Here is a 56,966-nt window from a genome sequence, read left to right on the forward strand (position 1 = left end):
GTGACTTCGTCATCATCGTCAACGCCGAGAAGGTCGCGCTCACCGGTAACAAGCGCGAGCAGAAGTTCGCGTACCGGCACAGTGGCTACCCCGGTGGCCTCCGCAAGCGCTCCTTCGGTGAGATGCTCGACACCAAGCCCGAGCGCCTGCTCGAGAAGGTCGTCAAGGGCATGCTGCCGAAGAACAAGCTCGGTCGCGCGCAGGGTAAGAAGCTCAAGGTCTACGCCGGCCCCGAGCACCCGCACGTTGCGCAGCAGCCGCAGGCCTTCGAGATCACCAAGATCGCGCAGGTCGTCCAGTGAGTGAGGAACAGTCTGTGACCAGCACCGAGACCGAGACCGCAGAGGTCTCCGAGGTCGTCGAGGCCGCACCCGCGGCCGAGGTGACCGAGGCGGTCGCCACCAGCGAGACGCCGGCTGTTGCCAAGCCGTCGCGCGCGGCGGGTGGCACCGCTCAGACCGTCGGCCGCCGTAAGGAAGCCGTCGTTCGCGTCCGCGTCGTCCCCGGCACCGGTGAGTTCAAGCTCAACGGCAAGCCGCTGGACGTCTACTTCCCGAACAAGGTCCACCAGCAGCTCATCCGTGAGCCGCTGGTCACGGTCGAGAAGCCCGACTCGTTCGACATCTTCGCCCGGCTCCACGGTGGCGGCATCTCCGGCCAGGCCGGTGCACTGCGCCTCGCGATCGCCCGCGCGCTGGTCGAGGTCGACGCTGACGACCGCCCCGTCCTGAAGAAGGCCGGATTCCTCAAGCGTGACGCTCGCGCCGTCGAGCGGAAGAAGTACGGCTTGAAGAAGGCCCGTAAGGCTCCGCAGTACAGCAAGCGCTGATTCTCGCGCCCTGGAGCAACCCTCGGAAGCGCTCATCCGTCCATCGGGTGGGCGCTTCCGTGTTTTTCTGGTTCCTTCCCCCGCTGGAGTCGGGACCCTACTTTTCTTCCCATACGCCCCTCCTGCCCCGCGCCGAGTGCATTTAGCGGGCTAAACGCACTCGGCGGAGCCCGGCGGAGGGGCGCGGGCGGGCTGTTAGTCATGGTCGCTAGGTTGTCGTGGTTGGTTGTACAAGGAGGTCGACTGATGGCTCGCCTGTTCGGTACGGACGGAGTGCGTGGCCTCGCCAATGGCGAACTGACGCCGGAGCTCGCTTTGTCGCTGGCGGCCAGCGCGGCCAGGGTGCTCGCTGCCCATGACCGGTCCCACCGCCCTGTCGCAGTCGTCGGGCGCGACCCGCGGGCCAGCGGCGAGATGCTCGAGGCCGCGGTCGTCGCGGGACTTACTTCCGCCGGCGCGGACGTGCTTCGGCTCGGCGTGCTGCCGACGCCTGCCGTCGCGTACCTGGTCAGCGCGCTGAACGCCGACCTCGGCGTGATGATTTCCGCTTCCCACAATCCGATGCCCGACAACGGCATCAAGCTGTTCGCCGCCGGTGGGCACAAGCTCCCGGATGGCATCGAGGACGAGATCGAAGCCGGCATGTCCGGCCAGGCCACTCGGCCGACGGGCGCCGGCGTGGGCCGCGTCTCAGACATCGAAGACGCTGTCGACCGCTACGTCGAGCATCTCCGCTCCGCGACTCCGCACTCCCTGGCCGGCGTACGGGTGGTAGTCGACTGCGCGAACGGCGCTTCGTCTGTCGCCGCTCCGGCGGTGTACCGCAAGGCGGGCGCCGAGGTCATTGCGATCCATGCGGAGCCGAACGGCATCAACATCAACGACGAGTGTGGTTCCAATCACCCTGAGCTGCTGCGCGCTGCCGTTCTCGAACACAAGGCGGACCTTGGGATCGCCCACGACGGCGACGCTGACAGGTGTGTCGCTGTCGATGCGGCGGGTGAGATAGTGGACGGCGACCAGATCATGGCCGTCCTCGCCCTCGCCATGGCGGACGCCGGCGAGCTGACCGACGACACCCTGGTCGCGACCGTGATGAGCAACCTCGGTCTGCACCTGGCGATGCGCGCCCACGGCGTCAACGTCTTGACCACCGCTGTCGGTGACAGGTACGTCCTCGAGGAGCTGCGGGCCGGCGGTTATGCGTTGGGCGGGGAACAGTCCGGGCACGTTGTGTTGCCGGCCTACGCCACCACGGGCGACGGCTTGCTCACCGCGCTGCGGCTGATGAGCCGGATGGCTGAGACCGGCCGTTCGCTCGCTGACCTCGCGAGCGTTATGCAGCGGCTTCCGCAGGTGCTGGTCAACGTCAGGGTCGCGGACAAAGCCGCGGTTGCCCATTCGTCCGCCGTGCGTGACGCAGTCGGCGCGGTCGAGGCCGAGCTCGGCGAGGAGGGACGCGTGCTGCTGCGGCCGTCCGGTACCGAACAGCTCGTGCGGGTGATGGTCGAGGCCACCGCGCACGACACCGCACAGGCCGCCGCCGACCGCCTGGCAGGGGTCGTTTCGGCCGTCCGCTGACCCCACCGTTTGGGTACGCAAACCTCGGAATCTGCTGCGTTGCGCCGACTGCCTGGGTACGTTATGTGTGCGTTAGCGACGGCACCAAACGTCGGCCGTGTGCGTCGGAGCATCGACAAGCACGCGACCGCAGGACGAGGGGGACCCGATGGCCAGCGGCCACACTGTCGATACGGGGAAGATCAACGCGGCCGGCTCGGCGTACAGCAAGGACGGCGCCGACCTCGGGACTGCTGCGGCCAAGGTTGAGACGGGCGTGTCCGCCGGTCAGATCGGCAAGGCCTGGTCGGGAACTGTCTCGAGTTACAGCGCTGCCATCAAGAAATACCGCGACACGATGACCACCTTTGGTCAGCATGCATCCGACCTGGGCGGAAAACTCACCGCCGCCGCCGCCGGTTACGAAAAAGGCGAAGAAGTCAATGCGAGTACTATTTCGAAACAGGATTCGTGATCATGGCTGACTCAATTTTCGCGAGTATCCGCAAGGAATCGATCAATAGTTCATTTACGCCGCAGCAGCTTGACCAGATGCGTTCCATGCTCGACGACCCGAATGTCTCCGCGCAGGACAGGAACAATTTTCTCTATGTCCTGGCCGATGCCGGCCGGGTTAGTGATGCAGAGATTGACAGGTATGCGCCTCAGGTTGGTGCCGGAGCTGCCGACGTAAAATCTGGCGGCGATGTAAAATCGAATACTGATCACGCCAAGGCCGCGCTCGGCAATGCCAAGCAAGAGCAGCGTGCCGGGCAGGTCAAGCAGAACCAGGCTGATCTTCAGGGTGTGCAAAATACCCTGAACCAAGGCGGTTTCTCGAACTCCGACCAGATTATCGATGAAGGCGTCAAAGGGCTCAAGCTTTTTGACGAGTTCTATCCGCTGTATCAGCAAGCCGGTGGTCCGCCCAGTGGTGTGATGCCGGCTCCTGGGGCGCCGGGCGGGCCGGCACCCGTCAGTGTTCCGGCAGCACCTCCTCCGGGGGCTGCTCCCGGGCCGACTCCGGCTACCTACACCCAAACCGGTGTGGACCCGACCAGCCTGCGCGCGGGTATGGACGAGTTTCGCGGTATTGACTTCTCTGCTTTTCATGCCGATGCGCAGACGCTGCAGACCGCGGGCAAGGTTGTCGGAGACTCCGTGGACGCGTTGCACACGGCGTGGGCGAATACCAGCGATTGGACCGGGGATGCCAAAACAGCGGCGGAGGCGGTTAATAACAGTCTGGTCAAGGGTGCGGGTGCGCTTTCGCAGGCGTTGACCACTGCTCCGGGTAATATCAGCGGGGCTATCGACAATGTGGTGATGAAGAACGTAGTTCAATTCGCTGAGAGTGTGACAAGTTCTTACGGTGACGGCAAAATAGCCGGCATGAGCCCGCAGGATGTTCAAGATACTCTGCAAGCAAAGGAAAATCTCCCGCAGCTTATCGATATGATCAACTCATCCGATGGCGGCTTGCTCTGGGTCGGTTTGCTTCCTGCTGTAGAGTTCATGAACAAGCAAGGTATAACTTTCCCGTCGGCTGATGTGGGTTCGAAGCAGGATTTTCTTGACGCCGCGACGAAGTTGCAGACGACCACGGATCAGCACCTTCAGCAGTTCGTGACGGAATACAGCACCAAGGCCAACGCTGTTCATCAGCAAGCCGCTACCTATGTGCAAGCGATCGACAAAAACTACAGCGCGCTGATTCAGAACCTGTCCACTGCGCTCGATCCGGATCCGTTCGCCGCGGCTACTGGTACGGACTCCGGGCCGACGACGCCTTCGTCGTCGAGCGGGGGGCCGTCGGGTACGAGCGGCTCCTCCGGCGGCTCGGTCACAGGCGGCGGCATCAGCGCGCCGGCTGCTGCCCCGCCGCCGCCTCCCGAAGTGAATCCGCCGACGGCTGCCCCGCCCAAGGTTGCGGACGGAATGAACCCGGTCACCGGGCAACCGCTCGAGACCGATCCGGCAACCGGCCAGCCCTATCCGATCGACCCGAAGACCGGCGCCGCGCTGAAACCCGGCGTAGGTGAGCAGGAAACCGTCAAGGTGCAGAAGGGCGATAACACGATAGCGATGTCTGAGCCCGACAAGAGCGGCAAAATGGACGTCGCCGTTGACGATGGCTCAGGGCATCACAAGGACTACAAGCTGGACTTCGGTGACGAAAAGACTGCCGATGGGAAAACCGAGGATCCGGCAGATGCGAAAGCTGACGGTTCCGGGCCGGCCTCTGCTGCGGCCGGCACCGCCGGTGGCAGTTTGCCGGGAGGTAAGGATGGCTCACCCAGCTCGGACGGGGCGTACAAGCCAGGCGCCGACGGCAAGATTCACATCCAAGATGGTGACTTGAAGATCACGGCTGAACGGCCCAGCGGCGCTGATGGTCCGACCGTGGTCACCGTCGACGACGGCAAGGGCGACCCGACCAAGTACACCCTGGACGACGCCAAGGGTTCGGCCGAGGGCAAGGCCGACCCGCTTGCCGGGTCAGCTACCGGCGGTTTGGGTGTCACCACTAGCACGTCTGGGGCGCATCACGCCGATTCCGGTCCGCAGGGCACCTCCGACAGCGGACACCAGACCGACACTGGCCGCACCGGAGTGTCAGGCGCCCACGCCGATACGTCGGATCCCGGTTCGTCGGCGGCACAGGGTTCCGGCACCGGAGACGCCGGTGTCTCCACTCAACCCTCAGCGCGCAGCTTCGCCACGCCGGGCGGGCTTGACCTCAGCGGCGATCTTGACACCTCGGGCGGTCATGAATCCGCAGGCGGCGACGTAGCGGGCACGGGCTCGTCCGACTCGACCACCCCTGCCGGAGCAGACGGGATCGCGGCCGTGGTTGCCGCACCCGGAGAGTCTGCGGCGCACAGCGCGCTCTCGGCGGCTTTCAACCTGGAACCCGGTGCTGAGGTTGGCAGTGAAGCCGCCCTGCCGTCGTCGGCGCATCCGGAGTCCGAGCTCGGCACTGCCCCCGGCGGGATGGACCCGAACGCCGGTCAGCCAGCGCCCGCGGGCGCGCCTCCCGGAGGCATGAGCGGGATGATGGGCGGTATGGGTGGCGCGGGCGGCGGTGGTGGTGGCGACCAGCAGCGCAGTTCGAGTGCTTACCGCGTCGACGGTGGCATCTTCGAATCGAGTGGCGCCAAGGGGCGGATCAGTGGGTCGCTCGATGACGAAGGTGACCGTTCGATCAGCTATGACAGATAGCCGTTCAGCTGAGGGGAAGTGAACCATGACCGGCGGTCTCGATCCGGTACTGGCGGACCAACTGGCCCAGACTCAGGCCGAGGGTAGGGCGAGGTCGGCTGAGATCACTGAACACGTACGGGCAACTTCCCAGCGGATCGCCGCGGAGTCGCAGCGGCTGAAGGAAGAGAACGAGGCGTTCTCGAAGGACCTTGCGAGGCGTGCCGAGGAGCGTGCTGAGGCTGCCAAGAATCAGTGGGCACGCACCGACCAGAAGGACACCACGTACAACCTGGGTGGCGCTGAGGCCGAAGAGGACGCGCCGGAACAACTGGCCGTGCCGCAGGCCGAAGCGACCACGCGTGGGCGTCATGCTCGAAGGCCCGTCGAAGATGACGACGACTACTCCGACCACAACTGGTTGGGCTGAGCCAACGAGAGTGAGGGGCTCGCGGGCCCCTCACTCTCGTTGATGTGTCAGACCAGGGTTTTCTGCTCATCCAGGTCGATGGCCGCTTTCTTGAAGTCCGCCTCCAGCAGCGGGCGGTACTTCTGCGTGCCGGTCAGGTGCGTCAGGAAGAACGCGGTGAACAACGCTTGGACCAGCCGTTGCGTGCCGCGATGCGGTTTGCCCTGGAGAAGCAGTTGGCTCCAGTGCCTGCTCTCCGTCACCGCGAGGTGGGAGGACTTGCGGACTGTCCGGAGCTGCACCGGACCTGCCCAAGCCTTCGCGATGGCTTCGGCGTGGCCGACCGCGGGGGCGACGAGGTCGTCCTCTGCGGCGAGGTGGAGCCCGGGCACGCTGATCTCGCGAGCGGCGTCGCTGGCCGGCGGGAGGGTCTGAGCGGCGGCGAACGTCGCGACCGCGCGCACGTCCGGGCCGTCGGTGGACGCTGCGGCGAGGACGGCGGCGCCGCCGCCGATCGAATGCCCGGCGAGGCCGAGGCGGTCGGGGTCGACGCTGATGCCGTTAGGGCCAAGCCGGACGCCGGTGACTACGTCGAGTGTGCTCAGCAAGTCGGCGGCGAAGAGGCGATGCGACGGAAGCGGGCCGCGCTGGGTGGCGGGCGCCGCGGCGACGATGCCCCAGCTCGCGAGGTGGCGGAGGAGGTCGCGGTAGAGCCCGGGCGGCTGGAGCCAACCGTGGCCGAAGGCGATCGCCGGCAAGCCGAGGCCGGCGCGCGGCGTGAACACGACGCCCGGGAGTCCGACGAGGGCGAGGTCGCCGCGGAGCACGTCGTGCGGCCCGGGGTGGGAGAGCTCCGTGAGCAACTCCTTGGGCTTGCTGGCCATGGCCGTGACCTTACTGCCAGCGCGCCCGCGCAGCCCGTCGCCGCCCCGCCGAGTGCAGTTAGCGGGCTAAACGCGCTCCTTAGCATGCCTACGTAAATGGGGGGAGTGTGGGCGCGGGGTGGGGTCGGTAGGAGCCGGGCGAGTGCAGTTAGCCCGCTAAACGCACTTGGGGAGGGGTGAGGCGAGTGCGGAGCGAGTCGGTCGCGCGGGCCTCGTTACCCTGATCGGTGTGTGTGGAATCGTGGGATATGTCGGCCACCGGCCAGCGCTGGACGTCGTGTTGGGCGGACTCCGCAGGATGGAATACCGCGGCTACGACTCGTCCGGAGTCGCCGTATTGGACGGCGCCGGTGCGCTGAACGTCGAGCGCAAAGCGGGCCGGCTGGCGAACCTGGAAGCCGAGCTCGACGCGACCGGTCGCGAGAATTTCGTCGGGACCGCAGGCATGGGGCACACCCGCTGGGCCACCCACGGCGCTCCGGTCGACCGCAACTCCCACCCCCATCGCGATGCCTCCGGACGTGTCGCGATCGTGCACAACGGGATCATCGAGAACTTCGCCGCGCTCCGGGCCGAGCTGGAAGCAGACGGCGTCGAGCTCAGCAGCGACACCGACAGTGAGACGGCCGCGCACCTGATCGCCAGGGCGTACGACTCCGGCGACACCGCCGGTGACTTCGCCGCCAGCGTGCGCGCTGTCTGTCGTCGCCTCGACGGCGCGTTCACCCTGGTCGTGACCATGGCCGACCAGCCGGGCAGCATCATCGCCGCGCGCCGGTCGTCCCCGTTGGTCGTCGGGGTCGGGGAGGGCGAGACGTTCGTCGCGTCCGACGTGTCGGCGTTTATCGAGCACACTCGCGAGGCGGTGGAACTCGGGCAGGACCAGGTCGTCGTGATCACCCGCGACGGCTACGACGTCACCGACTTCTTCGGCGAGCCCGCGCAGGCCAAGCCGTTCACGGTCGATTGGGACCTCTCGGCCGCCGAAAAGGGCGGCCACGAGTACTTCATGCTCAAGGAGATCGAGGAGCAGCCGGAAGCGCTGGCCAACACCCTGCGCGGGCATTTCGACGGCAAGCGGATCATCCTCGACGAGCAGCGGATCTCCGACCAGGACCTGCGCGATGTCGACAAGGTGTTCGTCGTCGCGTGCGGCTCGGCCTACCACTCGGGCCTGGTCGCGAAGTACGCTATCGAGCACTGGACCCGGTTGCCCGTCGAAGTCGAGCTGGCCAGCGAGTTCCGCTACCGCGACCCGGTCCTGGACCGCGCGACGCTCGTCGTTGCCGTGTCTCAGTCGGGCGAGACCGCGGACACGCTCGAAGCCGTGCGGCACGCTCGTGAACAGAAGGCCCGGGTCCTGGCCGTCTGCAACACCAACGGCGCGCAGATCCCGCGTGAATCCGACGCCGTGCTCTACACGCACGCCGGACCCGAGATCGGCGTCGCGTCCACCAAGGCGTTCCTGGCCCAGATCGCGGCCAACTACCTCGTCGGCTTGGCGCTGGCCCAGGCCCGCGGCACGAAGTACCCGGACGAGGTCGCGCGCGAGTTCGCCGAACTCGAAGCGATGCCCGCCGCCGTCCAGAAGGTGCTGTCGACTGTCGACCAGGTCAAGGAACTCGCCGGCAAGATCGCCGACTCCAAGGCGGTGCTCTTCCTCGGCAGGCATGTCGGGTTCCCGGTCGCTCTCGAAGGTGCGCTCAAGCTCAAGGAGTTGGCGTACATGCACGCGGAGGGATTCGCTGCGGGCGAACTGAAGCACGGTCCGATCGCGCTGATCGAAGCCGGTCTGCCGGTGGTCGTGGTCATGCCGTCACCGAAGTCCCGCGCGGTGCTGCACTCGAAGCTGGTGTCCAGCATCCAGCAGGTTCAGGCCCGAGGTGCCCGCACGATCGTGATCGCAGAGGAGGGCGACGACGTCGTACGCCCGTTCGCCGACGAGCTTGTCGAGATCCCTGCGGTCCCGACGTTGCTCCAGCCGCTCGTCGCCACTGTGCCGCTTCAGGTTCTTGCTGCTGAGATCGCGCGCGCCCGCGGGTACGACGTCGACAAGCCGCGTAACCTGGCGAAGTCGGTCACGGTCGAGTAACGGAGGTCGTCGCGTGCAGGGGATCTGGACCACGGATCACATTCACGCGGCAGAAGACGGGTTACTCGCCGTCACCGCTGACGGTGCGCTGATGCGCAAGGCGGCATTCGGGCTCGCTGTGAACGCGGCAGCGATGCTCGTGGAGCACACAGGCGCCGTGTCCGGTGGCCGTGTCGTCCTGCTTGTCGGCGCCGGGAACAACGGTGGCGACGCCTTGTGGGCCGGCGCATTCCTGCGTAAGCGGGGAGTTGCTGTGTCGGCCGTGTTGCTCAAGCCCGAACGTGCTCACGTCGCAGGCCTGTCCGCGCTTCGTCGCGCAGGCGGCCGCGTCGTGTCTGCGGAGGACGCGCCTGAGTGGCTTGCGAAGGCTGACTTGGTGATCGACGGCATTGTGGGTATCTCCGCGAGTGGCCCGCTGCGGCCTGACGCCGCGAAGTTGCTGACGTATCTCAGCGCGCCCATCCTGGCGGTCGATCTGCCGAGCGGGGTCGATCCGGACACCGGCGCGGTCGACGGGCCCGCGATCCAAGCGACGCGCACGGTGACGTTCGGTGCGCGCAAGCCGGTGCACGTGCTGGCCCCGGCCAGGTGCGGCGAGGTCGCGCTGGTTGACATCGGGCTCGGTCCGCGACTCGGCGAGCCGGATCTGGTGTGTCTGGACCGGGTCGACGTCGCGGCTGCTTGGCCGTTCCCAGGCGACGACGATGACAAGTACAGCCAGGGCGTGACCGGGGTCGCCGCCGGCTCCGCGACGTACCCGGGCGCCGCCGTGTTGGCGACGGGGTCCGCGGTCCACGCGACCGCCGGCATGGTCCGGTATGCCGGGCATGCCGCCGACGTCGTGCGTTCGCGGTGGCCCGAGGTCATCGCGACCGGGTCGGTGACCGATGCCGGCCGGGTGCAGGCGTGGGTCGTCGGGCCGGGCATCGGCACCGGCCATGACGGGCGTGAGGTGCTCCGACACGTCCTCGGCGCCGGTGTGCCGGTGTGCGCGGACGCCGACGCGACGACGTTGATCGCGCACAATCCCGAACTGCTCGACGCCCGCGATCCGGACACTCCGCTGGTGCTCACCCCGCATGCCGGCGAGTACGAGCGGCTGATGGGGCGCGCGCCGGGAGGCGACCGGGTCGAGGCCGCGCGGGCAGCCGCTCGCCGGTTTCAGGCGGTCGTACTGCTGAAGGGGCACTGCACGATCGTCGCCGCGCCGGATGGACGCGCGCTGGTCAACGTGCCCGAGGGGTCGTGGCTCGCGACAGCCGGGTCCGGTGACGTTCTGTCCGGGCTCGTCGGGTCGCTGCTCGCGGCGGGCGTGGAGCCGTGGCTCGCGGCCGGCGCCGCCGCGTACGTTCACGCACTCGCCGGCTCACTCGCCGCCGATGGCGCTCCGACTTCGGCCTCCGGCCTCGTCGACGCCATCCCGGGGGCTATCCGGGCTGTCGCGCGCGGAGTGCGTTTAGCGGGCTAATTGTAGTCGCCCTGGTCAGGACGGGGTCGGCGCGACGTTTAGCCCGCTAAACGCACTCGGGTGCCCCCGAGCCCACCAGCGGATATCGAGTTGAGTGTTAACAACGGGGTGCTTTTCTGATAAAACGTGGTGGTGAGCATTTCGCGGGTCGACGACGTGGCGGGCAGCGAGGTGCTCGCCCGTGGCTAAGACCAGGCCGTCGGACGCCGCCGTCGAGCAGCGCCGCCAGGACGTCCTCGAGTACGTCATCGAGCGCCGCGAAGCCCGCATCGACGACCTGACCGGGCACTTCGGCGTCAGCCTGATGACAATGCACCGCGACCTCGACGACCTCGCCGACCGCCGCCTGCTCGTCAAGCTCCGCGGCAAGGTCGAGGCGTACCCCGAACTCACCATCGAGACGGCTACCCGCTTCCGCGACGGGTTGAACCAGCCCGAGAAGGAGGCACTGGCCGAGCTCGCTGTCGCCCAGGTCCGTCCCGGGCAGACGGTGTTCATCGACGACTCGACGACGCTGTTCCCGCTGGTCCACCTGCTGGCCGAGTTCGAGCAGCTCACCGTGATCACCAACTCCCTGCGGGTCGCGCGCATCCTCGGGCCCTCCGCCGGGGTCGAGGTCCTGCTCGTCGGCGGCCGCTACAACAATGAGTTCGACTCCTGCATCGGCCCCGACGTCCTCGCCGCGATCGACCGCACCCGCGCCGACGTCGGGTTCGTCTCGGTGACGGCCATCGCCGCCGGCCGCCTGTTCCACCCGGTGCAGGACTACGCCGAGCTCAAGAAGGCCGTGCTCCGGGCTTCCAACCGCAACGTGCTCGTCGTCGACAACTCGAAGTTCGGCAAGACAGCCACCTACGCGCACGGCGTCGTCGGCGACTACGACCTGCTCATCACCGACGACTCGGCGCCCACTGCCGAGATCGAGGCCGCGGTGAACTTCGGCACGGCGGTCGAACTGGCCAACCTCGACCACTGGACCGAGAAGGGAGAAGCGCCCGCAGATGAACGCGACAGCTGAGCACGGCGACCTCGTCGCCGGGATCGATTCCTCCACGCAGTCCACCAAGGTGGTCGTCTGCGACGCACGGACGGGCGCCATCGTGCGCACCGGACGCGCGGCGCACCCCGATGGCACCGAGGTCGACCCCGCCGCGTGGTGGGACGCGTTCACCCAGGCCACCGCGGGTCTTCTCGACGGCGTCTCGGCGATCGGAGTCGGCGGGCAGCAGCACGGCATGGTCACCCTGGACGACCAGGGCGACGTCGTCCGGCCCGCGCTGCTCTGGAACGACACCCGCTCGGCGAAGGCGGCCGCGCAGTTGAGCAGTGAGCTCGGCGGCCCGGAAGCCTGGGCCAAGTCGGTCGGTTCGGTGCCGGTCGCGAGTTTCACCGTCACCAAGCTGCGCTGGATGGCCGAGCACGAGCCGGCGCTCGCGGACCGCGTCGCGCGCGTTCTGCTACCGCACGACTGGCTCACCTGGCGTCTGCTCGGCGCCGGCGTGCCGCCCGTGACCGATCGTGGCGATGCCTCCGGGACGGGTTACTTTTCCCCTGCGGACAACAGTTATCGCCTCGACCTCCTGGCGCACGCGTTCGGCGGCCGCACCCCGGAGCTGCCGAAGGTCCTCGGTCCCGCCGAGCCCGCCGGACACACCCCCGACGGCATGCTCGTTTCGGCGGGCACCGGTGACAACATGGCAGCCGCGCTCGCGCTGGAGCTCGGCGTGGGCGACGTCGTGGTTTCGCTCGGTACCAGCGGGACCGTGTTCGGTGTCGCCGAGACACCGGCGGCCGACGCCACCGGCACGGTCGCCGGGTTCGCCGACGCCACCGGTCGTTTCCTCCCGCTGGCCTGCACGCTCAACGCGGCTCGCGTGCTGACGTCCGCCGCGTCGATGCTCGGCGTGGACCAAGGCGGGTTCGACAAGCTCGCCCTGGCTGCGGAACCCGGTTCGGGAGGCCTGACACTCCTGCCCTATTTGGACGGTGAGCGCACGCCGAACCTGCCCGAGGCCAGCGGTTCGCTGTTCGGGCTCAGGCGAGCCAACATGACTCCCGAGAACCTCGCCCGGTCGGCCGTCGAGGGCATGCTGTGCGGTTTGGCCGCGGGCCTGGACGCCGTGCGCCGCCACGGCATCGAAGTCCGCCGCGTGCTGCTGATCGGTGGCGGGGCCCAATCCGCCGCCGTCCGCGCGGTGGCGCCCGCCGTGTTCGGCGTGCCGGTTTTCGTCCCCGAGGTCGCCGAGCACGTCGCGGTCGGTGCCGCGCGCCAGGCGGCCTGGGCATTGGCTTCCAGCTCGGAACCCCCGACCTGGCAAGGAAACACCCGGCTCGCGCTCGCCGAGCCGACCGAGGCGGAACTCGCCGAGGGACACCGAATCCAGCAGCGGCACCTCAGCGCCCGAGAAGTCGAACACGGCATCCCAGCTGATATCCGAGAGGACTGATCCGATGGCCACGATCACCTATGACAAGGCGTCCCGGCGCTACCCCGGTTCCGAGCGGCCCGCCGTCGACGCGCTGGAGCTGGAGATCGCCGACGGCGAGTTCCTCGTGCTCGTCGGCCCGTCCGGTTGCGGCAAGTCGACCAGCCTGCGCATGCTCGCCGGCCTCGAGGACATCGACGAAGGCGCCGTGTGGATCGGTGACCGCGACGTCACGCAGCTGCCGCCGCGGTCGCGCGACATCGCGATGGTGTTCCAGAACTACGCGCTGTACCCGCACATGACCGTGGGCCAGAACATGGGCTTCGCGCTGAAGATCGCGGGCAAGCCGGCCTCGGAGATCAAGCAGAAGGTGCTCGACGCGGCGAAGCTGCTCGACATCGAGGACTACCTCGATCGCAAGCCGAAAGCGCTCTCCGGCGGGCAGCGGCAGCGCGTCGCGATGGGCCGCGCGATCGTGCGTGAGCCGCAGGTGTTCCTGATGGACGAGCCACTGTCCAACCTGGACGCCAAGCTGCGGGTGTCGACGCGTACGCAGATCGCCGCGCTGCAGCGCCGGCTGGGCGTGACCACGGTGTACGTCACGCACGACCAGGTCGAGGCCATGACGATGGGCGACCGGGTGGCCGTGCTGTCCGACGGTCTGCTGCAGCAGTGCGACACCCCGCGTGCGCTGTACGAGAAGCCCGCCAACGCGTTCGTCGCGGGGTTCATCGGCTCGCCCGCGATGAACCTGGTGACGGCGAAGCTGACTGAAGGCGGCGCCGAGCTCGGTGGTGTGACCCTGCCGCTTTCGCGGGAGATCACCGCTGCGGCGGATGGCGACACCGTGACGGTCGGCTTCCGGCCGGAGTCGCTGGAGCCGACCACCGACGAAGCGGGTTCGATCGCGATGAAGGTCGAGCTCGTCGAGGAGCTCGGTTCCGACGCGTTCTGCTACGGCAAGCTCGTCAACGCGATCGACGAGGACAAGTCCAACGTCGTCGCGAGGGTCAACCCGCGCGCGACGCCGAGCATGGGCGACACCCTGCACCTGCGGATCCGTCCCGACGAGCTGCACGTGTTCTCCGCCACCAGCGGGGCCCGCCTGTCCTGACGCGGTTCTATGGAAAAATGGTGGTTGTTATGACAACCACCGCCGCACGCGCCGAAGTCGTGATCGATCTGCACGCCATCCGGCACAACCTCGCCCTGCTGGCGGCGCGTGCCGCGGAATCCGGCGCGTCGACGATGGCGATCGTCAAGGCGGACGGGTACGGGCACGGCGCGTTGCCGGTCGCCCGCGCCGCTGTCGAGGCCGGCGCGAGCTGGCTGGGCACGTGTTCGCTCGGTGAGGCCATCGAGTTGCGCCGGGCGGGGATTTCCGCCCGGCTGTTCAGCTGGCTCGACACGCCGGAAGCCGATTTCGCCTCGGGCATCGCCGAGCGAGTGGACCTTTCGGTCAGCTCGCTCGGCGAGCTCGCGCGGATCGCCGAGGCGGCGCGCCGCGTGGGTGAGCGGGCGCGGGTGCACCTGAAGATCGACACCGGGTTGTCCCGCAACGGTTGTGCGTCGGCCGAGTGGCCGGCGTTGGTCGAGGCGGCCGCGTCGGAGTCCGGTGTGGACGTCGTCGCCGTCTGGTCGCATCTCGCGTGTGCGGACGAGCCGGGCCATCCGTCGATCGACGCGCAGGCCAAGCGCTTCCAGTCCGCCTACGACGTCGCCCGGGAAGCCGGGCTGGATCCGTTGCGGCATATCGCGAATTCCGCGGCCACCCTGACCAGGCCGGACCTGCATTTCGACCTCGTACGCCCCGGTATCGCGATGTACGGGCTGAATCCGGTGCCGGACTCCGAAGACCTGCACCCGGCGATGAGCTTCCGTTCGGCAGTCGTTCTGGTCAAACGGATATCGGCCGGGGAGTCCGTCTCTTATGGACACACCTGGACGGCGGAACGGGACACGAACCTCGCACTGGTGCCGGTCGGTTACGCCGACGGGGTACCACGCGCGCTGTCCGGCCGGATGAACGTGCTGCTCGGTGGCAAGGTTCGTCCGGTCGTCGGCCGGGTCTGCATGGATCAGCTCATCGTCGACCTCGGTGACGACGAGCCGCTTGTCGGCACCGAGGTGGTCCTGTTCGGCTCCGGGAGCGACGGGGAACCGACCGCGCGGGAGTGGGCGGACAAGCTGGGCACGATCGACTACGAGATCGTCACCTCGATGTACCGGCCGCGGGTTCGCCGTCGCTACGTGGGGGAGACCCGATGACGCCGTCGCGACGTCTGCTCGCCATCGTGGGCGGGGTCGGCGCGATCGCGACCGGGACGGCCGCCGCGATCGCCGTTGCCACCCAACAGCGTCGGCAGACTGAAGATCCGCTGGTGGACGAGCTGCTGGGCGAGTTGAAGCCGGATCGTACGTCCACAGTGGCCGCCGATGACGGCACGCCGTTGTCGGTCGAGGAGATCGACCCGTCAGACGGCGGCGCGCCCGAACTGACCGTGGTCGGCGTGCACGGGTTCGCGCTTTCGCGCCGGAGCTGGCACTTCCAACGTCGCGACCTAGCTTCGCTGTCGTTGCCGAGGGTGCGGCAGGTGTACTACGACCATCGCGGGCACGGGCTTTCCGGCCTCGCGACGCAGGAGAACAGCACTATCGAGCAGCTCGCGCTCGACCTCGACAGCGTGTTGCGCGCGGTCGCGCCCGACGGGCCGCTGGTGCTCATCGGACATTCCATGGGCGGCATGGTGATCATGGAACTCGCGGCCAAGTTCCCGGAGCTGTTCGCCGAACGCGTCCGAGGGGTGGCGTTGATTGCGACGGCCGCCGGCGAGGTCGGCGCTCGAGGTCTGTCGCGTTCGCTGCTCTCGAAGTACAACCCGCTCACCAAGGGCGTCGGCGGGCTGGCCGGTTGGCAGCCGGGGCTGGTCGAGTTCGTGCGGGCGGCGGGCGGTCAGCTGACCAGGCAGGCCGTGCGGCGGCTGGCGTTCGGCAGTCGTGACGTCAGCCCGAGGCTGGTCGACTTTATGCTGGAGATGCTGGCCGTGACGTCCGTGCGCGGGCTGGTGAACTTCGTCGACACGCTCGGCAGCCACAACCGCTACGCCGCGCTCGCCGGGTTGCAGCATGCCCGCGTGCTCGTGATCGGGGGTGACTCCGACCGGTTCACGCCGTTCGCCCACGCCGAGCGGATCGCCGCCGAACTGCCGGACGCGGAGCTGGTGCGGGTGAGGGGCGCGGGGCACATGGTGCTGTTGGAACAGCCTGAACTGGTCAACAGCTACCTGATCGACCTGATCCAGCACTGCGCGGGCGTCGACGGCGTGGCTTTTCCCGAACGGAACTGGTGGTGGCGGCGATGACCTTCGAACTTCCGGCTGTCGAGGACACCGAGGCCTTCGGGCGCTCGTTGGGGCGGTCGCTGCGCGTCGGCGACGTCGTCCTGCTGTCCGGGCCGCTCGGCGCCGGCAAGACGGCGATGACCAGGGGGATCGCTGCGGGTCTCGGAGTGCCGGGGCGGGTCAGCTCGCCGACGTTCGCGATCGCGCGCGTGCACGGCGCGGGGCCGGGCGGGGTGGGGCTGGTGCATGTCGACGCGTATCGGCTCGGCGGGGACCTGGCGCAGCTCGACGACCTGGACCTCGATGCAGACCTGGAGCGGTCCGCGGTGGTCGTCGAGTGGGGCGAGGGGACCGCGGAGCGGCTGTCCGATGACTACCTCGTCGTCCGCATCGACCGCCGCGATGACGACGTCCGCGTGGTGGCGTTGGAGCCGCATGGTGCCTGGGCGGCGCGCCTCGCTGAGCTGCAGTTAGCGGGCTAACTGCAGCGCTTAGCATGCCTAAGCGATTTGCCCGGTTGTGTGACCTGCGCCGATGCCGGCGGGATCCTTAGCATGCCTACGGAGCGCGTTTAGCCCGCTAACTGCACTCGCCTGGTCAGCTGGGCAGCGCGCGCTTCAGCACCTTGCCCATGTCGTTGCGGGGGAGGGCGTCGAGGAAGCGGACGACGCGGGGGCGTTTGTGCGGCGCGAGCAGGCGCGCGACGTGGTCGGCGAGCTCCTCCGCGGCAGGCGGCTCCCCAGCCGCGACCACCCAGGCGACGATGCGTTCGCCCAGGTCGGCGTCCGGTTCGCCGGTCACCGCGACCTCGGCCACACCGGGGTGCTCGAGCAGGATGTTCTCGATCTCGCCGGCCCCGATCTTGTACCCGCCGCTCTTGATCAGGTCCGTCGCCTTGCGCCCGACGATCCGCACGTACCCGTCCGCATCGCGGGTGGCCATGTCCCCGGTGCGGAACCAGCCGTCGTCGAACGCCGCGGCCGTCGCGTCCGGCCGGTTGAGGTACCCCGTGAATAGGTTGGGCCCGCGGACCTGGATCTCTCCGATCGTCTCCCCGTCGCTGCCCGCGATCGTCGCGCCGGCCTCGTCGACCAGGCGGACGTCGACGCCGCCGAGCGGCACCCCGACCGAGCCGGCTTTGCGCTCGCCGTCGGCGCGGACGCTGGTGTTCATCAGCGTCTCGGTCATGCCGTAGCGCTCGACGACCTGCTGCCCGGTCGCGGCGGTAATGAGCTGGTGATCGTGCACCGGCAGCGCCGCCGACCCCGACACCAGCAGTCGCGCACCGCTCAAGGCCTTCGCCAGCGCCTCGTCGGTGCCGACCTCGGCGGCGATCCGGTGGTACATCGTCGGCACGCCGAACATCATCGTGGCGCCGGCCGCGAGTGCGTTCGTGACGCCTTCGGTCGAGAACCGTCCGAGGTGATGGACCGTGCCCCCGCGCCTCAGCGGCCCCAGCATTCCGAGGATCAGCCCGTGGACGTGGAACAACGGCAGCGCGTGCACGAGGATGTCGTCAGCGGTCCACTGCCAGGCGTCTTCGAGCGCGTCGAGCGTGGTCGCGATCGCCCGGCGCGGCAGCACGACGCCCTTCGGCGGGCCGGTGGTGCCGGAGGTGTACACGATCAGTGCCGGCGTCTCGGTGTCGGCCTCCGGCGGCAGTTCGCCCGGCGTGCCGGTGAGGACGACGTCGAGGCGGGGGAGCGCGGCGAGCGCGTCCGGCAGCGTGACACCCGGTTCGGCGAGGACCAGCTCAGGGGCGCTGTCCGAGACGATGTGCTGGAGTTCGCGCTCGCCGACTTTCGGGTTGACCGGCACCGCGGGCACACCCGCCAGTAGCGCGGCGACCACCGCGACGGTGGTGTGCAGCGTCGACGTCGCCCAGACGGCCACCCGGCCCCGCGGCAGCGCCCGCGCCAACGTGCCCGCGACCGTCGCGAGCTCGGCGTAGGTGAGCGACTGGTCGCCGAACCGCAGTGCTTCCTTGTCGGGCGAGCCGGTCAGAGCGGGGAACAACACAGGCGGGCCTCCGTGTCAGCGTCACGTCCGCGGAACGCGCGAACCTTCGCCGAAACCGTACCGTGACGCCGTGCCGGAGCCAGTGACCCGCGTCACTCGGAAAGCGGCCGCGACCTGGGGACCCGAGTGCGTTTAGCGGGCTAAACGCACTCGCCGGGGACCTGCCAGGCCCCAGAGCAGGCCGAGGGCGACGGACAACGGGGGTCGCTGGTTGTGAAGAAGGTTCGCGTCTGGGGTTGCCGGGTTGCGTGCCGGTCGCGAAAGCGTCGCCGTAGGCTGGGACACCGTGTTAGTACTGGCGATCGACACCTCGACACCCGCGGTGACGGCGGGCGTCGCGAAGCTGGACGCGGCCGGCGTCACGATGCTCGGCGAACGCGTGACGGTGGACCCGCGCGCCCACGGCGAACTGCTGACCCCGCACGTGCTCGACGCCGTCCGCGAGGCGGGCACGACCCTCGCCGGCCTTGACGCAATCGCTTGCGGAGTCGGTCCGGGCCCCTACACCGGCCTGCGCTCCGGGATGGCGACGGCTGCGGCGCTGGCACACGCGCTCGACATCCCCGCGTACCCGGTCTGCGGCCTTGACGCCATCGCGGAGGAGGCGCCCCGCGGTGAACCGCTGCTCGTGATGACGGACGCGCGGCGCAAAGAAGTCTACTGGGCCGCCTACGACATGTGGGGCGTCCGCCTTACCGGACCCCGCGTCGACCGCCCAGCCGAAGTGCGGTCCGGCGAAGCGACCGCCGCGGCCGGTGACGGCGCGCGGTTGTACGCCGAGACGCTGACGCTGCGCGTGGTCGAACCCTGGTACCCGAGCCCGGCCGGCCTGGTCGCCGCCGCGCGGAAGACGCTCCTCGCGGGCGCGCCCGCGGAGCTGCTCATCCCGCTTTACCTCCGCAGGCCGGACGCCGTCGAGCCGACCGCCCGCAAGCGGGTGATCGCGCCGTGAAGCTCGAACCCCTGCGGCGCGCGGACATCCCCCGGTGCGTCGAGATCGAGAAGATCCTGTTCCCCGGCGACGACCCGTGGAGCGCCCGCGCGTTCCATTCCGAACTCGACGCCGGCGGTTATTACCTCGCCGCGCGTGACGAAGAATCCGGCGGAGTCGTCGGCTACGCGGGCCTCGCCGTCGTCGGCCGGCGCCTCGGCGAGTTCGAAGCGAGCGTGCACACCATCGGCGTCGATCCTGACTTCCAGAGTCAAGGCATCGGCACCGCGTTGTTGAGGATGCTGCTGGCGCGGGCCGACGAGGTGCTCGCGCCCGTGTTCCTCGAGGTCCGCACCGACAACGCGTCGGCGATCGCGCTCTACGAGCGGTACGGATTCGCCAGAGTCGGCCTGCGGCGGCGGTACTACCAGCCCTCCGGCGCCGACGCCTACACGATGACGCGCCCGGCGCGCACCGAAGAGCGGGAGGTGGCGGGCTGATGCCACGGATCATCATGGGCATCGAGAGTTCGTGCGACGAGACCGGTGTCGGTCTCGTCCGTCTCCACGACGACGGGGCTGTCGAGTTGCTCGCCGACGAGGTCGCGTCCAGCGTCGCGCTGCACGCCCGGTTCGGCGGTGTGGTTCCCGAAGTCGCCAGCAGGGCCCACCTCGAGGCCATGGTCCCCACCGCCGAACGTGCCTTCGCCAAGGCAGGCCTCCGACTGTCCGATGTGGACGCAATCGCGGTCACCGCGGGGCCGGGGCTTGCCGGTGCACTGCTGGTCGGCGTGTCCGCCGCGAAGGCTTACTCTGCGGCGCTCGGGATTCCGCTCTATGGCGTCAACCATCTGGCCGGACACATTGCCGTCGACACGTTGCAGCACGGGCCGTTGCCGTCACCGTGCCTCGCGATGCTGGTTTCCGGCGGACACACTCAGCTGCTGCGCGTCGACGACGTCGCCTCGTCCATCACCGAACTTGGGTCCACTGTGGACGATGCGGCGGGGGAGGCGTACGACAAGGTCGCGCGCCTGCTCGAGCTGCCCTACCCCGGCGGTCCGCCGATCGACAAGGCCGCGGCGAACGGCGACCCGAAAGCGATCGCGTTCCCCCGGGGCATGACCGGACCACGTGACGCCCGGTACGACTTCTCCTTTTCCGGCTTGAAAACCGCCGTCGCCCGCTGGGTCGAGGCGGCCGAGCGGCGTGGCGAGAAGATCCCAGTGGAGGACGTAGCCGCGTCATTCCAAGAAGCCGTCGCCGATGTTCTGACCATGAAAGCCGTCCGCGCGGCGAAGGACTTCGGCATCGGCACACTGGTTATTTCCGGTGGGGTCGCGGCGAATTCGCGGCTGTCGGCGCTGGCGGGCGAACGCTGCGCGGCGGCCGGTATCGAGCTGCGTGTGCCGCGGCCGGGGCTGTGCACCGACAACGGCGCGATGATCGCCGCGCTCGGTGCCCACGTCGTCGCCGCGGGTCGTCCGCCGTCCTCGCTCGAGATTTCGGCGAATCCGTCGCTGCCGGTCACCGTAGTGTCGGTTTGACCCGCACCGCGTCGACAGTTCCGTTCCGCAGTCCGAGCAACGCCTCGATGGCGCCGATCGACCGCTTGGCGGCATCGCCCTTGCCGTAGGGATTACCCGTCCGCGTGGGCTGCAGCGTGCCCGCCAGCAGCTTGGTGGCGGTGTCCACGATCAGCGCGGTGTCCGTCCCGACGAGCCACGCGCAGCCGGCGTCGACGGCCTCCATGCGCTCGGTCACCTCGCGCAGCACCAGCACGGGGGTGCCGAACGTTGGTGCCTCTTCCTGGATCCCGCCGGAATCGGTGATCACGAGCCGCGCGAGCTTCAGCGCGCGGACCAGATCGGGGTAGCCGAGCGGTTCGGTGATGGTGATCCGGTCGACCCCGCCGAGCGTGGTCTGGACCTGTTCGCGGACCGCCGGGTTGGGGTGCACAGGGAACAGAATCTGCACGTCCGGGTGGCTGGCGACCAGCATCTTGATCGCGGCCAACGTCCGCGCCATCGGTTCGCCCCAGGACTCGCGCCGATGCGACGTGACCAGCACCAGCCGTTCACCCGCTTCGGCGACTTCCATTTCTAGCAGGGCAAGAGCCGGGTCCTTGGCAGGCAGGTCTTTGGCCGCGACCGCCAGCACCGCGTCGACGCCGGTGTTGCCGGTGATGGTGATCTGCTCCAGTGGCACACCTTCGGCACGTAGTGCCGACGCCGCGTCTGCCGTCGGCGCGAGATGCAGCGCGGCTATCCGCGAGATCATCTGCCGCGTGCCCTCCTCGGGGAAGGGCGCGTCGAGATCATGGGTGCGCAGACCGGCTTCCAGGTGCACGATCGGGACGCGTCGCCAGAAAGCCGCGAGCGCGCCGGCCAGTCCGGTACTGGTGTCACCCTGGACCACCATCGCCACTGGTTCGTGCCGCCGCAGGGCTTCGTCCACCGCGGGCAGCATCCCCGAGACCAGTTCGGCCTGGGTACCGGCTTCTCGCGGCGGTGTGTCCAGCCAGACGTCCACGGTCAGTCCGAACGGGACAAGGGCCTGCTCGACCATGCCCGCGTGCTGGCCGGAGTGCACGATCAACGGCCGCAGCCGCGGATGGTTTTCCAGCGCGAGCGCCAGTGGCGCCAGCTTGACCGCTTCCGGGCGCGTGCCGGCCAGCAACATCACGTCCACACGCGCGGACCCCTCTTTTCGGACTGTCACGTCGTCAGTCTGCCGAAAACGGGGGGCCGGCTACCAGCCTGTGCCCAGCACAGTCCGGTAACCGGCCCCTTTGCCGCCGCTAGCGGTTCGTTCGGGCGAGTCGCCGGTTGCGGCGACTCGCGGCGACGACCGCGGTGATCCCCAGCACGAGCAGGAGCACGCCGACCGTGATCCACCAGCCGACGTCGGCACCGGTGTAGGCCAACGTGCCCACACCGCCACCGGCCACGCCGACTCCGGCGCCTGGCATCTTGTACATATCCGCCTCGCCGGTCGACTAGGCCGCGGTGACGGGACGCCGCTTGCGGACGATCCGCGTGCCCACGGGGACGGCTATCGCGCCGAGCAGGCCGAGCCCGATCCACAGGCCGGCGCCGGACGCGAGCGGGACCGGCAGGCCGGCGGGTCCGCAGGTGGCCGACGAAATGATGACGTCGCCGGAGCCGATCGCGCCGAGGGCGCCGCCCAGCAGTTTGATGTGCACGGCATTGACCGTGAGGCTGCCGTCGGAGTGCTTGATCTGCTCGTTGAGGATCACCGTGGCGACGTTGATGGCGCCGAGGCCGACCTTGAGCGTGGTGTTCGCGGCCGGGGTGACGGGGATGTCACCGAGGCTGCCGAGGTTGGCGTCGGCGAACGTGCTGCTGCCCTGCACACCCTTCTGGGTGGCCGTGCAGTCCGCCTCGATGACCTTGGCGCCGACGGTGCCGAGTGCCGCCTTGAGCAGCGGAAGACCGACGTCGGCGGTGCTCGCCTTGGCCGTGACCGCGCCTGACTGGTCGTCCCGCTTGGCTTCGGTGTTGATCACCCCGGCCGTCACCACCGTGGGCAGGATGACCTTGGCCAGGCTGTTCGTGGTGGGCCCGTTCGTGCTGGCCGCGGCCAGCGGGCCCGCCTGCACGGCCTGGGCGCCGAGGAGGGTCACGTCCACGGACACGCCGTACGCGGACCCGTCACCGGGCGCCGCCGAGGCGGGGGCCGCTCCGATGAGGACCACCCCGGCCACCACAGCGGCGAGTAGTCCACCTCGACGCAAGAGGTGCGTCTTCATCAACTGTTCCTCCGAATTATCTCATGGAGACCGAAGCGCAGACGAATTCCGGCAGGCGTCAGTCGGCTCGCGAATCCTGTATCGGCGTGCGTTCGGCAAAAGGTACAAGAAATGGCGTTTGCCACCGGATCGAGTACTCTTTCCGAGTATTCCCGCAGGTCGTTTCAACACCACTCGTTTGGAGTAGTCAGTTCCTGGGTGATCGTGCCGAATGGGGTCGGGATCGCGTAATGAACGGGCTTGCCCCGGCGATAGCCTTCATGTTGTGTGGGTAATGTCGAGAGCGCCCGAGCATGACCTTGGGTGATCCGGCTCGAGCGATCCGGCTTCCGTGAGCGAAGGGTGCACCGTGGCGTTAGCCAGTACTCCTGTCCCTGGTCCAGCCCGAGCGACCGCACGTCTTGCGGTCGTCGGTGTCCTCGCGGCCGTGGTCGTCCTGGTGCTGATCGAGCGGGTTTATCGCGTCTTCGAGGTGCAACTCACCGGCGGAATACTGAGAGTTATCACCACATCAGGTGTCTATGTCGCCGGTGATCGCGAAACGGTCTACTTTGGGTTATCGGGCGCTACTCCACTCGGGTTGCAAATGACCCCGGAGTGTTCTTCGGTATTCCTGTTGATCCCGTTGTTTCTGGTGACCGCCGCGATGTTGTGGTTTCGCCCGTCGAACGCCCATCGTTTGTTTCTCTCACTGTTGGCCGCGTCCCTGGTGGTCATTGTCGTTAACCAGTTCCGCCTGCTCGCCATCGTCGGCCTGGTGCACTGGCTGGGCGTCGACAACGGCTACTACTGGGGGCACACGCTGCTCGGCTCGATGGTCAGCGTGTTCGGCGGCGCGGTCGCGCTCGTCCTGTTCGTCTGGCTCGCCACCCGCAAGCCCAAGAGCGCTCCCGAGGTCGGTGACGTCGTCCGATGAGCCCTGACACGCTGAAGGTCCTGCTCGCCATCACCCAGGCGTTCGCGCTCACCATGAGCGTGGCGTTCATCGTCTACGTCGTCGTCATCGTGGTGCCCTACCTGCGCCGCAAACCGGCCGCGGTGGGTGATCCGCTGGATTTCTCCTGGCATTTTTTCGTGCCCTGCCGCGACGAGCAGTCCGTCATCCGCGAGACCGTGCGCTACCTGCGCTTCACCTTCCCCAAAGCGCACGTCTGGGTCGTCGACGACGATTCCGAAGACGCCACGGCCCGCGTCGTGCGGGCGTTGTGGCGCCGCCACGGTGCTCCGGACAAGTACCTGCACCTCGTCGGCCGGCGGCGTCCGGAAGCGCGTACGGGCAAGGGCGACGCGCTCAATGCCGCGTACCAGGCGCTCAACGGGTGGCTCGCCGTCGAGAAGGGGCCGGACGTGACCCGTGACGACATCGTGGTCGTCGTGGTCGACGCCGACGGCCGTCCCGCAGCGAACTGCCTCGAAGTGTGCGCGGCCGAGCACCTGTTCGGCGACAGCGGGATCGGCGCCGTGCAGCTCGATGTCCGGATGAGCAACGTCACCACGCCGCCACCGGGCAGGACCTGGCTGGGCCGCGCGTTCGGACTGAAACTGGCCCAGCTGCAGGATCTCGAGTTCCGCACCGCTATCGCGGCCATCCAGACGTCGCGCGGGTTCACCGGCACCATCTCGATGGGCGGCAACGGCCAGTTCACCCGGCTCACCGCGCTCGACTCGATCGCCGGAAGCGATGCGCAACCCTGGCGCGGCTCGCTGCTTGAGGACTTCGAGCTCGGCGTCCACCTGCTCACCGCCGGTTGGCGTACCGGCTTCACACCGGATTCCCATGTCGCGCAGGAAGGTCTCTACAGCCTGCGACGGTTCCTGGTGCAGCGCACCCGCTGGGGGCAGGGGACCATGCAGTGCGCGCGGTACCTGCGCCAGATCTGGGACTCGCCGCATGTCAGCACCCTCGGCGCCGCGGAGATGATGTACTACCTCGCCCAGCCGTGGATGCAGCTGCTCGGGTCGCTGCTCTACCCGATCCCGTTCATCCTGCTGATGGTCAGCACGGCAGGCGACCCCACGCAGGTGTGGACGTGGTTCACCGGCGGCGCGTGGATCCTGTTCGCGATCTACGGCTCGTTCGGTCTGCTGCCGTTCCTCGTCTGGGGCCCGATTTATCAGGTGAAGTGCTTACACAGCAAGAACATCCTGCGCGGTATCGGGATGGGCATGGCCTACGCGCTGTACATCTACACGTTCTACATCACTTCGTGGCGCGCGGTGACACGCCTAGTGCGCCGGCGCAACGGCTGGTCCAAGACCCGCCGCAACACCGAACACGCACCAGGCGTCAAAGTCGCGCTGGACAGTTAGAAAGCAGGCAGGATCAAGACGTCGTTCGCGTTCACGTAAGCGATCCGGTGGCCGAACTGGATCTGCACGTACTTCGTCTTGCCTCGGACGACGAGGTGCTGGGACACGTCGAACGTGGTAGCCGAGTAGTACTCGGAGCCCAAGGTGTCTGCCGCGGAATACCGCTGTCCGGCGGAAAGCGTGTACGGCAGCGGCACGATCGGCTGCACCGGAACCGTTGCGGGGTAGGCCGAGGCTTCCGGATAAGCCCTGCCGTAGACGGGAACCGTGGCGAGTCCCGGCTTCGCTATGACGACTTTTCCGATGGCGGGCTGGGCTGTCCTGGCGTTTTTCGGGTTGTGGAACCAGCCCTTCTGCCCGAGGTACCAGATGGCCGTCCAGTCGCCCTGGGCCCCCGCGACGGCGTACTGCTGACCGGTTTCCACCCGGCTGCCGACGTCCGCGACGTCCATTGTGGCCGATGAGCCGTCCGGGTGCCGGCCGGCGTCGGTCAGCAGCGGGGCGGTGTCCGACGGCGCCGTATGCAGGATGACCGACGTCGAACCCCTTGCGGGACAGGGGGTTCCGGCGGTTTCGCAGCCGGTGAAGATCGGCTGGTTCGAGACGAAGGCCGGGTTGATCGTGACCAGTGAGGAACCGGGGAAGCCGAGGTCGTGGCTGAACGGCGCGCCGAGCAGGTCGAAGTAGTGTGACCAGTCCCAGTAAGGCCCCGGGTCCCAGTGCATGCCCGCGATGGTGGCGGGAGTGGTGCCGGGCACGTTGTCGTGGCCGATGATGTGCGCGCGGTCGAGCGGGATGTCGTACTCGTTCGCGAGGTAGCGCACCAGTTTCGAGGACGCGCGGTACATCGCCTCGGTGTACCAGGTTCCGTGCGCGGCGAAGCCTTCGTGCTCGACGCCGATCGCCTTCGAGTTCACGTACCAGTTGCCGGCGTGCCAGGCGACGTCCTTGGCCGGGACGTGCTCGGCGATCTGGCCGTCGGAGGAGCGGACCGTGTAGTTCCAGCTGACGTACGTCGGGTCGTTGATCAGCGTCATCGCCGTGTCCCACGTGCCCTCGGTGTCGTGGATGACGATGTAGTCGATCTTCTGGCTCTGCGGCCGGTTCGCGAGGTCGTGGTTGCCGTAGTCACCCGGCCCGTTCGGCGGAATCTGCTGGTACGGCGCCGGCACGGACTCGCAAGCGACCGTGTGCGGGCAGTCCAGGCCAGGTGTCCGCTTCGCGGTGAGGCCGAGCGACTTGAGCTGGTCGCGCGCCGGGGCGAGCCCGGGCGTGGCGGCGAGCTGGAGCAGCTGGCCGTCGTCGGTGGTGCGGGTCATGCCGGTCGACATCGTGTCGAAGACTTCGTCGGCGAAGTCCGCCGCGGCGTCGGTGTCGGACGCGCCGCTGTAGCGCGCGACGGCTCCGTACCAGTTCGACGGGCTGTCGTCGCGGGCACCGAGTTGATGCTGGTAGTCGGCCAGCAGCGCCGCGCCGCCGCGGATGTTCTGCGTCGGGTCCTTCCGCAGGGCGTCGGCGCTGGTGTGGATGAGCCCGGCGGCGACGTCGATGGTCTGGAGACCCGCAGGGGGAGCGGCCGGCGGGAGCGCGTGCGGGACGGACATGGGCCGGGCGGCGTCACCGCGGGCGTCCTCGGTGCCGTGGTCGTACTCGGTCCCGCCGCCGGACGCGAGCAGGTCGGTCAGGTGCATAGGGCCGTAGCCGGCGGCGGTGCTGGGCGTGCCGGCGTTGTAGTCCCAGCGGGACTCCATGTACGACACACCGAGCAGCACGTTCTCCGGCACGCCGAACTCGTGGGCGGCGGAGGCGAAGGCCTGCTGGCGTTGTTGCTCGGTGGGCTGGGCCTGCGCGCTGGTCGGGACGGCGGCCAGCAGGCCGGCTGTGAGGGTGACGGTGGCGAACTGCGTCAAGCGGCGACGCGGACGACGGGACATAGCGGGGGACCCCCAGGTGGGCTCGTTCCGATCGGCAGAACTTAACAACGAACACACGCTTTGCGTAAGTCTTCGCCGCGGCCTGGGGTGGATGCGTGCGCGTTTAGCGGGCTAAATGTAGCCGCGCGGTGCAAAGGTGAGGGGTATGCGGACTGCGGTGGAGGTGCTCGCGGAGCGGGATCACGTGTTCCTCGGGTTCGACGGAGTGTCGTGTCCAGCCCCAGGCAGGGACGTCGCCGACGGGCTCAAGGTGTACGTCAACCCGGGGTTGCCGCCGGAAGTGGTCGCGAGCGGCGACCCGTTCGACGTCGAGTGTGGGTCGGATCAGTGCCCGGACGCGGCCGGACCTCGACGTGCACAAGCAGAGTCCGTACCGGGTGGGGCAGGCCGCCGAGGCGCTCGGCGCGTTCCCGCGGCGGTGCGTCATGGTCTGCGGCTCAGTCGCCGAGATCGAAGCGGCTCGCGCCGCGGGTGTGGCGGTCATCGCCTACGCCGCAGACCCGCTCCGCCGCGCCGAGTTGCTCGCGCTCGACCCGGACGCCGCCGTCGAGCACCTCGCTGAGCTGCGTTTAGCGGGCTAAACGCGCTCGCCGGCGCGCTGCTGCCCAGGTCGGCACAGGTGCTCGGCGGAGGTGTTTTCGCGAGGCCGGGGGACCCTCCTTGCGCGACTAGCACTCAGGTGGTTAGAGTGCTAATTGACGGCACCAAACACTCCCCGGCACCCGCGACGGCGGGGGTGGTAGGAGCCTAAGTAAGACGAACCTGCCAACGCTTTCGACGACCCGTGGAGGTCAACCCGGTGAGCGTCAACATCAAGCCGCTTGAGGACAAGATCGTTGTCCAGACGAGCGAGGCCGAGGAGACGACCGCTTCCGGTCTCGTCATCCCCGACACCGCCAAGGAAAAGCCCCAGGAGGGCAAGGTTCTGGCCGTTGGGCCAGGCCGGATCGACGACAAGGGCAACCGCGTCCCGCTGGATGTGGCTGTCGGCGACGTCGTCATCTACTCCAAGTACGGCGGCACCGAAGTCAAGTACAACGGTGAGGACTACTTGATCCTCTCCGCTCGCGACGTGCTGGCCGTCATCAACTGACGTCCCGTCCTAGCGCATGACGCCCCGGGTCCCGCTTAGCCGGGAACCGGGGCGTTTGTGCGTTCACGCCCCTGTGCGTTCACGACTTTGTGTTTTCAACCCTGGAAGGTAAGCGAAACAGGCTATGCCTAAGCAGATCAATTTCGACGAGGACGCTCGTCGCGCGCTCGAGCGCGGGGTGAACAAGCTCGCCAACGCGGTCAAGGTCACCCTCGGCCCGCGCGGACGGCACGTGGTGCTGGACAAGAAGTTCGGCGGCCCGACCATCACCCTCGACGGCGTGACCGTCGCCCGTGAGATCGAGCTCGACGACCCGTTCGAGAACCTCGGTGCCCAGCTGGCGAAGGCCGTGGCCACCAAGACCAACGACGTCGCCGGGGACGGCACCACCACGGCCACCGTGCTGGCACAGTCGCTGGTGAAGGTCGGCCTGCGCAACGTCGCGGCCGGTGCCAACCCGACTTCGCTCGGCCGTGGCATCGAGGCCGCCACGGAGAAGGTCATCGAGATCCTCAAGGCCAAGGCCACCCCGGTCAAGGGCCGCGAGAACATCGCCCAGGTCGGCACCGTCACCTCGCGTGACGCCGCCATCGGCGCCCTGCTCGGCGAGGCTGTCGAGCGCGTCGGCGAAGACGGCGTGATCACCATCGAGGAGTCGTCCACGTTGGCGACCGAGCTCGTGATCACCGAGGGCGTGCAGTTCGACAAGGGTTTCCTGTCGGCGCAGTTCGCGACCAACCCCGAGGACCAGAAGGCGATCCTCGAGGACGCCTACATCCTGCTGCACCGCGAGAAGATCTCGGCGCTCGCCGACCTGCTCCCGCTGCTCGAGAAGGTCCTCGAGGCCAAGAAGCCGCTGCTGATCATCGCCGAGGACGTCGAGACCGAAGCGCTGTCCACCCTCGTGGTGAACTCGATGCGCAAGACGATCGTCGCCGTCGCGGTCAAGGCGCCGTTCTTCGGTGACCGCCGCAAGGCGTTCCTGGACGACCTCGCCGTCGTGACCGGTGCCGAGGTCATCTCGGCCGAGATCGGCATGAAGCTGTCCGACGCCAAGCTGAGCTCGCTCGGCACCGCGCGTCGCATCGTGGTCACCAAGGACAACACCACCATCGTCGACGGTGGCGGTACCAAGGACGCCACCGCGGCGCGGATCGCGCAGATCCGCCGCGAGATCGAGTCCACCGATTCCGACTGGGACCGGGAAAAGCTGCAGGAGCGGCTCGCGAAGCTGGGCGGCGGTGTCGCGGTCATCAAGGTTGGCGCGGCCACCGAGACCGAGCTCAACGAGCGCAAGCACCGCATCGAGGACGCCGTCGCGGCGACCAAGGCGGCTGTCGAAGAGGGCATCCTGCCCGGCGGTGGCTCGGCACTCGTGCACGCGGTCAAGGAGCTCGAGGGCGACCTCGGCTTGACCGGTGACGAGGCGACCGGCGTCCGCATCGTGCGCGACGCGCTCACCGCGCCGCTGTTCTGGATCGCCACCAACGCCGGTTACGAAGGCGCCGTCATCGTCAACAAGGTCAAGGAGCAGACCTGGGGGCAGGGCTTCAACGCCGCCACCGGTGAGCTCACCGACCTGCTGGCCGCCGGCATCGTCGACCCGGTCAAGGTGACTCGGTCCGCCGTCTCCAACGCCGCGTCCATCGCCCGGCTGGTACTCACCACGGAGAGCGCCGTCGTCGAGAAGCGCGTCGAAGAGGACAACGCGGGAGCGGCCGGACACGGCCACGCCCACTAGCCAGACCCCGCACCACCGGAAGGTGGGACGGCGCACTCCGGTGCCCGTCCCACCTTCTTTTTTTGCCCCGGTTCGGTCCCGCAGGTGCAGTTAGCGGGCTAACCGCACTCCTTAGCATGCCTAAGCGCTACATTTAGCCCGCTAACTGCACTTCAGGGGCCTCAGGAGTTGACGCCGCCGTCGATGGTGATGGTCGTGCCGGTGAGGTGGCGCCCGCCGTCGCCGGCCAGGTGCGCGACCGTCGGCTCCGTCTGCCGGGTTCATGTCGGTGTCCGTCGTCCGGCATGTGCCGCAGCGCGGCCTGCGTCGCGACGATCACGGCGCGCACGTGCACGTGCACGGCGAGCAGCCTGTCGACGTCGGAGACGCTGACCTGGTCGATTGTCCCCGTCACCATGATCCCCGCGTTGTTCACGAGAACGTTTAGCCCGCTAAACGCACTTGCCGCGGCGTCGACGGCAGCCACCACGGCCCCCGGGTCCTCGGCATCCGCCTGGATCGCGAGGGCTTGGCGGTTGAGGGATTCGATGCGGCGGACGACGTCGTCCGCCTTGTCCTTCGAGTGCACGTAGGTCAGCGCGACTTCGGCGCCTTCCTCCGCGGGCAGCATTGCGGCTGGCTACGAGGGGACGTCGCTCAGTGACCTCACCGCGGTTATGGGCATCGGCTCGCCCAGCCTCTACGCGGCCTTCGGCGACAAGGAGCCGCTCTTCCGTGAAGCTGTCGGGCTCTATCAGCGCACCGTCGGCGGACGGACACGACGTGCGCTTCGGGACGAGCCGTCAGCCCACGCGGCAGTGGACGCGATGCTCCGTGACAACGCCGTCGAATACACCGACGGCGGTCATCCGAACGGGTGCATGGTGATACTCGCAGCGATCAACTGCACCGCCGCGAACCAGGGAGTGCGTGATTTTCTGACCGAGCGACGCCGAAGCACCCGACTCGAACTGGAAACCAGGCTCCGCGAAAGTGTCCAATCGGGTGACTTGCCGCCCGGAACGGACGTCGTGGGCATGACGCGCTTCTACACAGCCGTCCTGTTCGGCCTTTCACTCCAGTCCGGCGACGGCGCGACCCTCGGCGAACTCACCGCCGTCGTCGACGCCGCGATGGCGAAATGGCGGTACTACACGCGAGATGGCGCGGCCGGATGTGGAGACGCGGGCGGGGCGGCACTCGCCTGAGTGCCGCCCCGTTCGCGCTGGTAGTTCAGTTCCCGGTCAAGCTCAACGTGCGTTTGTCGGACTTGATCAGGTTCTCCCGCTCGGACTCCGACAGCCCGCCCCAAATGCCGTAAGGCTCGTGGACAGCCAGCGCGTGGCGCCGGCACATCTCGAGCACCGGGCAGGCGAGACAGACTGCCTTAGCTCGGGCTTCCCGTCGCGCTCTCGCTGGTCCGCGCTCGCCGTCGGGGTGGAAGAAGGACCCGCTGTCCATGCCCCGGCACGACCCCTCCAGCTGCCAGTCCCAAATATCCGCATTCGGGCCTGGGAGCCTGCGCGTGTCTGCCAATGTGACCGCCTCCGTCGTTCGGTCGGTGACCTTTTCGCTGCTCCGGCTGAGGTGACTACTCCATTCGGTGCAACGTCGGTAACGTTAGAAGCGCTTCAATACTTGTTCAAGGCCTACAGCCCGATTCAGCCGTTAGGTCTCCCCCAGATGTGTGAGTGGGACCGCTGCGTGGTGCCGCCTCCGGTTGCCGTGGCCGGGTACGGCCTGGATATTGGGTCGGGTGGGATCCGGGTCAAACGGTGGTGAACCGACCCTGCCGGTCGCCTCGGTGGCTCGCCGGCTCGGCGTCGCGCCGTCGACCCTCAGAACTTGGGACCGCCGGTACGGCCTCGGGCCGAGCAGGCACACCGACGGCCGCCACCGCCGTTACGGCACTTCCGACATCGGCAGGCTCGAGCTGATGCAGCGCGCCTTGCTGCGAGGGGCGTCCACCGCCGAGGCCGCGCGGTACGCGCTCGAGCAGATGCCCAAGTCGGTCGTGGCGATGACCACGAGCGCTGGGTCGTCCCGCGCCTCGCTGCGGATCGAGACCCCGGAAGGCTCCCTGCTCCTGCCCGCCGAACACCCGGCAGAGGACTCCGACGGCCCGTCGCGCCTCGCCCGCCGCCTGAGCACGGCCGCGCTGGCCATGGACGTCGGTTCGGTGCAGCGCATGCTCGCCGAAACGATCGACGACGTCGGGGTGCTCGCCGCCTGGGAGGGCGTGATCGAGCCGGTGTTGAGCGCGCTCGGCGCGCGGTGGCGCGGCGCGAGCGCCGGTGCCGAGGTCGAGTACCTACTGGCGGAGTGCGTGTTCGCCGCGCTGGTCAGGGCGACGCCGGTGCTCGACGCCCCGCGGAATCAGCGGCCCGTCCTGCTCGGCTGCGTCCCCGAAGAACGCGACAGCATGGCGATGTACGCGCTCGCCGCCTGCCTCGCCGAACGCCGGGTCGGCACGCAGCTGTTCGGCGTGCCGCTGCCCGCCGAGGTACTCGCCGTGGCCGTCCGCCGCAGCGCCCCGGCCGCGGTCGTGCTTTGGGCGCGCCGGGCGGACGTCGGGGACCCGCGCCTGTTCGCCAGGGTTTCACGCGGTCGCCAGCGCACCCGGATGTTCGCGTGCGGGCCCGGCTGGGACGCGCAGGCCCTTCCCGCCAACGTCGAGCTCTTCGACGACGTCGCGAGCGCCGCCGAGCGCGTCGAATACGTTCTCGTCGGTGCCGGCCGCTAGAAAGGTCACGTGCTCGAAGACAAGCTGCGCCGCGCCGCGTTCGGCGACCTGCCGTGGCTCCCGCTGGGCGAAGTGCCGGTCTCGGCGTCTTCGGGTTCGCCGCGCGTCCGGCTGCTGTCCGCCGTGCTCCTGGGCGCCAAGGGCCGGTATGCCGCCGCCATGACGATCCTCGACGAGCTGCGCCACGGGCCGGACAGGCTGTTCGCCTCGCTCGCCACCAGCACCTTGGCTTCCCATCGGCGGCAGCTGGGCGGGCACGCGGCGGCCCGGAGGCTGGACGGGGTCGCCTTGCTGATGGCCACGACGGCCGCTGAGGCTCCCACCGACGCGGACGGCCTCGATGTACCCGGGGCGATCTGCGACGCCCTGCTCGGCTTGGCGGCCGACAACCTGGCGATCGGCCGCATTCCCGCCGCCCGCAGATTGGCCGCGTCCGCGTCGCGCGTGCCGTGTGGTTGGCGAGGTGAGGTCCGGGCCGGCTGGGTCGGGGCGGAGATCGAACTCGCCGCGGGCCGCCCCGAGGCCGCGGTCGCGCCCGCGGAGGCCGCCGCCGGGCTGGCACACGGACGTGGGGCGGTGCGTCACTCGATCAAGTCCGATCTCGTACTCGGAGCGTCCTTGTCGGCGGCCGGCGGTGCGGACGGCCGGGAGCGGGCGGCAAACCTCGTTTCGACCGCGCTCGAAGCCGCCGAAAAAGGCGAATTCTCTTCACTTATTTGGCCCGCTTGCCTGATCGCGGTGGACATCCGGGCGGACCTGGCCGAGGTGTATCGATTCAGGTCAGCCCAAGTGTTGCACGCAGTGTTACGGCACGCAGATGCTCGTGGTAGGCGTATCGCACGGCAATCGCCCTGGGTGCCGACTTGACCCTGGTTGGCCCTGTTGGAGGGCTCATTCCGGCATCCGGGCTAAGAAGTTTCAAAAAAAGCCACCGGATCGTGTCAAGGTCGGGCCTAAAGCGTCCGATAGGGGAAGTGGAATGTCACCCGGCTGCAGGAAGGAAACCCCGTGACGACGGTCTTGATCTGCGACGACCGACGCAGTGTCCGCGAAGGGCTTACTCGCGTGATGTCTGCTGTTCCAGGGGTCAGTCGCATCGACTGCGTAGCGCACGGTGACGAGCTCCTGGCCAGGTACTCCCGACAGCCTGTCGACGTCGTGCTCGTCGGAACTCAACGTGCGGTACCCACCGGCGTCGAGGCCACCAGGCGTCTCGTTTCGGCGAACCCCCAGGCGAACGTCATCGTTTTCGGCGCACCGGACGACGCGGGCAGCATCGCCGCGGCGATCGCCGGTGGCGCGCGGGGATATCTGCGCTGGGACGCGTCCCGGCCGGAGCTGGTCGCCGCGCTCGCGCACACCCTCGCCAGCACCTCCGTGCCGGCGCCCCGCCAACCGTCCGACCCCGGCGTGCAGCTGACCGAGCGCGAGCTCCAGGTGCTGCGCGGCATGAGCCAGGGCAAGAGCAACGGCCAGATCGGCCGCGAGCTCTACCTGTCCGAGGACACCGTCAAGACCCACGCGCGCCGGTTGTTCCGCAAGCTGGGTGTGCGCGACCGCGCCCAGGCTGTGGCGCACGGCTTCCGCCGAGGCCTGGTGTCCTGACCCCTCCCGGTGCGGGGCGGCGCGAAGCCGCCCGCAACGAGGGGCGGGTGATGCGGGCCAGCCTGGCTGGCCCGCATTGTGATACCCGTCACAATCGAAGCTCCGTTTCCGCTCTCACGTATCTGGCGTAAGCCTCGCGGCCTCTTCGGGCATGAGGCGTACCCGGCTCGGATGAGGCTCGTTGGGAACTTTGAGGAGCGACTGAAAGCTGCCAAGTGCCCTGCGTAAGAGCAGGGCGCGCCGATGATGCCCATGAGCGAGCGTTGTCGGAGCCGGAAGGTACGGTAGCGGTTACCGGCTCGGGCTCTGTGTAGTCACTTGCCGCCTATTTGCACGCCTATACGTAACACTGGGACTGTTGTCTGCGATGGCCAATGTGGGGGATGGACTGGATGAGCCGGTCGCCGCTGCTGTCGAGGGTGATCCCCAGGCAGTCGAGCGGCTGCTGGCCGCGATCCGTCCTCTCGTAGTGCGGTATTGCCGCGCTCGAGTTGGCAGGCAGGAGCGTTCGTTCGCTTCGGCAGACGATGTTGCGCAGGAGGTGTGTCTCGCGGTGCTAACGGCATTGCCTTCGTACCGTGACCAAGGCCGTCCCTTCCTGGCCTTCGTCTACGGCATCGCGCAGCACAAGGTTGCTGACGCGCATCGTGCCGCTGCCCGTAACCGCGCCGAGCCGGTTGCCGAGGTCCCCGACGAAGTCGAGGGTGCCGTCGGTCCCGAGCAGCGCGCCATTCAGGGTGAGCTGAACGAGCGGATGTCACAGCTGCTCAAAGTGCTCCCCGACAAGCAACGGGAGATCGTGGTGCTCAGGGTCGTCGTAGGGCTTTCCGCCGAGGAGACCGCCGACGCGGTGGGCTCCACCCCCGGAGCGGTCCGTGTCGCCCAGCATCGGGCTCTCGCTCGGCTCCGCAAGGTCCTGGCTGCAGAGGAGGTGATCTGAGTGACCGATCGCGAAAGACCGGACAGACAGTCCGATCCCGAACCAACACTGTTCCTCAACGACCTGACGGCTTCGCAAGCGGAGTTCGCTGCCGACCTGTCGGCAGTGCAGGCCGATGACGCGCTGCTGGACGCGCTGGGCGGCTCGGATCCCCGGGTCGCCGACGGCCTCGGTGACCAGGAGCTGAACGACCTGCTCCTCGCCTGGCGCCGTGACATCGACAGCGAACCGCTCGCCGAGCTCGTCGATCTCGACACCGCCGTCACCACGGTGAAGACGGCGGCGCTGGCGCAGCGACACGGCCAGCGAGCCCGCCGCCATCGTTTCCTCGTCCCGGTCGCGGCCGCCGCCGCGGTACTGGCCATCGCCTTCACCGGCACCGGCCTCGCCGCGCGTGACGCCCAGCCCGGCGACACACTCTGGGGCCTGACCAAGGTCCTCTACGCCGACCACGCGCGGTCCGTCCAGGCCGCCGCGACAGCGAAGGTCGACCTCGAGAAGGCCGATATCGCGCTGGCCAGCGGCCGCACCGACGACGCGCGCAAGGCACTCGACGACGCGCAGGCGGCGTTGACGCAGGTCTCGGTCGAGGACGACCTCAACCAGCTGATGGAACAGCACCGTCAGCTCAGTGCGCAGCTGCAGGACCCGACGGCCCCGAACAAGCCGCCGACCTCGACGTCCCAGACGCAGCACCCGAGCACGCCGTCGACCTCGTCGGTGAACCCGACGGTGCCGGTGACCTCGCCGAACCCGTCCACGACGCTGACCACCCCGACGACGCCGACCACCCCGGTTCCGCCGGACAGCTCCACCCCGGTGACTCCGACGCCGACCTCGAGTGCCCCGCCTTCCGGCTCGGTCAATCAGCCGGGCGGCACCGGGCGCAGCGACAACACCGATACCGGGTCGGTACCACCACCCGCGTCTCCGTAGGACCGCAAGCACCGAAGCCCGGTGACGAACCTCATACGGTTCGTCACCGGGCTTTGTTGTTCGGTTCGGGTTTTCAGCGCGAATCCGCTGGTCAGTAGGCGCTTTCGTGGGCGGTCACGCCGTCGGCGAACCCGCGGCAGTAGTCCCAGCTCACATAGTCGCCCGGGTTCGGGTCGAAGGCCGGTTCGTGCGGCCGCATCCGTCCGTCGGACAGCAGCTGCTCGAGGCTGGCCCGGAGCAGATGCCAGTCGTGATAGTGGGGCTCGTCGCATTCACCGCAGTCCACCACGATCCCCCGCACGCCCCTGGGTGCGAGTAATGCCTGGTAGACAGCCAGATCGGCGAGATCGGCGAGCAGTTCGGCGCGTTCTTCCGCGCTGATCGGTTCGTCGAGGTCCTCGTCCAGCTCGGTGATTTCGCGGGCAGGGTCGTTCGGGTCATCCGCGAACGGGTCTGGGGGCAACACTTCGTGCGGCACGGCCTGCACGGTACCGGGCCACCCCGACAGCTTCGCCAGATACCATCGGTTAAAGGCCCGGATGCCGTTCCCCTCGTAGCTCGGCACAGCGGGCCCACCCCCGTGAAGGAAGGCTCTCCGCCTGCTATGACCAGCGATCCCGTCACCGCCGCCGTCCCGAACAAGTTCGCGATGCTCGGGCTGACCTTCGACGACGTACTGCTGCTGCCGGCCGAGTCCGACGTGATGCCCAGCGCGGTCGACACCGGCACCCGCCTGTCCCGCAACGTCACCCTCGGGATCCCGCTGGTGTCCGCCGCCATGGACACCGTCACCGAAGCCCGGATGGCCATCGCCATGGCCCGCCAGGGCGGCATGGGCGTCCTGCAGCGCAACCTGCCGATCGACGAGCAGGCGGCCGCGGTGGAGGTCGTCAAGCGGTCCGAGGCGGGCATGGTGACCGACCCGGTGACGTGCTCCCCGGAGGACACCCTCGCCGAGGTGGACTCGCTGTGCGCGCGGTTCCGCATCTCCGGGGTCCCGGTCACCGACGCGGCCGGTCAGCTGGTGGGCATCATCACCAACCGCGACATGCGGTTCGAGGTCGACCACACCCGCCCGGTCAGTGAGGTGATGACCCGGCTGCCGCTGATCACCGCGCAGGTCGGGGTCACCGCCGACGCCGCGCTGGGGCTGCTGCGCCGGCACAAGATCGAGAAGCTGCCGATCGTCGACGGCAACGGCAAGCTGCGCGGGCTGATCACGGTCAAGGACTTCGTCAAGACCGAGCAGTACCCGAAGGCCACCAAGGACACCGACGGCAGGCTGATCGTCGGCGCGGCCATCGGGGTCGGTGCCGAGGCGCACAAGCGGGCCATGGCGCTTGCCGACGCCGGGGTCGACGTGCTGATGGTCGACACCGCGCACGGGCACTCTCGCGCGGTCATCGACACCGTGGCGATGCTGAAGAAGGAGCTCGGCGACGCGGTCGACGTCGTCGGCGGCAACGTCGCGACCCGCGCGGGCGCGCAGGCACTGGTCGACGCCGGGGCCGACGGGGTGAAGGTCGGTGTGGGCCCGGGCTCGATCTGCACGACCCGGGTCGTCGCGGGCGTCGGGGTGCCGCAGATCTCCGCCATCTACGAGGCCGACCTGGCCTGCCGCCCGGCGGGTGTGCCGGTGATCGGCGACGGCGGCATCCAGTACTCCGGTGACATCGCCAAGGCCATCGCGGCCGGCGCGTCGAGTGTGATGCTCGGCAGCTTGCTCGCCGGGACCGCGGAGTCGCCAGGGGAGCTCATCCTCGTCGGCGGGAAGCAGTTCAAGTCCTACCGCGGCATGGGCTCCCTGGGCGCGATGCAGTCGCGCGGCGAGAACAAGTCGTACTCGAAGGACCGCTACGCCCAGGACGACGTGCTCTCCGACGACAAGCTGGTGCCACAGGGCATCGAGGGCCGCATCCCGTTCCGCGGGCCGCTGGCCAACGTCGTGCACCAGCTGGTCGGCGGGCTTGCGGCCGGGATGGGCTTCGCGGGCGCTCGCACGATCCCCGAGCTGCAGGAGGCGCAGCTGGTCCGGATCACCGCGGCCGGGCTCAAGGAGAGCCACCCGCACGACATCACGATGACGGTCGAGGCGCCGAACTACACCACCCATTAGTCTGCCCTTTCGGCCGTTAGCTCGCCCTTCCCCTCACCCGACACTGATGCTTGATCAGTCGAGTGGATGGAGGGGCGATGGCATTTTCGCGACGGACCGCGCTGGTACTGGCCGTGACCGCGGCGGTGGGACTCGGCGGCGGAGTGAGCGCGTCAGCGGCGCTCGAGAGCCCGACGACGGCGGCGGCCGCGGCGTCACAGACGTCGCCTGGTGACCTGTGGAAGCGCACCGAGCTGTACTTCGGCACCGGCAAGCCCGACGGTTCAGCGGTCACGCCGGCGGAGTTCGAGAACTTCTCCGAGAAGGAGATCACGGCCGCTTTCCCGGACGGTTTCACCGAGCTGACCGGGAAAGGTCAGTACAAGGGCGCTTCCGGCGAGATCGTCCGTGAGCAGTCGTTCGTGGTGATCGTGCTGTACCCGTTCACCGACAAGAACGCCAACGGCGAGATCGAGGCCATCCGAACGGACTACAAGCGCCTCTTCGAGCAGGAGTCGGTGCTGCGGACTGACACCGTGCAGCAGGTCTCCTTCTGACCCCATGCCGTGCTGACCGGCCCCGTGCGCGGGTCACCCACCCGGACTAGCGACAATAGGACCGCAAGGTCGACATGTAGCTTCCGGTGAGAAGGGACTTCACGTGCGGGATCTGGTCGAGATCGGCATGGGCCGCACCGCGCGGCGGGCGTATGGCCTCGATGACATCGAGATCGTGCCCTCGCGGCGCACTCGGTCGTCGGCGGCCGTGTCCACCGCCTGGCAGATCGATGCCTACCGGTTCGAGCTGCCGCTGGTCACCCATCCGACGGACGCGATCGTGTCGCCGGGCACGGCCGTGGCCGTCGGTGAGCTCGGCGGGCTCGGGGTGCTGAACGCCGAGGGCCTCTGGGCGCGGCACGCCAACGTCGAGGACGCGATGTTCCGGCTGCTCCGCGCGGCTGAGGACCTCGAGGACCCGACAGCGCTGGTCCGCGTGCTGCAGGAACTGCACTCGGCGCCGATCCGGCTCGATCTGCTGACCGAGGCGATCAAGACCGTCCGCGAGTCCGGGGTGACGGTGGCCGCGCGCGTCAGCCCGCAGCACGCCGCCGAGCTGACGCCGGATCTGCTGGCCGCGGGGGTGGAGATCCTCGTCGTGCAGGGCACGATCATCTCCGCCGAGCATGTCCAGCGCGACGCTGAGCCGCTGGACCTCAAGGACTTCATCGGCAGGCTCGACGTGCCGGTGATCGCCGGCGGCGTCGGGGACTACCGCACCGCGATGCACCTGATGCGCACCGGCGCCGCGGGGGTCATCGTCGGGCACGGGTCCGCTCCTGGCGTCACCAGCACGGATCGTGTGCTCGGGATCGGGGTGCCGATGGCGACCGCGATCATCGACGCCGCCGCCGCGCGCCGCGACTACCTCGACGAGACAGGTGGCCGGTACGTGCACGTGCTGGCCGACGGCGGGATGAACGTGTCCGGCGACATCGCGAAGGCGATCGCCTGTGGCGCCGACGCCGTCATGCTCGGCGCGCCGCTGGCCGCGTCGTCCGACGCCCCGGGCCAGGGGCTGTACTGGACTGCCGCCGCCGCGCACCCGTCGCTGCCGCGTTCGCGCGTCGTCGCCGGGCCGGACTACGCCGTCGACCTGAAGACCCTGCTGTTCGGTCCGTCGTCGGACGCCGAGGGCGCGATCAACCTGTTCGGCGCGCTGCGCCGCGCGATGGCGAAGACCGGCTACTCGGACCTCAAGGAATTCCAGAAGGTCGGCCTGACCGTTCGCGGCTGACCTGGTGCCCGCCCCGCGCCCCGAGTGCGTTTAGCCCGCTAAACGCACTTCAGGGGCTTGTGGGGAGGGCCAGGTCGGGGCCAAGAAGTGCTCGAACCGGCGAGTAACTTACTACTGGTCAGAAGATGGGCCCGGGGTTACGCTGCCAGGTGTGACTGCGCGTAACACCACCACTGAAGACAGCGACACGGCCACCGACTACGACGTCATCGTCGTCGGCTCCGGGTTCGGCGGCAGCGTCGCCGCGCTCCGGCTGACGGAGAAGGGCTACCGCGTCGCCGTCATCGAGGCGGGCCGGCGGTTCGCCGACGACGAGTTCGCCAAGACGTCCTGGGACCTCCGCCGCTACCTCTGGGCACCCCAGCTCGGCTGCTTCGGCATCCAGCGCATCCACATGCTCTCCGACGTCATGGTGCTCGCCGGCGCGGGCGTCGGCGGCGGCTCGCTGGTGTACGCGAACACGCTGTACCGCCCGCTGAAGCCGTTCTACGCGGACAAGCAGTGGTCGCACATCACCGACTGGGAGTCCGAGCTCTCCCCGCACTACGACCAGGCCAGCCGCATGCTCGGCGTAGTCACGAACCCGACGCTGACCCCGTCCGACGTCGTCATGCGTGAAGTCGCGGCCGACATGGGCGTCGCGGAGTCCTTCCACCCGACCCCGGTCGGCGTCTACTTCGGCAAGCCGGGCGAAAAGGCGCAGGACCCGTACTTCGGCGGCGTCGGGCCCGAACGCACCGGCTGCACCGAGTGCGGCGCCTGCATGACAGGCTGCCGCGTCGGCGCGAAGAACACGCTGGTCAAGAACTACCTCTACCTCGCCGAGCAGGCCGGCGCGCGGGTCATCCCGCTGACCACGGTCACGGCCGTGCGCCAGAGCGGCTCCGGTTTCGCCGTCGAGATCCGCAAGACCGGCACCTCGTCGAAGAAGTTCACGCACACGCTCACCGCCGGCAAGGTCGTGCTGGCCGCGGGCACCTGGGGCACCCAGAACCTGCTCCACGAAATGCGCGACAAGCAGATCCTGCCGAACCTGTCCGCGAAGCTCGGCGAGCTCACCCGGACGAACTCCGAGGCGATCATCGGCGCCGCGCGAACCTCGGTCGACCCGGAGCGCAACTTCAGCAACGGCGTCGCGATCACGTCGTCGATCCACCCCGACGAGACCACGCACATCGAGCCGGTTCGCTACGGCAAGGGCAGCAACGCGATGAGTCTGCTGCAGACCATCGCCACCGACGGGGCGTCGCCGGTGCCGCGCTGGCGCCAGGCCGTCAACTTCATGCTCAAGCATCCGGTGCAGACGGCGAAGCTGCTCAATGGCTACAAGTGGAGCGAGCGGACGGTCATCCTGCTGGTGATGCAGAGCCTCGACAACTCGATCACGACCTACACCAAACCCGGGCGCTTCGGCGGGCGCAAGTACACCTCCAAGCAGGGCCACGGCGAGCCGAACCCGAGTTTCATCCCCGCCGGGCACGAGGCGAACGAGCGCACCGCCGAGCACATCGGCGGCATGCCGGGCGGCACCTGGGGCGAGATCTTCGATATCCCGTTGACCGCGCACTTCATCGGTGGTGTCGCGATCGGTACCGATGCCGGCAACGGCGTCATCGACCCGTATCACCGCGTGTTCAACTACCCTGGTCTGTCCGTTGTGGATGGTGCGGCGATCACGGCGAACCTCGGGGTCAACCCGTCGCTGACCATCGCCGCGCAGGCCGAACGCGCGTTTTCCTTGTGGCCCAACAAAGGCGAGGCCGACACTCGGCCGCCGCAGGACCAGCCGTACACCCGGCTCACCCCGATCGCACCCAAGAACCCGGCCGTGCCGTCGGCGGCGCCCGCCGCGCTGCGGTAGCCGTCCGAATTCCGTAAGGCCGAAGAGACTGTCGCGCGGACTCCGCTGATGTTGTGCTTGGGCGGTTCTCCAAGCGAAAGGGATCCACGATGGCCTACGACTTCAGCGCGCTGAAGGCGGTCTTCATCAACAGCACGCTCAAATACTCGCCCGAGCCGAGCAATACCGAAGGCTTGATCGAGATCAGCCGCGACATCATGGTCAAACACGGGGTCGAGGTCGCGGTGGTGCGGGCGCTCGACCACGACATCGCGACCGGCGTGTGGCCGGACATGACCGAGCACGGCGCGTCTTCCGATGCCTGGCCCGCGCTGTACGAACAGATCATGGCCGCGGACATCCTGGTGTTGGCCGGCCCGATTTGGCTGGGCGACAACAGTTCCGTGATGAAGCGGGTGATCGAACGGCTCTACGCCTGCTCTTCGCTGCTGAACGACGCGGGGCAGTACGCGTATTACGGACGGGTGGGCGGTTGCCTCATCACCGGCAACGAGGACGGGATCAAGCACTGCGCGATGAACGTCCTCTACAGCCTTCAGCACCTCGGTTACACCATCCCGCCGCAGGCCGACGCCGGCTGGATCGGCGAGGCAGGCCCCGGTCCGTCCTATCTGGACCCCGGCTCGGGCGGCCCGGAGAACGACTTCACCAACCGCAACACGACGTTCATGACGTGGAATCTGCTGCACCTGGCGTCGATGTTGAAGAACGCCGGCGGGGTGCCCGCGTACGGAAACCAGCGCGCGTCCTGGGACGCGGGTTCGCGGTTCGACTTCGAGAACCCCGAGTACCGCTGACCCCATGCGGTTCTGACGAACCTGGTTCGACACCGCCGGGTGACCTGCGCAACCAGGATGCCCGCTGGGACGTCCTTGGGATATGACCTTGGACAGAAGGACGTTCCTGCTGGTGGCTGGAGTGTCAGCGGTGGGTGCCGTCGCGGCGGCGTGCGGTACGTCCGAGTCGACATCGCCGCCGGTCAGCTCGGTGCCGAACACGCCGGTGCCGTCCGCGCCGCCGTCGACCTATCCGCCGCTGGGGGCGCCGGACTGGAACGCCTTGCGCGCCAAGCTGTCCGGCAAGCTCACCCTGTCGGGTGAAGCGGGCTTTGCGGCGGCCGCTCGGGTGTTCAACCCGCTGTTCGACGGGCACAAGCCCGCCGCGGTTGCGAGCTGCGCCACGCCGGCGGACGTCCAGGCTTGCGTGGTCGCGGCGGCGTCGCGGGTACCGATCGCAGCCAGAAGCGGCGGCCACAGTTATGCAGGCTACTCGGCTCCCGATGGCGGGCTCGTTGTCGATGTCGGGCCGATGTCCAAGGTGGACGTTCAAGGTGAGAACGTCGTCATCGGTGCCGGTGCCCGGCTGAAGGACGTCTACGCCGCGCTCGGCGCCGCCGGCCGTTGCCTGCCCGCCGGATCGTGCCCGACGGTCGGCATCGCCGGGCTCGCGCTCGGCGGCGGTATCGGCGTGCTCGCCAGGAAGTACGGACTCACCTGTGATCACCTGGTGTCCGCGCAGATCGTCACGGCCGACGGCAAACTGCGTACGGCGTCCGCGAGCTCCGAGCCGGACCTGTTCTGGGCGCTGCGCGGGGGCGGCGGCGGCAACTTCGGCATCGTCACGTCGTTCACCTTCTCCACCGATCAGGCTCCGAGCGTCACGGTGTTTTCGCTGCACTTCCCGTCGGGTTCGGCCGCGAAGGTCCTCGGCGCCTGGCAGCAGTGGATCGCCGACGCCCAGCCGGAACTCTGGTCGAACGTCACGATCTCCGGTGGTTCCTCGGTCGCGTGCAAGGTGGGCGGCTGCTTTGTCGGCAGTGCGTCGGAACTTTCGCCGTTGCTGGCCGACCTCGTCGCCAAAGCCGGGGTTTCGCCTTCGACGCGGACAACGCAGCCCAAGACGTATCTCGCCGCGATGGAGTACTTCTCCGGAAGTTCGAGCAGGCAGACGTTCGTCGCGTCCTCGCGCATCCTGGACCAGCCGCTCGACGACCCGTCGAAGCTCGTCGGCTTGATGACCGCGCACAAGGGCGTCGACCTGCTGATCGACGGACTCGGCGGCGCGGTCGCGAAACCCTCCCCGACCGATACCGCGTTCTGGCACCGGAAAGCGCTCGCGTCCATCCAGATCTACAGCCCGGCGACACCCGGAACGCGGGACAGCGCGGCCAAAGCGGTCGCGGACATCGCGTCCGGGCTGGCTGGGATCGGGGCGGGCGGCGGTTACGTCAACTACCTCGATCCCAGCCTGCCGGACTGGATGAACGCCTACTACGGCGACAACGCCACACGACTGCGTCAGGTCGCCATGAACTATGACCAGAACAAGGTTTTCGGTTTCGCGCAGGGGGTTCTCGCCTAGAGGTCGATCCCGGTGAACACGGTGACGCGCTCTTCGGTGAGGTCGGTCATCGCGGCGAGTACGCCTTCGCGCCCCACGCCGGATCCCTTGACACCGCCATAGGTCATTTGGTCCGCGCGGAACGACGGGACGTCACCGATGATCACGCCGCCGACCTCGAGCTCGGTGGCGGCGTAGAACGCGATGTGGACGTCACGGGTGAACACGCCCGCCTGCAGGCCATACGCGGAGTCGTTCACCGCCGCGAAAGCCGCGTCCACGCCGTCCACAATAGACACTGCGAGCACCGGGCCGAAGATCTCCTCGGACCACGCCTTTGCCGTGACCGGAACGTCGGTGAGCAGCGTCGGCTGCACTGTCGCCCCTGCGCGGGCGCCCCCGGTGAGGAGCTTCGCGCCAGAAGCAACGGCTTCGTCGACCCAGGCCACGATCCGTTCCGCCGCGGCCTCGTCGACGACCGGGCCGACGTCGACCTCGGTGTCGTACGGGTCGCCCGTTCGCTGCGCCTCGACGGCTTCCAGCAGCGCCGGGACGAATTCGTCGGCGACCGCGCTGTCGACGATCACCCGCTGGACGGCGATGCACGACTGGCCGGCCTGGTAGTTGCCGAAAGTGGCGATCCGGTGTGCGGCGCCCTCGATGTCGGGCCAGTCGCGCAACACGACGGCCGCCGCGTTGCCGCCGAGTTCGAGCACGACGTGCTTGCGGGGCGCCGCGTCCGCCAGCGACCAGCCGACCGGGCCGGACCCGGTGAACGACACCACCGGCAGCCGCGGGTCGGCGACCAGTGCGGACGTCTCGGCGTTGCCGAGCGGAAGCACGGAGAAGGCACCCTCGGGGAGGTCCGTCTCGGCCAGGATCTCGCCCAGGATCAGCGCGGACAGCGGGGTGCGCGGCGCGGGCTTGATGATGATCGGCGCGCCGACCGCCAGCGACGGCGCGACCTTGTGCGCGACGAGGTTCAGCGGGAAGTTGAAGGGCGCGATGCCGAGTACGGGACCGCGTGGCACCCGGCGCGTCATCGCGAGCCTGCCGTCCCCGGACGGGTCGGTGTCGAGGCGCTGAAGCTCGCCGCCGGAGAACTTGCGGGCTTCCTCGGCGGCGATGCGGAACACCGACACCGCGCGGCGCACCTCGGCGTCGGCCCACTTCAGCGGCTTGCCGTTCTCGGCGGTGATGACCTCGGCGAGCTCATCGGCACGCTCGGCGATCCGGCGCGACACGTGGTCGAGCGCGGCCGCCCGCACGTGCGCGGGCGAACGCCGGAACTCGCCCGCCACCCGTACGGCCGCGGCGACCGCGCGCTCGACCTGTTCGGGTCCGGGCACGGCGACCGTCGCGACTTCGCTGCCGTCGAACGGATGCGTCACGACGATCGTGCTGGCGCCTTGTTCCGGGCTACCGGCGATCCAGCAGGGTCGCGGCTCCGGGGTGATCATGTCCATACACACCAACGTATCCGGGGTGGGTGTCCGCCATGTGAACACCCACCCGTCCGGGTGTTCCGGCGATCTTCGTCAGAAGGCGATGAGGACCTTGAGTGCCTCGCGGTCGGCCATCGCCTGGTAGCCGGAGGGGACCTTCTCGATGTCGATGGTCCGGTCGAAGACCTTGCCGGGCTGGATCTTGCCGTCGAGGACGTCGGGGAGCAGGTCCTCGATGTACTGGCGGGCGGGAGCGACGCCGCCGGTGATGGTGACGTTCCGCATGAACACCGGACCGCCGAGCGGGCCTTCCAGGTACTGCGGGACGCCGACCCGGCTGATCGTGCCGCCCGCGCGGACGGTGCCGGCGGCCATCTCGATCGCGGGCTTGGTACCGACGCATTCGAGGACGGTGTGGGTGCCCGCGCCCGACGTCAGCTCGCGCAGCTTCTCGACACCCTCGTCGCCGCGTTCGGCGATGACGTCGGTCGCGCCGAACTCGCGGCCGAGGTCGGTGCGGACGGCGTGGCGGCCCATCAGCAGGATCCGCTCGGCGCCAAGGCGCTTCGCGGCCAGTACGGCGGAGAGCCCGACCGCGCCGTCGCCGATCACGGTGACCGTGGTGCGTTCGTTCACGCCGGCCTTGACCGCCGCGTGGTGGCCGGTCGAAAAGACGTCGGACAGCGTGAGCAGGGACGCGAGCAGCGCGTCGTCCTGCGTCGCGGGCACCTTGACCAGCGTGCCTTCCGCCTGCGGGACGCGCACGATCTCGCCCTGGGCGCCGTCGACGCCCCGCGCGCCCCAGACGCCGCCGTGCTCACACGACGTCTGCAGGCCTTCGCGGCAGAACTGGCAGGTGTTGTCCGAGTACATGAACGGCGCGATGACCAGGTCGCCTGTCCTGACCGCCGAGACGGCCGACCCGGCGTCCTCGACGATGCCGAGGAACTCGTGCCCGATCCGGTGGCCGTGTTCGGTGGCTTCCATGCTGCCGTACGGCCAGAGGTCGCTGCCGCAGATGCAGGAGCGGACCACGCGCACCACGGCGTCGGTCGGCTGCGCGATCTTGGGGTCGGGAGCGTCTTCGACCCTGACATCGCCGGCTCCGTAGATGACTGTCGCTCGCATGGGCTTCCTCTCGTGCGGATGTCTCCCTATGGGAGTACCCCGGACGCCCCGTTTATGCCACCCGGCGCCTGTGTTCTGCGCCTCGCTCCGACCCGCCCAAGTGCGTTTAGCGGGCTAACTGCACTACGTAGGCATGCTAAGGAGCGCGTTTAGCCCGCTAAATGCACTTCAGGGGGTTGCCGCGCCGCCGCCGGAGCCGCCATGCGGCCACCAGGGCATCGTCTCGCCCGTCCGTTGCTTAGCATGCCTAAGCGCTACAGTTAGCCCGCTAAATGCAGGTCGGAGGGGTGCGGGCCGGGTGACGCAGCCCACCTGGGACGATGGAGCGGGGTAGGTCAGCGATCGTCCAGGAGGACCAGCAAGTGTCAGATGCCGCCATCGGACCGGTACTCGTCGTCGACTTCGGGGCGCAGTACGCCCAGCTGATCGCGCGTCGCGTCCGCGAGGCCCAGGTGTACTCCGAGGTCGTTCCGCACACCACCACCGTCCAAGCGATGCTGGCCAAGAACCCGGCCGCGATCATTCTTTCCGGCGGCCCGTCCAGCGTGTACGCCGAAGGCGCGCCCTCGATGGACCCCGCGCTGGTCGAGGCTGGGGTCCCCATCCTCGGCATCTGCTACGGCCACCAGCTGCTCGCCCGGGCCCTCGGCGGCACCGTCGAGCCCACCGGCGTCCGCGAGTTCGGCCGCACCGATGTCACCCTGACCGGTGACGGCGGAGTGCTGCACCAGGGCCTGCCCGCGCACCAGACCGCCTGGATGAGCCACAACGACAGCGTCACCAAAGCGCCCGAGGGCTCGATCGTCACCGCGTCCTCCGAGGGCGCGGCGGTAGCCGGGTTCGAGGACGTCGCGCGCGGCTTCGCGGGCGTCCAGTACCACCCTGAGGTCGGTCATTCGCCGCACGGCCAGGAGGTCCTGCGCCGCTTCCTGCACGACATCGCGGGCATCACCCCGCAGTGGACGACGGCGTCGATCGTCGACGACCAGGTCAAACGCATTGTCGAGCAGGTCGGTGACGGCCGCGCGATCTGCGGGCTGTCCGGCGGCGTCGACTCCGCTGTCGCCGCCGCGCTCGTCCAGCGCGCCATCGGCGACAGGCTGACCTGCGTGTTCGTCGACCACGGGCTGCTGCGCGCGGGCGAACGCACCCAGGTCGAGCGCGACTTCGTCGCCGCCACCGGGGTCAACCTGGTGACCGTCGACGCGCGCGAGCGGTTCCTCGACGCGCTGGCCGGGGTGACCGACCCCGAGGAGAAGCGCAAGATCATCGGGCGCGAGTTCATCCGCGTCTTCGAGCAGGCCGAGCGCGACCTCAAGGCGAAGGGTGACTACGAGTTCCTCGTCCAGGGCACGTTGTACCCGGATGTCGTCGAGTCCGGCGGCGGCGCCGGCACGTCGAACATCAAGAGCCACCACAACGTCGGTGGCTTGCCGGACGACCTGCAGTTCAAGCTGGTCGAGCCGCTGCGGCTGCTGTTCAAGGACGAGGTCCGGAAGGTCGGCCTCGAGCTCGGCCTGCCGGAGACCATCGTCATGCGCCAGCCGTTCCCCGGGCCTGGCCTCGGCATCCGGATCATCGGCGCGGTCGATGCCGAGCGGCTCGAGATCCTGCGCAACGCCGACGCGATCGCCCGTGAGGAACTGACCGCGGCGGGGCTGGACAACTCGATCTGGCAGTGCCCGGTGGTGCTGCTCGCCGACGTCCGCAGCGTCGGCGTCCAGGGCGACGGACGCACCTACGGTCACCCGATCGTGTTGCGTCCGGTGTCCAGCGAGGACGCGATGACGGCAGACTGGACGCGCTTGCCGTACGAGGTCCTCGAGCGCATCTCGACCCGGATCACGAACGAGGTCGCCGAGGTCAACCGCGTGGTCCTCGACGTCACGAGCAAGCCGCCGGGCACCATCGAATGGGAGTAGGGCGCTGACCTGCGTCGCAGCGGTGCAAGCCCCTGAGCTGCAGTTAGCGGGCTAAATGTAGCGCTTAGGCATGCTAAGGAACGGCGAAGGCCCCCGGAGGGATCCGGGGGCCTTCGTGGTGAGTGGGGGTGGGTGAGTGGAGCGGTGGGGGTGGAGCGGTGGGGGTGGAGCAGGAGCGGGAGTGGGGTCAGGGGGTGCGGTGGGGGCGGAAGGATGCGGCGAGCATCATCACGCCGACCAGCACCGCGCCCCCGGCGAGGATCCACCGCAGGTCGAACGTCGGCAGCCACGACACCCCATCGGTCAGCGCGTACGCCGAGACCAGCAGTGTCGCGATCCCGATGATCAGGGTGAACACGTCCACCCCTCGGCGACGGTCCGGAGCTTGAGACGCGGGCTCGTCGTAGTCGTACTCATATCCGTTGTCAGCCACGGCCGACCACCATCCTTCCGGCTTCGTGCTCCACGTCGAGGTTGATCTTGGCGCCACCGGCGCCGTCCGTGCCCAGGTCCGTCCCGGTGACCGCGCCCTGGCCGAGGCCGGAGGTGTGGTGGTCGAAGCAGTTCAACTCGCCCGCCTTGGTGTCGCAGGTGTACGTGACGTCCGCGGTCGCCGGAACCATGACCGTGATCTGCCCGGCACCGCTGGTCACCTTGGTCTTGACGTCGGCGTTCGCCGGCAGTTTGGTGAGGTCGAGGTAGATGTTGCCCGCGGTCCGCGAGTAGCTCGGCAGCACCTCGGCCGCGGTCTTCGGCGTCGCGTTGATGTTGCCGAAGCCGCCTTGGACGTTGTCGAACGGGACGGCCGTCAGGACCATGCCCGCGATCGCCAGCGGGATGGCGAGCCCGATCAGGCCGCGTCCGCCGCGGACGAACGATCCCGCGACCAGTCCGAGCCCGAGGACACCGAGGGTCATCCCGATGATGTGGTGCGCGGAGAACCAGTCGTTACCGCTGAGGTTGAGCAGGACACCGACAGCCGCGACCACTACGGCGATCGAATACGTCACGCCGGCGACCTTCGACCGGTGCCGGGGCACCCGCGGCGGGGGAGGCGGTGGGGTCGGGCTCGCCGCGGGCTCCGGGTCGGGCAGGTCCCAAGCGAACGGGGCCGCGCCGAGCGGGTCCCAGCCGGGAGCTGCCTTCTCGGCCGCCGCGGCCGACTCGGTGCCGCTCATCGAGAACGCCGCGTCGAAGCCGCCCTGCCCGTACGCCGGGGTCTGACCGAACTGCTCGTACCCCGCGGCCGGCACGACCGGCCGGTTGGACTGGCCACGCGAGTGGTGCAGCGCGTAGAGCCCGGCCAGGAACAGAACGAAGCAGATGACACCGCCGCTGCCGAAGAAGCCGCCGGAGAACAGCCCGCCGCTGAAGGTCCAGCCGGCCAGCGGGATCATCGCGATGCACAGCACCACCGTGAAGCCCGTCGACGCCGAGGTGACCCGACCGCGGCCGATCATGCCCTCGAACGCCGAAACCTGGTCGCGCTCGTCCGGGAAGAACAGCCAGCCGAGGATGTACAGCAACGGCCCGGCACCGCCGAAGATCGTCGCGACGACAAACGCCACGCGGACGATCACCGGGTCGATCCCGTACCGGCTGCCGATCGCGGCCGCCACGCCTGCCACCTTGCGGCCGCTGTGCGGTCGCCGCGGCCTGCTGGCCCAAAAGTCTCTGATTGTCTCCTCGAAGCCGTTCTGCGACTTCGTACCCCGATTTTCCGTCTCGCCACTCATGCCAATGAGAATGCGGCACGGCCGGTGGACGGCACATCGGGGAAGGTCCCTGAGTTTCCCCCGACCCCTCGCCGGTATCAGCCGCCCTCTCAGGGTCATTCCCTGATGAAACCGGACGCCTCTCGTGTGACCATGGATAACGTGCAGGAACACGAAACCGAAACAGCTGTGACGCCGGCCGTCCCCCCGGGCGCGGTCGGTACGCCCGGCGGGCCGCCGAAGATGTACCGGCGCCGCAACGGGCGAGCTGTTGCGGGTGTGGCCGGCGGCCTCGCCGATCACCTCGGCGTCAAGGTGCTCTGGGTGCGGACGGCGTTCGCCGTGCTCTCCGCGCTCGGTGGCGCGGGCTTGGTCGCGTACGGCCTGCTCTGGGTGTTCGTCCAGCAGCAGTCCGAGGAAAGCGCCACGGCGGTTTCGGCACCGGGCACCGCGAAGGAGCGGCAGCAGGCCTTCGGGCTGATCGTGCTGGGCATCGGCCTGGCGGTCGCCGGGGGAACGGTGACCGGCTTCATCAGCGGCTGGGGAGTCGTGCCCGTGGTCGTCGCGATCATCGGTGCGACAGTCGTCTGGCGGGAGGCCGACGAGTCTCAGCGGCGAAGGTGGCGCGACGGTGCGAAGGGTGGCGTCACCGGGGCGTTGTTCGGCGGAGGCGGCTGGTCGGCCGTGGTCCGCATCCTCGCCGGGGTCGCGTTGGTGATGACCGGGATCGGCGTGGTTCTGTTCCGCAGCGGCACCTTCGACCAGGTCCAGCTCGCACTGGTCGCGGTGTTCGCGACGCTGGTCGGCGTGGCCGTCCTGACCGTCCCGTTCTGGCTGCGCATGGTCAGCGACCTCGGTGACGAGCGGCGCGCGCGGATCCGGACCGACGAACGTGCCGAGATCGCCGCCCACCTGCACGACTCGGTTCTGCAGACGCTGGCGCTCATTCAGAAGCAGGCCGAGTCCCCGAGGGAGGTCGCGCGGCTGGCCCGAGGGCAGGAGCGGGAGCTTCGGGGCTGGCTCTACGGCCCGGCCGGCTACGGCAAGAAGGACGAGAGCGTCGAAGAGTCCTCGCCGTGCGGGCGGCTTTCCGAGGCACTCGCAAGCGCTTGCGGCGAGGTCGAAGACACCTTCGCCATCTCCGTGCAGCAGGTGGTCGTGGGGGACGTGGAGCTCGACGAGCCGTTGATCGCGCTCGTCCAGGCCTCGCGGGAGGCGATCGTCAACGCGGCCAAGCATGCTGGCATCGAAGAGGTCAGTGTGTATGCCGAGGTGGAGGCCACCGCGGTCACGGTGTTCGTGCGCGATCGGGGTAAAGGTTTCGACCCGGACGTGGTTCCCGGCGACCGGCATGGCCTCGCCGACTCGATTCGGGGGAGGATGGAGCGCAACGGCGGTAGCTGCCGGCTGCGCACCGCGCCCGGGGAGGGCACCGAGGTGCAGCTGGAGATGCCGATCAAGGTGAGCAAGGGAGCGACGTCGGCATGACGGAAAACCAGCAGAAGCGGGAGCCGGTCAAGGTCTTCTTGGTCGACGACCACGCGCTTTTCCGCGCCGGCGTCCGCGCCGAACTGGAGTCGATCACCGACGAGGTGCGGGTCGTCGGGGAGGCGGGTTCGGTCGCCGACGCCGTCGCTGGGATCGCGCGGACCAAGCCACAGGTGGTACTGCTGGACGTCCACATGCCCGACGGCGGCGGCGCCGAGGTGCTCAAGCGGGTCCGCCCGGACCTGCCGGAAATCGTGTTCCTCGCCCTGTCGGTCTCCGACGCCGCGGAGGACGTGATCGCCGTCATCAGGGCCGGGGCCAGGGGTTACGTCACGAAGACCATCTCCTCCAAGGAACTGGTGCGGGCGGTTGTCCGCGTTTCCGATGGCGACGCCGTGTTCTCGCCGCGCCTCGCGGGCTTCGTGCTGGACGCCTTCGCCGACCGGCCGGGTTCGGCGCCCATCAGCGACCCCGAGCTGGACCTGCTGACACCGCGCGAGCGTGACGTCCTGCGCCTGCTCGCACGCGGGTACGCCTACAAGGAGATCGCGTCGGAGCTGTTCATCTCGGTGAAGACGGTCGAGACGCACGTTTCGAGCGTCCTGCGGAAGACCCAGCTGTCCAACCGGTACGAGCTTTCGCGCTGGGCCTCGGACCGCAGGCTCGTCTAAACGGCGGGTGCGGGGTCGAGGGTTTCCGTCGGCTCGAGTTTCGGAGCGCGCTTGTGCAGGCGTGTCAGCGCGACACCGCCGAGCACGACGACCATCCCGACCACCACCCTCGGCTGGAGCGCTTCGCCCAGGAACACCGAACCGAGCAGCACCGACACCACCGGCAGCAGGTAGCCGACGACGGACGCTGCCACAGCGCCTTCGGACGCCAGGAGCTGGTAGTTCAGCGCGAACGCGATCCCGGTCGAACCCGCGCCCAGCACCAGCAGCGCGATCACCGCGCCGACGTTCGGGTGGATCGGGCTCAGCCCGCTGGTCGGCACCGCCAGCAGCATGAACCCGCTGGCCAGGATCATTTGCGCGCCCGAGAGCGAGACTGGTGAGACGCCGACATTCGAGAGGTACCGGCCTTCGTAGACGAACGCGAACCCGTAACTCGCCGCCGCGATGAGGCACAGCACCGCGCCCCAGCTCGCCAGCCCGGATGCCTGCCACGGCGCGAAGATGAGCAGGATCCCGGCCAGCCCCAGGACCAACCCGAGCGAGCGGTACAGGCCCATCCGCCGCTCCCCGCCGAACATCGGCGCGATCAGCACGACCCAGAGCGGGGTCGTCGAGTTCAGTACCCCGGTGATCCCGGAGTCGACGGTCTTCTCGCCGATGGCGAAGAGCAGGAACGGCAGCGCGTTGTGGAAGAACGCGGCGACCGCGAGGTAGCCCCAGACACGACGGCTCCCCGGCAGCCGGTCGCGGCCCGCGTAGCACAGCGCCACCAGCACGGCGGCGCCCAAAACGAGCCTGACCAGCACCAACTGCACGGGAGAGAACGCGCTCAGGCCGATCTTGATCCAGAAGAAGCTGGACCCCCACATCAGCGCTAGCGCGCCCATCCGCAGCAGTGTTTTCGTCTCGCCCACCGGAGAACCCCCTTCGCTGTCCCCATCCTGGAGTTCCGGAACCGTAAGGACAAGCGCGAATAACTGCACCCAGGGTTTAGTAGAACTGTAAGATCGCGTCATGCTCGACGTCCGCCGCATGCAGGTACTCCGGGCCGTGATCACCAGCGGTTCCATCACCTCGGCCGCCCGCAACCTGGGCTACACACCGTCCGCGATCAGCCAGCAGCTGTCCACCCTGGAACGGGAAGCCGGGGTCGAGCTGCTGGAACGCGTCGGCCGCGGGGTGCGGGCGACCCCGGCCGGGATGTTGCTGTCCGAGCACGCGGAGGTCGTGAGCGCGCAGCTGTCCAAGGCCGAAGCAGCGCTCACCGAGCTCAAGGAAGGCCGGACGGGCCGGTTGGCGATCCGCTACTTCTCGACGGCCGGTGCCGCGCTCGTACCGCCCGCGGTGGCCGCCGTCCGACGCGAGTTCCCGGGGATCCGACTCGACCTGAAGCTCGTCGAGCCGGAGGACCCGATGCCCGAGATCGAGAAGGGCCGGGCGGACGTGGCGATCGTGGTGATTCCGCAGCTGCGCCCGCCGGCCAAGGGCATCGAGCTGGTGCACCTGCTCGACGATCCGTATCGGGTGGTGCTGTCCCGAGCGCATCCGTTGGTGCGCAAGCGGGTCCTTGATCTTGCCGAGCTGGCCGAAGACAGCTGGGTCGGCACCGAATGGCCGCCGGGGCCGTGCCGCGACACCGTGATGGACGCGTGCGCCGCCGCCGGGTTCACCCCGAACTTCGCCGTCGAGGCCGAGGATTACCAGACAGCGCAAGGGTTTGTCGCTGCGGGACTGGGTGTCTGCCTGGTACCGGAACTGGCACTGGGCAGCCAGAACGCGGGCGTCGTGACCCGGAAGATCCGGCGGCCCGAACCGTTCCGGCCGATCTACGCGGCCATCGGCGCGCACGCTCGGGAGAAACCGTCCGTACGGCGGCTCATCGAGGTTCTTCGCGAAGCGGCCGTCGTCGGCTGAGCGTCAGACGAAGAAGAGCTGTGACACCAGGATGCCGACGACGATCGCGCCCAGGATCGCGAGCGCGGTGATGATCCACGTCCGCTGCGCGGCGGAGTCGCGTGCCTGGGGCGGCGCGGGAGCGGGCCTCGGTGCCGGGGCGTACTGGGTCGGCGCCGGCTGCTGCTGTTGGGGCTGGATCTGCTGCGGCTGGATCTGCTGGGTGGGAAGTTGTTGCTGCGAAGGCGTTTGCGGCGGAGCCATTACCGGAGCCTGCTGTTGGATCGGCCAGGAGACCGGCATCGTCGGCATGGCCGGGGCCGTCGGCGGTACGAACGCCGTCTGCCGTCCTTCGGTGATCGCGCTGAGCGAACGGACCGTGTCGTTCATCGTCGGCCTGGTCACCGGATCCGACCGCAGCAGCTTGATCAGCGCGCCGGTCAGCGGACCCGCGTTGTGCGGCGTGGGCGGAGTGCCCTGCCCGTTCTCGCCGAACGGAGGCACTCCCTCGACAGCCGTGTACAGCGTCGCGCCCAGCGAGAAGACGTCGGAAGCGGGAACGGCCGGTTCGCCACGGGCCACTTCGGGGGCGCGATAGGCCGCACGCGGGCCGCCGCCGGTGATGCCGATGTCGGTGATCTTGACGCCGCCGTCGTCGGCGAGCAGCACGTTCCCCGGTTCGAGAGTCTTGTGCACTATCCCGGCCGCGTGCATGGCGGCGAGTGTCGAACCCAGCTGGATCCCCAGCGACGAGGCCTGTTCCGGGGTGAGCCTGCCGTGCTCGGCGAGGAACTGGGCCATGCTGCGTGACGGGATGTACTCCATCACCAGCCAGATGTCCGTGCCCTCGCGGAACACGTCGTGCACGGTGATCGCGCAGCCGTGCACCACCTGCGTCGCGTTGCGGCCCTCCGCGAGGGCCTGCACGCGAGCCTGCTCGGTCTGCATGGGATCGAGGCCCGGCGGGATGTACATCGGCTTCAGCGCGACCGTCCGGTGCAACCGCGTGTCGAACCCGAGCCAGACGATGCCCGCCCGGCCCCGGCCGATCGGCTGGTCGAGTCGGTACCGCTCGCCGACCACCGAACCTTCAGTACTCACAGCATTCCTTCAGCGATCACGGGTCAACTCGCCGGGCTGGTCGGCGTCGTAGTCGATGACGACGTTGGTGTGTCTGACGTCGAAGGCACCGATTTCGACGTCGTCGGCTTCGTTGGCTTTGTCGGCGTATCCACCGGCGGCGGGGGCTGCTGCGGGTCCGACTGCTGTTCCGAGGTGCGCCGCGACGACGTCTGCTGCTGACTGGTGGTCGGCGAGGTCGGCGCGGTGTCCGAGCTCGTCGGGAAGTCCTGGGTCGTCGGCACGGACGTCGGGGTGAACGACGGCGACGGGCTGATCGGGGTGTTCTGCGAGGCCGGTGCGGGGTTCTTCCCGCTGAACAGCCACAGCCCCAGGCCGATCATCGCCACCAGCACGACCGCGCCGATGAGGACCGGCATCTTCCAGGCGCCCGGTTTGGGCTGGTCTTCGTCCTCGGGCCGGTCGGCGCGGGATCCGCGCGCGGGCGGCGGGGGCTCGTCCTCGTAGTCCTCGTCGTCGTATCCGCCGGCCAGCGGGACGGCGCGAGTGGCCGACATACCGCCGTGCGGGGGCGCCGCCTCGTATTGGTGGTCGTACCCGTCGTAGTCGTCCTCGGGGTAGCCGGTCGCGGGGGCGTAGTCGTCGTCCTGCTCGTCGTAGTAGCCGCCGGGAGGCTCCGGGTTGTCGAGCAGCGTGCCCGAATGCCCGGCGGGCAGCTCGTCGCCGTTGAACGCGCGGGTGCCGTCCTCCAGCTCGCCGCCGGCGAGCATCCCCGCGACCGGCGCCATCATGGTCGGTCCGGCCGGGCCGCCCAGCGGTGTCTCGCCCCTGGCGACCGCCGAGAGCAGCTCTTCGGACTCCTCGGCCGTCGGCCGCTGGTGGATGTCCGGGTGCAGCAGGACCGCGAGCACGCTGGCGAGCGGCCCGGACTGCCGGGGCGGGTTGATCTGTCCGGCGGCGACCGCGTGGAGCAGGCTCAGCGTGTTTTCGCTCAGGCCGAACGGCGGCTGGCCCTCGCAGGCCGCGTACAACGTCGAGCCGAGCGAGAAGATGTCGGACTCCGGGCCGGGGTCGCCGCCGATGGCGACCTCGGGCGCGAGGTAGGCCGGGGTGCCGGCGATCATCCCGGTCTTGGTGACCGTGACGTCGTCCTTGGCGCGGGAGATACCGAAGTCGGTGATCTTCACCGTGCCGTTGCCGCCGAGCAGGATGTTGCCGGGCTTGATGTCGCGGTGCACGATGCCGACCGCGTGCGCTTCCTTGAGCGCGGCGGCGACCTGGGAGCCGATCCGCGCGACCTCGGTCGGCGGCAGCGTGTG

54 protein-coding genes (2 of these 54 running past the window's edge) are annotated in these 56,966 nt (G+C 68.8%); 38 read left to right on the forward strand and 16 right to left on the reverse strand.

Annotated features, from left to right (window positions below; all coding sequences use genetic code 11):
- The 6 genes from rplM to JWQ81_RS21310 all read left to right on the forward strand — a co-directional run.
- On the forward strand, positions 1–302 hold the 3' portion of the coding sequence (gene rplM, locus JWQ81_RS21285; protein WP_297544188.1) for a 50S ribosomal protein L13. 151 nt of this gene lie to the left of the window's left edge; the window shows 302 of its 453 coding nt (coding positions 152–453); its start codon lies off the left edge, out of view; it ends in the stop codon at positions 300–302.
- 14 nt (positions 303–316) lie between these two features.
- Positions 317–829: a 30S ribosomal protein S9 gene (gene rpsI / locus JWQ81_RS21290; RefSeq protein ID WP_297544190.1), complete on the forward strand. Its 513-nt coding sequence runs from the start codon at positions 317–319 to the stop codon at positions 827–829.
- A 246-nt stretch (positions 830–1,075) separates the two neighbouring features.
- Positions 1,076–2,410 (forward strand): phosphoglucosamine mutase, encoded by a 1,335-nt coding sequence (gene glmM, locus JWQ81_RS21295; protein WP_297544192.1) that lies wholly within the window; start codon positions 1,076–1,078, stop codon positions 2,408–2,410.
- A 148-nt stretch (positions 2,411–2,558) separates the two neighbouring features.
- Complete coding sequence (locus JWQ81_RS21300) at positions 2,559–2,864, forward strand: type VII secretion target (protein ID WP_297544194.1); 306 nt, start codon at positions 2,559–2,561, stop codon at positions 2,862–2,864.
- 2 nt (positions 2,865–2,866) lie between these two features.
- Positions 2,867–5,611: a hypothetical protein gene (locus tag JWQ81_RS21305; RefSeq protein ID WP_297544196.1), complete on the forward strand. Its 2,745-nt coding sequence runs from the start codon at positions 2,867–2,869 to the stop codon at positions 5,609–5,611.
- A gap of 25 nt (positions 5,612–5,636) precedes the next feature.
- Entirely contained in the window at positions 5,637–6,020 is a 384-nt protein-coding gene (locus tag JWQ81_RS21310; protein ID WP_297544199.1) for a hypothetical protein, read from the forward strand.
- A gap of 47 nt (positions 6,021–6,067) precedes the next feature.
- On the opposite strand, the gene JWQ81_RS21315 is transcribed toward JWQ81_RS21310, so the two are convergent.
- The gene (locus tag JWQ81_RS21315) at positions 6,068–6,883 is read right to left on the reverse strand and encodes an alpha/beta hydrolase (RefSeq protein ID WP_297544201.1); all 816 of its coding nucleotides are present in this window, start codon (positions 6,881–6,883) and stop codon (positions 6,068–6,070) included.
- Between the two features lie 229 nt (positions 6,884–7,112).
- On the opposite strand from JWQ81_RS21315, the gene glmS reads away from it, so the two are divergent.
- From glmS to tsaE, 8 genes are all read left to right on the forward strand, one after another.
- Positions 7,113–8,975, forward strand: a complete 1,863-nt coding sequence (gene glmS, locus JWQ81_RS21320) for a glutamine--fructose-6-phosphate transaminase (isomerizing) (protein WP_297544203.1) — start codon at positions 7,113–7,115, stop codon at positions 8,973–8,975.
- 13 nt (positions 8,976–8,988) lie between these two features.
- Positions 8,989–10,443 carry an NAD(P)H-hydrate dehydratase gene (locus tag JWQ81_RS21325; protein ID WP_297544205.1) on the forward strand — a complete coding sequence of 485 codons (1,455 nt, stop codon included), beginning with the start codon at positions 8,989–8,991 and terminating at the stop codon, positions 10,441–10,443.
- A 181-nt stretch (positions 10,444–10,624) separates the two neighbouring features.
- Positions 10,625–11,461 (forward strand): DeoR/GlpR family DNA-binding transcription regulator, encoded by an 837-nt coding sequence (locus JWQ81_RS21330; protein ID WP_297544206.1) that lies wholly within the window; start codon positions 10,625–10,627, stop codon positions 11,459–11,461.
- A complete protein-coding gene (gene xylB / locus JWQ81_RS21335) occupies positions 11,445–12,890 on the forward strand; it encodes a xylulokinase (protein WP_297544208.1) in 1,446 nt (481 codons plus the stop codon). The genes JWQ81_RS21330 and xylB overlap by 17 nt, the downstream gene beginning before the upstream one ends.
- 4 nt (positions 12,891–12,894) lie before the next feature.
- Complete coding sequence (gene ugpC / locus JWQ81_RS21340) at positions 12,895–13,983, forward strand: sn-glycerol-3-phosphate ABC transporter ATP-binding protein UgpC (RefSeq protein ID WP_297544210.1); 1,089 nt, start codon at positions 12,895–12,897, stop codon at positions 13,981–13,983.
- A gap of 29 nt (positions 13,984–14,012) precedes the next feature.
- On the forward strand, positions 14,013–15,137 hold the full coding sequence (gene alr, locus JWQ81_RS21345; protein WP_297544213.1) for an alanine racemase: 1,125 nt from the start codon (positions 14,013–14,015) through the stop codon (positions 15,135–15,137).
- Entirely contained in the window at positions 15,134–16,231 is a 1,098-nt protein-coding gene (locus tag JWQ81_RS21350) for an alpha/beta hydrolase (protein WP_297544215.1), read from the forward strand. Before alr ends, JWQ81_RS21350 begins: the two co-directional genes overlap by 4 nt.
- Positions 16,228–16,692: a tRNA (adenosine(37)-N6)-threonylcarbamoyltransferase complex ATPase subunit type 1 TsaE gene (gene tsaE / locus JWQ81_RS21355; RefSeq protein ID WP_297544217.1), complete on the forward strand. Its 465-nt coding sequence runs from the start codon at positions 16,228–16,230 to the stop codon at positions 16,690–16,692. The genes JWQ81_RS21350 and tsaE overlap by 4 nt, the downstream gene beginning before the upstream one ends.
- Before the next feature lie 115 nt (positions 16,693–16,807).
- Here the strand turns inward: tsaE and JWQ81_RS21360 are convergent, their stop codons facing one another.
- Positions 16,808–18,229, reverse strand: a complete 1,422-nt coding sequence (locus JWQ81_RS21360; protein WP_297544219.1) for an acyl-CoA synthetase — start codon at positions 18,227–18,229, stop codon at positions 16,808–16,810.
- Between the two features lie 286 nt (positions 18,230–18,515).
- Between JWQ81_RS21360 and tsaB the strand changes: the two genes are divergently transcribed.
- From tsaB to tsaD, 3 genes are read left to right on the forward strand one after another with little or no spacing between them, the layout of a single operon-like run.
- Entirely contained in the window at positions 18,516–19,181 is a 666-nt protein-coding gene (gene tsaB, locus JWQ81_RS21365) for a tRNA (adenosine(37)-N6)-threonylcarbamoyltransferase complex dimerization subunit type 1 TsaB (RefSeq protein WP_297544221.1), read from the forward strand.
- Positions 19,178–19,660: a ribosomal protein S18-alanine N-acetyltransferase gene (gene rimI / locus JWQ81_RS21370; protein WP_297544222.1), complete on the forward strand. Its 483-nt coding sequence runs from the start codon at positions 19,178–19,180 to the stop codon at positions 19,658–19,660. The genes tsaB and rimI overlap by 4 nt, the downstream gene beginning before the upstream one ends.
- Positions 19,660–20,706 (forward strand): tRNA (adenosine(37)-N6)-threonylcarbamoyltransferase complex transferase subunit TsaD, encoded by a 1,047-nt coding sequence (gene tsaD, locus JWQ81_RS21375; RefSeq protein ID WP_297544224.1) that lies wholly within the window; start codon positions 19,660–19,662, stop codon positions 20,704–20,706. The genes rimI and tsaD overlap by 1 nt, the downstream gene beginning before the upstream one ends.
- On the opposite strand, the gene wecB is transcribed toward tsaD, so the two are convergent.
- The 3 genes from wecB to JWQ81_RS21390 all read right to left on the reverse strand — a co-directional run bounded on the left by wecB (position 20,687) and on the right by JWQ81_RS21390 (position 22,931).
- On the reverse strand, positions 20,687–21,850 hold the full coding sequence (gene wecB, locus JWQ81_RS21380; protein WP_297544332.1) for a non-hydrolyzing UDP-N-acetylglucosamine 2-epimerase: 1,164 nt from the start codon (positions 21,848–21,850) through the stop codon (positions 20,687–20,689). The two genes, tsaD and wecB, sit on opposite strands and share 20 nt — an antisense overlap.
- A 109-nt stretch (positions 21,851–21,959) precedes the next feature.
- On the reverse strand, positions 21,960–22,139 hold the full coding sequence (locus tag JWQ81_RS21385) for an LPXTG cell wall anchor domain-containing protein (RefSeq protein WP_297544226.1): 180 nt from the start codon (positions 22,137–22,139) through the stop codon (positions 21,960–21,962).
- An 18-nt stretch (positions 22,140–22,157) separates the two neighbouring features.
- Positions 22,158–22,931 carry a choice-of-anchor P family protein gene (locus tag JWQ81_RS21390; protein WP_297544228.1) on the reverse strand — a complete coding sequence of 258 codons (774 nt, stop codon included), beginning with the start codon at positions 22,929–22,931 and terminating at the stop codon, positions 22,158–22,160.
- Between the two features lie 349 nt (positions 22,932–23,280).
- On the opposite strand from JWQ81_RS21390, the gene xrtP reads away from it, so the two are divergent.
- Positions 23,281–23,847 (forward strand): exosortase P, encoded by a 567-nt coding sequence (gene xrtP, locus JWQ81_RS21395; RefSeq protein ID WP_297544333.1) that lies wholly within the window; start codon positions 23,281–23,283, stop codon positions 23,845–23,847.
- Positions 23,844–25,241 (forward strand): glycosyltransferase, encoded by a 1,398-nt coding sequence (locus JWQ81_RS21400; RefSeq protein WP_297544230.1) that lies wholly within the window; start codon positions 23,844–23,846, stop codon positions 25,239–25,241. Before xrtP ends, JWQ81_RS21400 begins: the two co-directional genes overlap by 4 nt.
- On the opposite strand, the gene JWQ81_RS21405 is transcribed toward JWQ81_RS21400, so the two are convergent.
- Positions 25,238–27,175, reverse strand: a complete 1,938-nt coding sequence (locus tag JWQ81_RS21405) for a peptidoglycan recognition family protein (protein WP_297544232.1) — start codon at positions 27,173–27,175, stop codon at positions 25,238–25,240. The genes JWQ81_RS21400 and JWQ81_RS21405 overlap by 4 nt on opposite strands.
- A gap of 314 nt (positions 27,176–27,489) precedes the next feature.
- Here JWQ81_RS21405 and JWQ81_RS21410 point away from each other — a divergent pair, with 314 nt between their 5' ends.
- The 3 genes from JWQ81_RS21410 (at position 27,490) to groL (ending at position 30,009) form a co-directional block, all read left to right on the forward strand.
- Positions 27,490–27,756, forward strand: a complete 267-nt coding sequence (locus JWQ81_RS21410; RefSeq protein ID WP_297544234.1) for an HAD hydrolase-like protein — start codon at positions 27,490–27,492, stop codon at positions 27,754–27,756.
- Positions 27,757–27,974: 218 nt separating this feature from the next.
- Positions 27,975–28,268 (forward strand): co-chaperone GroES, encoded by a 294-nt coding sequence (groES, locus tag JWQ81_RS21415; RefSeq protein WP_009072407.1) that lies wholly within the window; start codon positions 27,975–27,977, stop codon positions 28,266–28,268.
- A 124-nt stretch (positions 28,269–28,392) separates the two neighbouring features.
- A complete protein-coding gene (gene groL, locus JWQ81_RS21420) occupies positions 28,393–30,009 on the forward strand; it encodes a chaperonin GroEL (protein ID WP_297544243.1) in 1,617 nt (538 codons plus the stop codon).
- A 133-nt stretch (positions 30,010–30,142) separates the two neighbouring features.
- On the opposite strand, the gene JWQ81_RS21425 is transcribed toward groL, so the two are convergent.
- Positions 30,143–30,619: an SDR family NAD(P)-dependent oxidoreductase gene (locus JWQ81_RS21425; protein ID WP_297544245.1), complete on the reverse strand. Its 477-nt coding sequence runs from the start codon at positions 30,617–30,619 to the stop codon at positions 30,143–30,145.
- Between JWQ81_RS21425 and JWQ81_RS21430 the strand changes: the two genes are divergently transcribed.
- Complete coding sequence (locus tag JWQ81_RS21430; protein WP_297544334.1) at positions 30,618–31,196, forward strand: TetR/AcrR family transcriptional regulator; 579 nt, start codon at positions 30,618–30,620, stop codon at positions 31,194–31,196. The genes JWQ81_RS21425 and JWQ81_RS21430 overlap by 2 nt on opposite strands.
- Positions 31,197–31,221: 25 nt before the next feature.
- Here JWQ81_RS21430 and JWQ81_RS21435 read toward each other — a convergent pair whose 3' ends face one another.
- Complete coding sequence (locus JWQ81_RS21435; RefSeq protein WP_297544247.1) at positions 31,222–31,524, reverse strand: WhiB family transcriptional regulator; 303 nt, start codon at positions 31,522–31,524, stop codon at positions 31,222–31,224.
- Positions 31,525–31,744: 220 nt separating this feature from the next.
- Between JWQ81_RS21435 and JWQ81_RS21440 the strand changes: the two genes are divergently transcribed.
- The 5 genes from JWQ81_RS21440 to JWQ81_RS21460 all read left to right on the forward strand — a co-directional run bounded on the left by JWQ81_RS21440 (position 31,745) and on the right by JWQ81_RS21460 (position 36,212).
- Complete coding sequence (locus JWQ81_RS21440; protein WP_297544249.1) at positions 31,745–32,731, forward strand: MerR family transcriptional regulator; 987 nt, start codon at positions 31,745–31,747, stop codon at positions 32,729–32,731.
- Positions 32,732–32,740: 9 nt separating this feature from the next.
- Entirely contained in the window at positions 32,741–33,598 is an 858-nt protein-coding gene (locus JWQ81_RS21445) for a hypothetical protein (protein ID WP_297544250.1), read from the forward strand.
- 141 nt (positions 33,599–33,739) lie between these two features.
- Entirely contained in the window at positions 33,740–34,336 is a 597-nt protein-coding gene (locus tag JWQ81_RS21450; RefSeq protein WP_003073605.1) for a response regulator transcription factor, read from the forward strand.
- Between the two features lie 367 nt (positions 34,337–34,703).
- Positions 34,704–35,276: a sigma-70 family RNA polymerase sigma factor gene (locus JWQ81_RS21455; protein ID WP_297544251.1), complete on the forward strand. Its 573-nt coding sequence runs from the start codon at positions 34,704–34,706 to the stop codon at positions 35,274–35,276.
- Positions 35,277–36,212 (forward strand): anti-sigma-D factor RsdA, encoded by a 936-nt coding sequence (locus JWQ81_RS21460; protein ID WP_297544252.1) that lies wholly within the window; start codon positions 35,277–35,279, stop codon positions 36,210–36,212.
- A gap of 91 nt (positions 36,213–36,303) precedes the next feature.
- Here the strand turns inward: JWQ81_RS21460 and JWQ81_RS21465 are convergent, their stop codons facing one another.
- Entirely contained in the window at positions 36,304–36,699 is a 396-nt protein-coding gene (locus JWQ81_RS21465) for a DUF5319 domain-containing protein (RefSeq protein WP_297544335.1), read from the reverse strand.
- A 117-nt stretch (positions 36,700–36,816) separates the two neighbouring features.
- Here JWQ81_RS21465 and guaB point away from each other — a divergent pair, with 117 nt between their 5' ends.
- The 6 genes from guaB (at position 36,817) to JWQ81_RS21495 (ending at position 44,323) form a co-directional block, all read left to right on the forward strand.
- A complete protein-coding gene (gene guaB / locus JWQ81_RS21470; RefSeq protein WP_297544253.1) occupies positions 36,817–38,328 on the forward strand; it encodes an IMP dehydrogenase in 1,512 nt (503 codons plus the stop codon).
- 77 nt (positions 38,329–38,405) lie between these two features.
- Positions 38,406–38,864 (forward strand): DUF3574 domain-containing protein, encoded by a 459-nt coding sequence (locus JWQ81_RS21475; protein ID WP_297544254.1) that lies wholly within the window; start codon positions 38,406–38,408, stop codon positions 38,862–38,864.
- Between the two features lie 103 nt (positions 38,865–38,967).
- Positions 38,968–40,101: a GuaB3 family IMP dehydrogenase-related protein gene (locus JWQ81_RS21480; RefSeq protein WP_297544255.1), complete on the forward strand. Its 1,134-nt coding sequence runs from the start codon at positions 38,968–38,970 to the stop codon at positions 40,099–40,101.
- A gap of 151 nt (positions 40,102–40,252) precedes the next feature.
- Positions 40,253–41,962, forward strand: a complete 1,710-nt coding sequence (locus tag JWQ81_RS21485) for a GMC family oxidoreductase (RefSeq protein WP_297544256.1) — start codon at positions 40,253–40,255, stop codon at positions 41,960–41,962.
- Positions 41,963–42,051: 89 nt separating this feature from the next.
- Positions 42,052–42,759: a flavodoxin family protein gene (locus tag JWQ81_RS21490; protein WP_297544257.1), complete on the forward strand. Its 708-nt coding sequence runs from the start codon at positions 42,052–42,054 to the stop codon at positions 42,757–42,759.
- Between the two features lie 82 nt (positions 42,760–42,841).
- Positions 42,842–44,323: an FAD-dependent oxidoreductase gene (locus tag JWQ81_RS21495; protein WP_297544258.1), complete on the forward strand. Its 1,482-nt coding sequence runs from the start codon at positions 42,842–42,844 to the stop codon at positions 44,321–44,323.
- On the opposite strand, the gene JWQ81_RS21500 is transcribed toward JWQ81_RS21495, so the two are convergent.
- Both JWQ81_RS21500 and JWQ81_RS21505 read right to left on the reverse strand, forming a co-directional pair.
- Positions 44,320–45,768 carry an aldehyde dehydrogenase family protein gene (locus tag JWQ81_RS21500; protein WP_297544259.1) on the reverse strand — a complete coding sequence of 483 codons (1,449 nt, stop codon included), beginning with the start codon at positions 45,766–45,768 and terminating at the stop codon, positions 44,320–44,322. The genes JWQ81_RS21495 and JWQ81_RS21500 overlap by 4 nt on opposite strands.
- 72 nt (positions 45,769–45,840) lie before the next feature.
- Positions 45,841–46,875: an alcohol dehydrogenase catalytic domain-containing protein gene (locus JWQ81_RS21505; RefSeq protein ID WP_297544260.1), complete on the reverse strand. Its 1,035-nt coding sequence runs from the start codon at positions 46,873–46,875 to the stop codon at positions 45,841–45,843.
- A 320-nt stretch (positions 46,876–47,195) separates the two neighbouring features.
- Here JWQ81_RS21505 and guaA point away from each other — a divergent pair, with 320 nt between their 5' ends.
- Positions 47,196–48,797 (forward strand): glutamine-hydrolyzing GMP synthase, encoded by a 1,602-nt coding sequence (guaA, locus tag JWQ81_RS21510; RefSeq protein ID WP_297544261.1) that lies wholly within the window; start codon positions 47,196–47,198, stop codon positions 48,795–48,797.
- A gap of 187 nt (positions 48,798–48,984) precedes the next feature.
- Here the strand turns inward: guaA and JWQ81_RS21515 are convergent, their stop codons facing one another.
- Together JWQ81_RS21515 and JWQ81_RS21520 are read right to left on the reverse strand one after the other, a co-directional pair.
- Complete coding sequence (locus tag JWQ81_RS21515; protein ID WP_297544262.1) at positions 48,985–49,230, reverse strand: hypothetical protein; 246 nt, start codon at positions 49,228–49,230, stop codon at positions 48,985–48,987.
- A complete protein-coding gene (locus JWQ81_RS21520; RefSeq protein ID WP_297544263.1) occupies positions 49,223–50,533 on the reverse strand; it encodes a PspC domain-containing protein in 1,311 nt (436 codons plus the stop codon). The genes JWQ81_RS21515 and JWQ81_RS21520 overlap by 8 nt, the downstream gene beginning before the upstream one ends.
- Before the next feature lie 132 nt (positions 50,534–50,665).
- Between JWQ81_RS21520 and JWQ81_RS21525 the strand changes: the two genes are divergently transcribed.
- Together JWQ81_RS21525 and JWQ81_RS21530 are read left to right on the forward strand one after the other, a co-directional pair.
- Positions 50,666–52,000, forward strand: coding sequence for an ATP-binding protein (locus JWQ81_RS21525; RefSeq protein WP_297544264.1), 1,335 nt, complete (start codon positions 50,666–50,668; stop codon positions 51,998–52,000).
- A complete protein-coding gene (locus tag JWQ81_RS21530; RefSeq protein WP_297544265.1) occupies positions 51,997–52,671 on the forward strand; it encodes a response regulator transcription factor in 675 nt (224 codons plus the stop codon). The genes JWQ81_RS21525 and JWQ81_RS21530 overlap by 4 nt, the downstream gene beginning before the upstream one ends.
- Here the strand turns inward: JWQ81_RS21530 and JWQ81_RS21535 are convergent.
- Entirely contained in the window at positions 52,668–53,588 is a 921-nt protein-coding gene (locus JWQ81_RS21535) for a DMT family transporter (protein WP_297544266.1), read from the reverse strand. The two genes, JWQ81_RS21530 and JWQ81_RS21535, sit on opposite strands and share 4 nt — an antisense overlap.
- 100 nt (positions 53,589–53,688) lie before the next feature.
- Here JWQ81_RS21535 and JWQ81_RS21540 point away from each other — a divergent pair, with 100 nt between their 5' ends.
- Positions 53,689–54,588 carry a LysR family transcriptional regulator gene (locus JWQ81_RS21540; protein WP_297544267.1) on the forward strand — a complete coding sequence of 300 codons (900 nt, stop codon included), beginning with the start codon at positions 53,689–53,691 and terminating at the stop codon, positions 54,586–54,588.
- A gap of 3 nt (positions 54,589–54,591) precedes the next feature.
- Here JWQ81_RS21540 and JWQ81_RS21545 read toward each other — a convergent pair whose 3' ends face one another.
- Together JWQ81_RS21545 and JWQ81_RS21550 are read right to left on the reverse strand one after the other, a co-directional pair.
- Positions 54,592–55,668, reverse strand: a complete 1,077-nt coding sequence (locus tag JWQ81_RS21545) for a serine/threonine-protein kinase (RefSeq protein ID WP_297544268.1) — start codon at positions 55,666–55,668, stop codon at positions 54,592–54,594.
- Positions 55,669–55,691: 23 nt separating this feature from the next.
- Positions 55,692–56,966, reverse strand: partial view of a serine/threonine-protein kinase gene (locus tag JWQ81_RS21550; RefSeq protein ID WP_297544269.1) — the 3' portion only. The gene runs 327 nt beyond the window's last position; the window shows 1,275 of its 1,602 coding nt (coding positions 328–1,602); its start codon lies beyond the right edge, outside the window — the gene reads right to left on this strand; the stop codon is at positions 55,692–55,694.

It is taken from the genome of Amycolatopsis sp., assembly GCF_025464955.1.
Taxonomy (GTDB): domain Bacteria; phylum Actinomycetota; class Actinomycetes; order Mycobacteriales; family Pseudonocardiaceae; genus Amycolatopsis.

What these genes read in the sequence shown, in the direction of transcription:
- glmM (WP_297544192.1), top strand. Translation starts at nt 1,076, where the DNA reads ATGGCTCGCCTGTTCGGTACGGACGGAGTGCGTGGCCTCGCCAATGGC.
- JWQ81_RS21300 (WP_297544194.1), top strand. Translation starts at nt 2,559, where the DNA reads ATGGCCAGCGGCCACACTGTCGATACGGGGAAGATCAACGCGGCCGGC.
- JWQ81_RS21305 (WP_297544196.1), top strand. Translation starts at nt 2,867, where the DNA reads ATGGCTGACTCAATTTTCGCGAGTATCCGCAAGGAATCGATCAATAGT.
- JWQ81_RS21310 (WP_297544199.1), top strand. Translation starts at nt 5,637, where the DNA reads ATGACCGGCGGTCTCGATCCGGTACTGGCGGACCAACTGGCCCAGACT.
- JWQ81_RS21315 (WP_297544201.1), bottom strand. Translation starts at nt 6,883, where the DNA reads ATGGCCAGCAAGCCCAAGGAGTTGCTCACGGAGCTCTCCCACCCCGGG.
- xylB (WP_297544208.1), top strand. Translation starts at nt 11,445, where the DNA reads ATGAACGCGACAGCTGAGCACGGCGACCTCGTCGCCGGGATCGATTCC.
- ugpC (WP_297544210.1), top strand. Translation starts at nt 12,895, where the DNA reads ATGGCCACGATCACCTATGACAAGGCGTCCCGGCGCTACCCCGGTTCC.
- alr (WP_297544213.1), top strand. Translation starts at nt 14,013, where the DNA reads ATGACAACCACCGCCGCACGCGCCGAAGTCGTGATCGATCTGCACGCC.
- JWQ81_RS21350 (WP_297544215.1), top strand. Translation starts at nt 15,134, where the DNA reads ATGACGCCGTCGCGACGTCTGCTCGCCATCGTGGGCGGGGTCGGCGCG.
- tsaE (WP_297544217.1), top strand. Translation starts at nt 16,228, where the DNA reads ATGACCTTCGAACTTCCGGCTGTCGAGGACACCGAGGCCTTCGGGCGC.
- tsaD (WP_297544224.1), top strand. Translation starts at nt 19,660, where the DNA reads ATGCCACGGATCATCATGGGCATCGAGAGTTCGTGCGACGAGACCGGT.
- JWQ81_RS21385 (WP_297544226.1), bottom strand. Translation starts at nt 22,139, where the DNA reads ATGTACAAGATGCCAGGCGCCGGAGTCGGCGTGGCCGGTGGCGGTGTG.
- JWQ81_RS21390 (WP_297544228.1), bottom strand. Translation starts at nt 22,931, where the DNA reads ATGAAGACGCACCTCTTGCGTCGAGGTGGACTACTCGCCGCTGTGGTG.
- JWQ81_RS21400 (WP_297544230.1), top strand. Translation starts at nt 23,844, where the DNA reads ATGAGCCCTGACACGCTGAAGGTCCTGCTCGCCATCACCCAGGCGTTC.
- JWQ81_RS21405 (WP_297544232.1), bottom strand. Translation starts at nt 27,175, where the DNA reads ATGTCCCGTCGTCCGCGTCGCCGCTTGACGCAGTTCGCCACCGTCACC.
- groL (WP_297544243.1), top strand. Translation starts at nt 28,393, where the DNA reads ATGCCTAAGCAGATCAATTTCGACGAGGACGCTCGTCGCGCGCTCGAG.
- JWQ81_RS21425 (WP_297544245.1), bottom strand. Translation starts at nt 30,619, where the DNA reads ATGCTGCCCGCGGAGGAAGGCGCCGAAGTCGCGCTGACCTACGTGCAC.
- JWQ81_RS21455 (WP_297544251.1), top strand. Translation starts at nt 34,704, where the DNA reads ATGGCCAATGTGGGGGATGGACTGGATGAGCCGGTCGCCGCTGCTGTC.
- guaB (WP_297544253.1), top strand. Translation starts at nt 36,817, where the DNA reads ATGACCAGCGATCCCGTCACCGCCGCCGTCCCGAACAAGTTCGCGATG.
- JWQ81_RS21475 (WP_297544254.1), top strand. Translation starts at nt 38,406, where the DNA reads ATGGCATTTTCGCGACGGACCGCGCTGGTACTGGCCGTGACCGCGGCG.
- JWQ81_RS21490 (WP_297544257.1), top strand. Translation starts at nt 42,052, where the DNA reads ATGGCCTACGACTTCAGCGCGCTGAAGGCGGTCTTCATCAACAGCACG.
- JWQ81_RS21495 (WP_297544258.1), top strand. Translation starts at nt 42,842, where the DNA reads ATGACCTTGGACAGAAGGACGTTCCTGCTGGTGGCTGGAGTGTCAGCG.
- JWQ81_RS21500 (WP_297544259.1), bottom strand. Translation starts at nt 45,768, where the DNA reads ATGGACATGATCACCCCGGAGCCGCGACCCTGCTGGATCGCCGGTAGC.
- JWQ81_RS21505 (WP_297544260.1), bottom strand. Translation starts at nt 46,875, where the DNA reads ATGCGAGCGACAGTCATCTACGGAGCCGGCGATGTCAGGGTCGAAGAC.
- guaA (WP_297544261.1), top strand. Translation starts at nt 47,196, where the DNA reads ATGGAGCGGGGTAGGTCAGCGATCGTCCAGGAGGACCAGCAAGTGTCA.
- JWQ81_RS21520 (WP_297544263.1), bottom strand. Translation starts at nt 50,533, where the DNA reads ATGAGTGGCGAGACGGAAAATCGGGGTACGAAGTCGCAGAACGGCTTC.
- JWQ81_RS21525 (WP_297544264.1), top strand. Translation starts at nt 50,666, where the DNA reads ATGGATAACGTGCAGGAACACGAAACCGAAACAGCTGTGACGCCGGCC.
- JWQ81_RS21530 (WP_297544265.1), top strand. Translation starts at nt 51,997, where the DNA reads ATGACGGAAAACCAGCAGAAGCGGGAGCCGGTCAAGGTCTTCTTGGTC.
- JWQ81_RS21540 (WP_297544267.1), top strand. Translation starts at nt 53,689, where the DNA reads ATGCTCGACGTCCGCCGCATGCAGGTACTCCGGGCCGTGATCACCAGC.